This window comes from Metallosphaera javensis (ex Hofmann et al. 2022) (assembly GCF_022064045.1).
Lineage (GTDB): Archaea > Thermoproteota > Thermoprotei_A > Sulfolobales > Sulfolobaceae > Metallosphaera > Metallosphaera javensis.
Genome location: NZ_JAKNCW010000002.1, coordinates 54,367 through 109,386 on the forward strand (window position 1 = coordinate 54,367; position 55,020 = coordinate 109,386).

General features: G+C 45.9%; 66 protein-coding genes (2 of these 66 cut by a window edge). 41 read left to right on the plus strand and 25 right to left on the minus strand.

The window, feature by feature from the left end; all coding sequences use genetic code 11:
- The 6 genes from L3N51_RS02070 to L3N51_RS02095 all read left to right on the plus strand — a co-directional run.
- Positions 1-1,566, plus strand: partial view of a COG1361 S-layer family protein gene (locus tag L3N51_RS02070; RefSeq protein ID WP_238025053.1) — the 3' portion only. 1,014 nt of this gene lie to the left of the window's left edge; 1,566 of the gene's 2,580 nt are visible here — the last part of the coding sequence; the start codon falls outside the window, past its left edge; it ends in the stop codon at positions 1,564-1,566.
- Positions 1,563-2,798, plus strand: a complete 1,236-nt coding sequence (locus tag L3N51_RS02075) for an ABC transporter permease (protein ID WP_238025054.1) — start codon at positions 1,563-1,565, stop codon at positions 2,796-2,798. The genes L3N51_RS02070 and L3N51_RS02075 overlap by 4 nt, the downstream gene beginning before the upstream one ends.
- 260 nt (positions 2,799-3,058) lie before the next feature.
- Positions 3,059-4,288 carry an ABC transporter permease gene (locus tag L3N51_RS02080; protein ID WP_238025055.1) on the plus strand — a complete coding sequence of 410 codons (1,230 nt, stop codon included), beginning with the start codon at positions 3,059-3,061 and terminating at the stop codon, positions 4,286-4,288.
- 40 nt (positions 4,289-4,328) lie between these two features.
- Positions 4,329-4,928 carry a cysteine hydrolase family protein gene (locus tag L3N51_RS02085; RefSeq protein ID WP_238025056.1) on the plus strand — a complete coding sequence of 200 codons (600 nt, stop codon included), beginning with the start codon at positions 4,329-4,331 and terminating at the stop codon, positions 4,926-4,928.
- A 29-nt stretch (positions 4,929-4,957) separates the two neighbouring features.
- Entirely contained in the window at positions 4,958-5,929 is a 972-nt protein-coding gene (locus L3N51_RS02090; RefSeq protein ID WP_238025057.1) for a DHH family phosphoesterase, read from the plus strand.
- Positions 5,930-6,288: 359 nt separating this feature from the next.
- A complete protein-coding gene (locus L3N51_RS02095) occupies positions 6,289-6,936 on the plus strand; it encodes a peroxiredoxin (protein WP_238025058.1) in 648 nt (215 codons plus the stop codon).
- A gap of 5 nt (positions 6,937-6,941) precedes the next feature.
- Here L3N51_RS02095 and L3N51_RS02100 read toward each other — a convergent pair whose 3' ends face one another.
- Positions 6,942-7,598 carry a metallophosphoesterase family protein gene (locus tag L3N51_RS02100; protein ID WP_238025059.1) on the minus strand — a complete coding sequence of 219 codons (657 nt, stop codon included), beginning with the start codon at positions 7,596-7,598 and terminating at the stop codon, positions 6,942-6,944.
- 32 nt (positions 7,599-7,630) lie between these two features.
- Between L3N51_RS02100 and L3N51_RS02105 the strand changes: the two genes are divergently transcribed.
- Genes L3N51_RS02105 through L3N51_RS02115 form a run of 3 tightly spaced genes read left to right on the plus strand, consistent with a single transcriptional unit; the run spans position 7,631 to position 10,556 of the window.
- Complete coding sequence (locus tag L3N51_RS02105) at positions 7,631-8,773, plus strand: DUF763 domain-containing protein (RefSeq protein ID WP_238025060.1); 1,143 nt, start codon at positions 7,631-7,633, stop codon at positions 8,771-8,773.
- The gene (locus L3N51_RS02110) at positions 8,751-9,863 is read left to right on the plus strand and encodes a citrate synthase/methylcitrate synthase (protein WP_238025061.1); all 1,113 of its coding nucleotides are present in this window, start codon (positions 8,751-8,753) and stop codon (positions 9,861-9,863) included. Before L3N51_RS02105 ends, L3N51_RS02110 begins: the two co-directional genes overlap by 23 nt.
- A gap of 33 nt (positions 9,864-9,896) precedes the next feature.
- On the plus strand, positions 9,897-10,556 hold the full coding sequence (locus L3N51_RS02115; RefSeq protein ID WP_238025062.1) for a DUF47 domain-containing protein: 660 nt from the start codon (positions 9,897-9,899) through the stop codon (positions 10,554-10,556).
- A gap of 38 nt (positions 10,557-10,594) precedes the next feature.
- Here the strand turns inward: L3N51_RS02115 and L3N51_RS02120 are convergent, their stop codons facing one another.
- A complete protein-coding gene (locus L3N51_RS02120; protein ID WP_238025063.1) occupies positions 10,595-11,092 on the minus strand; it encodes a ribbon-helix-helix domain-containing protein in 498 nt (165 codons plus the stop codon).
- Positions 11,093-11,891: 799 nt separating this feature from the next.
- On the opposite strand from L3N51_RS02120, the gene L3N51_RS02125 reads away from it, so the two are divergent.
- On the plus strand, positions 11,892-12,107 hold the full coding sequence (locus L3N51_RS02125) for a ribbon-helix-helix domain-containing protein (RefSeq protein ID WP_238025064.1): 216 nt from the start codon (positions 11,892-11,894) through the stop codon (positions 12,105-12,107).
- A 17-nt stretch (positions 12,108-12,124) separates the two neighbouring features.
- On the plus strand, positions 12,125-13,084 hold the full coding sequence (locus L3N51_RS02130; RefSeq protein ID WP_238025065.1) for an inorganic phosphate transporter: 960 nt from the start codon (positions 12,125-12,127) through the stop codon (positions 13,082-13,084).
- On the opposite strand, the gene L3N51_RS02135 is transcribed toward L3N51_RS02130, so the two are convergent.
- The 3 genes from L3N51_RS02135 to L3N51_RS02145 all read right to left on the minus strand — a co-directional run bounded on the left by L3N51_RS02135 (position 13,032) and on the right by L3N51_RS02145 (position 15,568).
- A complete protein-coding gene (locus L3N51_RS02135; protein ID WP_238025066.1) occupies positions 13,032-14,006 on the minus strand; it encodes a hypothetical protein in 975 nt (324 codons plus the stop codon). The two genes, L3N51_RS02130 and L3N51_RS02135, sit on opposite strands and share 53 nt — an antisense overlap.
- Positions 14,007-14,059: 53 nt before the next feature.
- A complete protein-coding gene (locus tag L3N51_RS02140) occupies positions 14,060-14,881 on the minus strand; it encodes a DMT family transporter (protein WP_238025067.1) in 822 nt (273 codons plus the stop codon).
- Between the two features lie 63 nt (positions 14,882-14,944).
- The gene (locus L3N51_RS02145) at positions 14,945-15,568 is read right to left on the minus strand and encodes a hypothetical protein (RefSeq protein WP_238025068.1); all 624 of its coding nucleotides are present in this window, start codon (positions 15,566-15,568) and stop codon (positions 14,945-14,947) included.
- Between the two features lie 154 nt (positions 15,569-15,722).
- Between L3N51_RS02145 and L3N51_RS02150 the strand changes: the two genes are divergently transcribed.
- The 3 genes from L3N51_RS02150 to L3N51_RS02160 all read left to right on the plus strand — a co-directional run bounded on the left by L3N51_RS02150 (position 15,723) and on the right by L3N51_RS02160 (position 18,099).
- Positions 15,723-17,126 carry an MFS transporter gene (locus tag L3N51_RS02150; protein ID WP_238025073.1) on the plus strand — a complete coding sequence of 468 codons (1,404 nt, stop codon included), beginning with the start codon at positions 15,723-15,725 and terminating at the stop codon, positions 17,124-17,126.
- Between the two features lie 63 nt (positions 17,127-17,189).
- A complete protein-coding gene (locus L3N51_RS02155; RefSeq protein WP_238025080.1) occupies positions 17,190-17,855 on the plus strand; it encodes an HAD family hydrolase in 666 nt (221 codons plus the stop codon).
- Between the two features lie 25 nt (positions 17,856-17,880).
- Positions 17,881-18,099: a sulfurtransferase TusA family protein gene (locus L3N51_RS02160; RefSeq protein WP_238025084.1), complete on the plus strand. Its 219-nt coding sequence runs from the start codon at positions 17,881-17,883 to the stop codon at positions 18,097-18,099.
- On the opposite strand, the gene L3N51_RS02165 is transcribed toward L3N51_RS02160, so the two are convergent.
- Complete coding sequence (locus tag L3N51_RS02165) at positions 18,096-19,079, minus strand: NAD(P)/FAD-dependent oxidoreductase (RefSeq protein WP_238025097.1); 984 nt, start codon at positions 19,077-19,079, stop codon at positions 18,096-18,098. The genes L3N51_RS02160 and L3N51_RS02165 overlap by 4 nt on opposite strands.
- Positions 19,080-19,262: 183 nt before the next feature.
- Between L3N51_RS02165 and L3N51_RS02170 the strand changes: the two genes are divergently transcribed.
- From L3N51_RS02170 to L3N51_RS02185, 4 genes are read left to right on the plus strand one after another with little or no spacing between them, the layout of a single operon-like run.
- Positions 19,263-20,063 (plus strand): radical SAM protein, encoded by an 801-nt coding sequence (locus tag L3N51_RS02170; RefSeq protein ID WP_238025104.1) that lies wholly within the window; start codon positions 19,263-19,265, stop codon positions 20,061-20,063.
- Positions 20,060-20,902 (plus strand): radical SAM protein, encoded by an 843-nt coding sequence (locus tag L3N51_RS02175; protein WP_238025116.1) that lies wholly within the window; start codon positions 20,060-20,062, stop codon positions 20,900-20,902. Before L3N51_RS02170 ends, L3N51_RS02175 begins: the two co-directional genes overlap by 4 nt.
- Positions 20,899-21,621 carry a lipoate--protein ligase family protein gene (locus tag L3N51_RS02180; RefSeq protein WP_238025121.1) on the plus strand — a complete coding sequence of 241 codons (723 nt, stop codon included), beginning with the start codon at positions 20,899-20,901 and terminating at the stop codon, positions 21,619-21,621. Before L3N51_RS02175 ends, L3N51_RS02180 begins: the two co-directional genes overlap by 4 nt.
- Position 21,622: 1 nt before the next feature.
- Entirely contained in the window at positions 21,623-21,844 is a 222-nt protein-coding gene (locus L3N51_RS02185; protein ID WP_238025127.1) for a hypothetical protein, read from the plus strand.
- On the opposite strand, the gene L3N51_RS02190 is transcribed toward L3N51_RS02185, so the two are convergent.
- Positions 21,831-22,277 (minus strand): EVE domain-containing protein, encoded by a 447-nt coding sequence (locus L3N51_RS02190; protein ID WP_238025134.1) that lies wholly within the window; start codon positions 22,275-22,277, stop codon positions 21,831-21,833. The genes L3N51_RS02185 and L3N51_RS02190 overlap by 14 nt on opposite strands.
- A 216-nt stretch (positions 22,278-22,493) precedes the next feature.
- Here L3N51_RS02190 and L3N51_RS02195 point away from each other — a divergent pair, with 216 nt between their 5' ends.
- The 3 genes from L3N51_RS02195 to L3N51_RS02205 are packed head-to-tail and all read left to right on the plus strand — an operon-like array spanning position 22,494 to position 25,213.
- The gene (locus tag L3N51_RS02195; protein ID WP_238025136.1) at positions 22,494-23,000 is read left to right on the plus strand and encodes a DUF1286 domain-containing protein; all 507 of its coding nucleotides are present in this window, start codon (positions 22,494-22,496) and stop codon (positions 22,998-23,000) included.
- A gap of 58 nt (positions 23,001-23,058) precedes the next feature.
- Positions 23,059-24,624: an APC family permease gene (locus L3N51_RS02200; protein ID WP_238025138.1), complete on the plus strand. Its 1,566-nt coding sequence runs from the start codon at positions 23,059-23,061 to the stop codon at positions 24,622-24,624.
- 31 nt (positions 24,625-24,655) lie between these two features.
- Entirely contained in the window at positions 24,656-25,213 is a 558-nt protein-coding gene (locus L3N51_RS02205) for a DUF1404 domain-containing protein (protein WP_238025141.1), read from the plus strand.
- A 3-nt stretch (positions 25,214-25,216) separates the two neighbouring features.
- Here the strand turns inward: L3N51_RS02205 and L3N51_RS02210 are convergent, their stop codons facing one another.
- Positions 25,217-26,410, minus strand: a complete 1,194-nt coding sequence (locus L3N51_RS02210) for a cation:proton antiporter (RefSeq protein WP_238025143.1) — start codon at positions 26,408-26,410, stop codon at positions 25,217-25,219.
- Positions 26,411-26,453: 43 nt separating this feature from the next.
- Between L3N51_RS02210 and L3N51_RS02215 the strand changes: the two genes are divergently transcribed.
- Positions 26,454-27,485, plus strand: coding sequence for a hypothetical protein (locus tag L3N51_RS02215; RefSeq protein ID WP_238025150.1), 1,032 nt, complete (start codon positions 26,454-26,456; stop codon positions 27,483-27,485).
- Here L3N51_RS02215 and L3N51_RS02220 read toward each other — a convergent pair.
- The 3 genes from L3N51_RS02220 to L3N51_RS02230 form a co-directional block, all read right to left on the minus strand.
- Positions 27,460-28,266, minus strand: a complete 807-nt coding sequence (locus tag L3N51_RS02220; RefSeq protein ID WP_238025162.1) for a DUF929 domain-containing protein — start codon at positions 28,264-28,266, stop codon at positions 27,460-27,462. The two genes, L3N51_RS02215 and L3N51_RS02220, sit on opposite strands and share 26 nt — an antisense overlap.
- A 104-nt stretch (positions 28,267-28,370) precedes the next feature.
- Positions 28,371-28,598, minus strand: coding sequence for a hypothetical protein (locus L3N51_RS02225; protein WP_238025171.1), 228 nt, complete (start codon positions 28,596-28,598; stop codon positions 28,371-28,373).
- Positions 28,577-28,969 carry a hypothetical protein gene (locus tag L3N51_RS02230; protein ID WP_238025180.1) on the minus strand — a complete coding sequence of 131 codons (393 nt, stop codon included), beginning with the start codon at positions 28,967-28,969 and terminating at the stop codon, positions 28,577-28,579. Before L3N51_RS02230 ends, L3N51_RS02225 begins: the two co-directional genes overlap by 22 nt.
- Positions 28,970-29,092: 123 nt before the next feature.
- Here L3N51_RS02230 and L3N51_RS02235 point away from each other — a divergent pair, with 123 nt between their 5' ends.
- Entirely contained in the window at positions 29,093-29,326 is a 234-nt protein-coding gene (locus L3N51_RS02235; RefSeq protein ID WP_238025185.1) for a MarR family winged helix-turn-helix transcriptional regulator, read from the plus strand.
- A 2-nt stretch (positions 29,327-29,328) separates the two neighbouring features.
- On the opposite strand, the gene L3N51_RS02240 is transcribed toward L3N51_RS02235, so the two are convergent.
- Positions 29,329-30,912: a sodium:solute symporter family protein gene (locus L3N51_RS02240; protein WP_238025186.1), complete on the minus strand. Its 1,584-nt coding sequence runs from the start codon at positions 30,910-30,912 to the stop codon at positions 29,329-29,331.
- 422 nt (positions 30,913-31,334) lie between these two features.
- Positions 31,335-32,381 carry a DEAD/DEAH box helicase gene (locus tag L3N51_RS02250; protein ID WP_238025188.1) on the minus strand — a complete coding sequence of 349 codons (1,047 nt, stop codon included), beginning with the start codon at positions 32,379-32,381 and terminating at the stop codon, positions 31,335-31,337.
- A 298-nt stretch (positions 32,382-32,679) separates the two neighbouring features.
- Here L3N51_RS02250 and L3N51_RS02255 point away from each other — a divergent pair, with 298 nt between their 5' ends.
- Positions 32,680-33,219: a hypothetical protein gene (locus L3N51_RS02255; RefSeq protein ID WP_238025189.1), complete on the plus strand. Its 540-nt coding sequence runs from the start codon at positions 32,680-32,682 to the stop codon at positions 33,217-33,219.
- Here the strand turns inward: L3N51_RS02255 and L3N51_RS02260 are convergent.
- From L3N51_RS02260 to L3N51_RS02270, 3 genes are read right to left on the minus strand one after another with little or no spacing between them, the layout of a single operon-like run.
- Positions 33,203-34,354: a VWA domain-containing protein gene (locus L3N51_RS02260; RefSeq protein ID WP_238025190.1), complete on the minus strand. Its 1,152-nt coding sequence runs from the start codon at positions 34,352-34,354 to the stop codon at positions 33,203-33,205. The genes L3N51_RS02255 and L3N51_RS02260 overlap by 17 nt on opposite strands.
- Positions 34,351-35,187 carry a metallophosphoesterase gene (locus L3N51_RS02265; RefSeq protein WP_238025191.1) on the minus strand — a complete coding sequence of 279 codons (837 nt, stop codon included), beginning with the start codon at positions 35,185-35,187 and terminating at the stop codon, positions 34,351-34,353. Before L3N51_RS02265 ends, L3N51_RS02260 begins: the two co-directional genes overlap by 4 nt.
- The gene (locus tag L3N51_RS02270; RefSeq protein WP_238025192.1) at positions 35,184-35,840 is read right to left on the minus strand and encodes an FHA domain-containing protein; all 657 of its coding nucleotides are present in this window, start codon (positions 35,838-35,840) and stop codon (positions 35,184-35,186) included. Before L3N51_RS02270 ends, L3N51_RS02265 begins: the two co-directional genes overlap by 4 nt.
- Before the next feature lie 146 nt (positions 35,841-35,986).
- Between L3N51_RS02270 and L3N51_RS02275 the strand changes: the two genes are divergently transcribed.
- The gene (locus tag L3N51_RS02275; RefSeq protein ID WP_238025193.1) at positions 35,987-36,601 is read left to right on the plus strand and encodes a zinc ribbon domain-containing protein; all 615 of its coding nucleotides are present in this window, start codon (positions 35,987-35,989) and stop codon (positions 36,599-36,601) included.
- 1 nt (position 36,602) lies between these two features.
- Here the strand turns inward: L3N51_RS02275 and L3N51_RS02280 are convergent, their stop codons facing one another.
- Entirely contained in the window at positions 36,603-37,280 is a 678-nt protein-coding gene (locus tag L3N51_RS02280) for a hypothetical protein (protein WP_238025194.1), read from the minus strand.
- Between the two features lie 42 nt (positions 37,281-37,322).
- On the opposite strand from L3N51_RS02280, the gene L3N51_RS02285 reads away from it, so the two are divergent.
- From L3N51_RS02285 to L3N51_RS02295, 3 genes are read left to right on the plus strand one after another with little or no spacing between them, the layout of a single operon-like run.
- Entirely contained in the window at positions 37,323-38,279 is a 957-nt protein-coding gene (locus L3N51_RS02285; RefSeq protein ID WP_238025195.1) for a tRNA lysidine(34) synthetase, read from the plus strand.
- Positions 38,263-38,718 carry a DNA primase noncatalytic subunit PriX gene (gene priX, locus L3N51_RS02290; protein WP_238025196.1) on the plus strand — a complete coding sequence of 152 codons (456 nt, stop codon included), beginning with the start codon at positions 38,263-38,265 and terminating at the stop codon, positions 38,716-38,718. The genes L3N51_RS02285 and priX overlap by 17 nt, the downstream gene beginning before the upstream one ends.
- Positions 38,719-38,756: 38 nt before the next feature.
- On the plus strand, positions 38,757-38,966 hold the full coding sequence (locus L3N51_RS02295) for a dolichyl-diphosphooligosaccharide--protein glycosyltransferase subunit 2 (protein ID WP_238025197.1): 210 nt from the start codon (positions 38,757-38,759) through the stop codon (positions 38,964-38,966).
- Here L3N51_RS02295 and L3N51_RS02300 read toward each other — a convergent pair.
- Positions 38,963-39,277, minus strand: a complete 315-nt coding sequence (locus L3N51_RS02300) for a hypothetical protein (RefSeq protein ID WP_238025198.1) — start codon at positions 39,275-39,277, stop codon at positions 38,963-38,965. The two genes, L3N51_RS02295 and L3N51_RS02300, sit on opposite strands and share 4 nt — an antisense overlap.
- 32 nt (positions 39,278-39,309) lie before the next feature.
- Between L3N51_RS02300 and L3N51_RS02305 the strand changes: the two genes are divergently transcribed.
- Together L3N51_RS02305 and L3N51_RS02310 are read left to right on the plus strand one after the other, a co-directional pair.
- Positions 39,310-40,566, plus strand: coding sequence for a M20/M25/M40 family metallo-hydrolase (locus L3N51_RS02305; RefSeq protein WP_238025199.1), 1,257 nt, complete (start codon positions 39,310-39,312; stop codon positions 40,564-40,566).
- A 65-nt stretch (positions 40,567-40,631) separates the two neighbouring features.
- Positions 40,632-41,279: a DNA/RNA nuclease SfsA gene (locus tag L3N51_RS02310; protein ID WP_238025200.1), complete on the plus strand. Its 648-nt coding sequence runs from the start codon at positions 40,632-40,634 to the stop codon at positions 41,277-41,279.
- On the opposite strand, the gene L3N51_RS02315 is transcribed toward L3N51_RS02310, so the two are convergent.
- The gene (locus L3N51_RS02315) at positions 41,247-41,621 is read right to left on the minus strand and encodes a GIY-YIG nuclease family protein (RefSeq protein ID WP_238025201.1); all 375 of its coding nucleotides are present in this window, start codon (positions 41,619-41,621) and stop codon (positions 41,247-41,249) included. The two genes, L3N51_RS02310 and L3N51_RS02315, sit on opposite strands and share 33 nt — an antisense overlap.
- Before the next feature lie 67 nt (positions 41,622-41,688).
- Between L3N51_RS02315 and L3N51_RS02320 the strand changes: the two genes are divergently transcribed.
- Positions 41,689-42,135: a glycine cleavage system protein H gene (locus L3N51_RS02320; RefSeq protein ID WP_238025202.1), complete on the plus strand. Its 447-nt coding sequence runs from the start codon at positions 41,689-41,691 to the stop codon at positions 42,133-42,135.
- Between the two features lies 1 nt (position 42,136).
- Positions 42,137-43,231 carry a lipoate--protein ligase family protein gene (locus L3N51_RS02325; RefSeq protein WP_238025203.1) on the plus strand — a complete coding sequence of 365 codons (1,095 nt, stop codon included), beginning with the start codon at positions 42,137-42,139 and terminating at the stop codon, positions 43,229-43,231.
- 28 nt (positions 43,232-43,259) lie between these two features.
- Here L3N51_RS02325 and L3N51_RS02330 read toward each other — a convergent pair whose 3' ends face one another.
- Positions 43,260-43,976, minus strand: a complete 717-nt coding sequence (locus L3N51_RS02330; RefSeq protein WP_238025204.1) for a CBS domain-containing protein — start codon at positions 43,974-43,976, stop codon at positions 43,260-43,262.
- Between the two features lie 204 nt (positions 43,977-44,180).
- Here L3N51_RS02330 and L3N51_RS02335 point away from each other — a divergent pair, with 204 nt between their 5' ends.
- From L3N51_RS02335 to L3N51_RS02365, 7 genes are all read left to right on the plus strand, one after another.
- On the plus strand, positions 44,181-44,627 hold the full coding sequence (locus tag L3N51_RS02335) for a hypothetical protein (RefSeq protein ID WP_238025205.1): 447 nt from the start codon (positions 44,181-44,183) through the stop codon (positions 44,625-44,627).
- Positions 44,628-44,635: 8 nt separating this feature from the next.
- Entirely contained in the window at positions 44,636-45,049 is a 414-nt protein-coding gene (locus L3N51_RS02340) for an OsmC family protein (RefSeq protein ID WP_238025206.1), read from the plus strand.
- Between the two features lie 32 nt (positions 45,050-45,081).
- Entirely contained in the window at positions 45,082-45,414 is a 333-nt protein-coding gene (locus L3N51_RS02345) for a hypothetical protein (protein ID WP_238025207.1), read from the plus strand.
- Between the two features lie 79 nt (positions 45,415-45,493).
- Positions 45,494-46,156 (plus strand): DsbA family oxidoreductase, encoded by a 663-nt coding sequence (locus L3N51_RS02350; RefSeq protein ID WP_238025208.1) that lies wholly within the window; start codon positions 45,494-45,496, stop codon positions 46,154-46,156.
- 69 nt (positions 46,157-46,225) lie between these two features.
- A complete protein-coding gene (locus L3N51_RS02355) occupies positions 46,226-46,612 on the plus strand; it encodes a CBS domain-containing protein (protein WP_238025209.1) in 387 nt (128 codons plus the stop codon).
- A 96-nt stretch (positions 46,613-46,708) separates the two neighbouring features.
- Positions 46,709-47,311 carry a class I SAM-dependent methyltransferase gene (locus L3N51_RS02360; protein ID WP_238025210.1) on the plus strand — a complete coding sequence of 201 codons (603 nt, stop codon included), beginning with the start codon at positions 46,709-46,711 and terminating at the stop codon, positions 47,309-47,311.
- A 59-nt stretch (positions 47,312-47,370) separates the two neighbouring features.
- Positions 47,371-48,126 (plus strand): CoA transferase subunit A, encoded by a 756-nt coding sequence (locus L3N51_RS02365; protein ID WP_238025211.1) that lies wholly within the window; start codon positions 47,371-47,373, stop codon positions 48,124-48,126.
- 5 nt (positions 48,127-48,131) lie between these two features.
- Here the strand turns inward: L3N51_RS02365 and L3N51_RS02370 are convergent, their stop codons facing one another.
- On the minus strand, positions 48,132-48,860 hold the full coding sequence (locus L3N51_RS02370) for a CoA-transferase subunit beta (RefSeq protein ID WP_425597999.1): 729 nt from the start codon (positions 48,858-48,860) through the stop codon (positions 48,132-48,134).
- Between the two features lie 29 nt (positions 48,861-48,889).
- Here L3N51_RS02370 and L3N51_RS02375 point away from each other — a divergent pair, with 29 nt between their 5' ends.
- Positions 48,890-49,207 carry a hypothetical protein gene (locus L3N51_RS02375; protein ID WP_238025213.1) on the plus strand — a complete coding sequence of 106 codons (318 nt, stop codon included), beginning with the start codon at positions 48,890-48,892 and terminating at the stop codon, positions 49,205-49,207.
- Here L3N51_RS02375 and trm10 read toward each other — a convergent pair.
- Positions 49,167-50,075, minus strand: a complete 909-nt coding sequence (trm10, locus tag L3N51_RS02380; protein ID WP_238025214.1) for a tRNA (adenine(9)-N1)-methyltransferase Trm10 — start codon at positions 50,073-50,075, stop codon at positions 49,167-49,169. The two genes, L3N51_RS02375 and trm10, sit on opposite strands and share 41 nt — an antisense overlap.
- Positions 50,076-50,281: 206 nt before the next feature.
- On the opposite strand from trm10, the gene L3N51_RS02385 reads away from it, so the two are divergent.
- Complete coding sequence (locus L3N51_RS02385; RefSeq protein WP_012021412.1) at positions 50,282-50,437, plus strand: AbrB/MazE/SpoVT family DNA-binding domain-containing protein; 156 nt, start codon at positions 50,282-50,284, stop codon at positions 50,435-50,437.
- 134 nt (positions 50,438-50,571) lie between these two features.
- Here the strand turns inward: L3N51_RS02385 and acnA are convergent, their stop codons facing one another.
- From acnA to L3N51_RS02400, 3 genes are all read right to left on the minus strand, one after another.
- Entirely contained in the window at positions 50,572-53,094 is a 2,523-nt protein-coding gene (acnA, locus tag L3N51_RS02390; protein ID WP_238025215.1) for an aconitate hydratase AcnA, read from the minus strand.
- Between the two features lie 68 nt (positions 53,095-53,162).
- Positions 53,163-54,293 (minus strand): LUD domain-containing protein, encoded by a 1,131-nt coding sequence (locus L3N51_RS02395; protein WP_238025377.1) that lies wholly within the window; start codon positions 54,291-54,293, stop codon positions 53,163-53,165.
- On the minus strand, positions 54,287-55,020 hold the 3' portion of the coding sequence (locus L3N51_RS02400) for a (Fe-S)-binding protein (RefSeq protein ID WP_238025216.1). It continues 145 nt past the right edge of the window; only the last 734 of its 879 coding nucleotides appear in the window; its start codon lies beyond the right edge, outside the window; the stop codon is at positions 54,287-54,289. Before L3N51_RS02400 ends, L3N51_RS02395 begins: the two co-directional genes overlap by 7 nt.

A 55,020-nucleotide genomic window follows, 5' to 3' on the forward strand; every position in this document is an offset into this window, starting at 1 on the left:
GTTCCGCAGACCCTGCTACCTGGAGCATATCCTGTCACATTTGCCATCACGTATCAGTTGTTTGGACAACAGCAAGAAACAACTGTTACTACATTCGTACAGGTAAGTTACTATAATGCAGTACCAACCTTGTCAGATCCCACTTGGTCCACGTTGGCTACTCCTGGAACAACAGGTGCCACATTAACTTTTCTGCTTACCAATCCCCTTCCTTACCCCATCTCAGATGTTAATGTGACGATTCTTCCACCAACGGGAGTAAGTGCAACCTACGACACATATGTTGTTCCCACTCTATCAGCATCTGGACAGGGCGTAAACTATGCTCAAGTACCCTTCACTATTACCCTGGCACAGAACATCACACCTGGATATCACGAGATACCCTTCGTCGTGAGTTATTTCAGTAACTATGGATATCATGAGGTGAAGTCGCAGATCCCAGTGTACGTATACCCGCAGAGCCAACTTCTTGTGTCCTTCAGTAACGTTACCATATATCAGGGAACTCAGGCCGAACTACCCATCACCTTGGTGAACAACGACCCAGTGTCAATATCATCCGTCTCCGCCAGTCTCAGGCTAGCAGGTCTCAGTGTTGTGGGATTCTCAAATCAGACCTTAAACTTGGGTCCTAACGCTAACGCCACAATAGTTTTCACGATATCTGCCCAGGGAGTTGGAGCCGGGACCTATCCAGCCACACTAACCCTAGTTTACAATTATGAGGGGGTGACCAAGAGCGTTACTTACACAATCCCAATAAACGTGCTTCCAGCTCAAAATATCGTAGGCGTCTCCATAACCCCAACGGAGGTCTTCTACGGTACAATTAATAATGTAACAGTTAAGCTGATAAACAATGCCCAAACTCCCCTTAACAACGTTGTACTAAAGTTATTTGGGCCTTCATCTGAGTTTTCCATATCTCAAAACACAGTGGATATTGGTACTCTTTCCCCAGAAAAGAGTTATAGCGTAACCCTAAGTCTATTACCCACAGTCTCATCGACCACTCCGTTACCCCTATCCGTGCAGGTTCAGTATCTCTTGCCTGGAAGTGGAGTTATCAGTGAAAGCTACAATTTCTCGTTGATAGCTACAGGTCTAGTGGACCTAGTGCTACAACAGCCTTCAGTGACGTTCTCCAATGGTTCTCTAACAGTCAGTGGAGTTCTAGATAATTTTGGCACAGCATCTGCCAATTTCGTCACGGTTTACGTCAATGGTAACTCTACGTACATAGGGAGCGTGCCACCCAACAGCCCTACTCCCTTCTCAACCACGCTGACCTTACCCTTCACGGGAGGGAATTCCTCCACTGCAAGAACTCACGAGATCAAGATAGTAGTATCCTACGAAGATGCCATATATCAACCTCATAACCTGACTTACACTCTCAGTTTCTCGCCATCTGCGACTCACTTTAACGCTACCACGCTAGCTAACTTCAGACATTTCAGAAGAAGTGGCAACTCCCTCCTACCAGATATAGTGATATTCGTTCTTCTAGTAGTCGTGATAGTTCTAGCCATCCTCCTAGTGCTTAGGAGGGGAAAGAAGTGAGGCTATCGGATACGGTTTTATTTGCCTTTAGAGCCTTATCATCCAAGAGATTGAGGGCCACTCTGACCATTGTTGGTATACTCATAGGTCCTGCCATAATCGTGGGACTGATAGGAATGACTCAAGGTTTTTCTGCCACATTAACCCATGAACTCTTTTCAAGTCTTTCTCCCACTGATATCTTTGTAACCCGCGGAAGAGGCGGTGTGAACATAACATCCTATACGGTGCAGGAAATTGAAAGCCTTCCTGGTGTTAAGGCTGTAGTTCCTTATTATACCTTTTCTGCAACAATACAAACTCCCAGCGGATCTGAACCCACAGAGATCTTGGCCATCGATATGTCCAAGGCATCAGAGGTATATCCTGGTTTAACCCTTGAGGCTGGACAATTTCCGTCCTCCTCGTCCACGTTTGGAGCAGTGGTAGGTTACTACATTGCAAATCCTCAATTTCCAGGTCAACCCACATACCATGTAGGCCAGACGATAACCGTGGTCATGAACACACCTCAAGGTAAAATAACTAAGAGTTTCCTAATCACGGGAAGTTTCAACGAGTTTAGCAGCGCCTTTGCGGACATAGATCAAGCAATAGTTGTCCAAAGCATTGTGGGTCAGCAGTATTACGGTGACAGATATTCTGGTCTTATAGTCGAAGCAAGTAGTGTATCTCAGGTAAATAGCGTTGTCAATGAAATACATAGTAAGCTTGGAAATTCTGTGGGAGTAATTGCAGCAGAACAGTTTGATACCCTAATAAATAGTTCCCTTTCATCGGTAAGTAGTCTGCTCTTAATTGCTGGAGCCTCTGCCTTCATTGTAGCCTTCGTGGGGATCCTGAGTACCATGTTCACCACGGTGGTGGAGAGAACAAGGGAAATAGGAGTATTAAGGGCCATAGGCTTCACTAGAAGGGGTATCATGGTCATATTCATAAGTGAATCGATACTAATGGGCTTCTTAGGAGGATTAGCGGGTATAGCTGCAGGTGTGGGAATGGGATACATGCTAACATCATTAACGGGAGGAAGCATTTTTGGAGGTAGAATTGGTGCTGGAAGAGGCCCAGTAGGACTAGGAGGTACAACTCATATCACTCCAGTATTTGAGCCCACTTTCATGGCTGAGGTATTACTCATAACTATTGTGTTTGGATTACTAGCCGGAATTATACCAGCCTATAGGGCTTCCAGGATCGAACCGGCAGTGGCGCTAAGGTATGAAGTATAAAAGAAACGTATTTTCTTCAGTATTTTTAAAAACTATATTAATTCTAGTGAAGGGCCATAGTGTCGTCAAACTCGCATAAATTCGTTTTATGATTTCGTGACTTCGCATTGAATTCCTTGAAACTTAAAAAATGCTAACATGACGACACTATGTGAAGGGCCAAGGATAGAATCGCCAGTTTCCCATGATACCTTATCCACTGTTACCAAAAAGTTTGATATTATCTTATACGGAATTCCAAAGTATAAGGTGGTTTCGAAATGAAATTTTCAGATGTTGTAAGCTTTTCCTTTAAAGCCTTAACCTCGAAGAAGCTGAGGACCAGTCTCACCATCTTAGGTATTCTAATAGGCCCAGCCATAGTAGTGGGATTGACGGGTTTAACCCTAGGATTTTCCTCAGTCCTAACCCATCAGCTTTTCTCTAGTCTTTCTCCCACGGACATCTTCGTTACGCCAGGTACTAACGTGATTACATCCTATACCGTGCAACAGATATCCCATATGCCGGGTGTTAAGGCTGTAGTTCCCTTTTATCTTATTTCTGGTACAATTGAAACCCCAAGCGGTCCGGAGGCTACAGAGATTCTCTCCATTAGTACTAGCCAAGCTTCCGAGGTGTTCCCCGGATTAACTTTGCAGGAAGGCCAATATCCCTCACCCTACTCATCTTATGGAGCTGTGGTCGGTTATTACATAGCTCATCCACAATACCCCGGACAGCCCACATATCAAGTGGGTCAGACCATAACAGTGGTCATGAATACGCCTAACGGGAAGATCACAAAGACCTTCTTGGTCACGGGAAGTTTCAACGAATTCAGTAGCGCCTTTGCGGACATAGACAGGGCACTAGTTGTGCAAAATATAGTAGGTTCTCAGTACTACGGGGATCAGTACAGCGGTTTAATTGTTGAAGCAAGTAGCGTATCTCAAGTGAACAATGTTGTTACCGAAATACATAATGAACTTGGAAGGTCAGTGAGCGTCACATCTGTGGAGCAATTCATTACCCTCATAAATAACTCGCTATCTGCGGTTAGCAGTCTTCTTTTCGTTGCCGGTGCCTCATCTTTCATTGTAGCCTTCGTGGGGATCCTGAGTACCATGTTCACCACGGTGGTGGAGAGAACAAGGGAAATAGGAGTATTAAGGGCCATAGGCTTCACTAGAAGGGGTATCATGGTCATATTTGTGACAGAGGCTATCCTCATGGGTCTACTTGGCGGACTGGCAGGCATAGGAGCGGGAGTTGGCATGGGATACCTTCTCACTTCAGCTACAGATTCTGGAGGACCCGGGGCCGGAAGAGGAAGCGCTGCTGCGTCCAGAGGGCTTGGAATAAATGCTCATATTACTCCAGTATTTGAGCCCACTTTCATGGCTGAGGTAATACTCATTACCGTCCTGTTTAGCCTATTAGCCGGAATTATACCAGCCTATAGGGCTTCCAGGATCGAACCAGCAGTGGCGCTAAGGTATGAAGTATGAAATCCGGGATCTTTTTTAACGCGCATTCTGTTTTTCATTTGTGAGAAAGGAGATTCTAACTCCTGAAATTCCTATTCTAAAGAGCTTATCCATAGATCCCGCAAAAAGTGCAGTTGTAGTTGTGGATATGCAAAATGACTTTGTAAGGAAGGAGGGGAAACTCTATGTGCCTGACGCCGAGTCCACAATTTCTCCCATAAAGCAGTTGATTACCAAGGCAAGGGATTCAGGTGCTCACGTCATATATACTCAGGACTGGCACCTAAAAGATGATCCCGAGTTTAAGATATGGGGAGAACATGCTGTTGCTGGATCCTGGGGAGCAGAGATTGTGGACGAACTGAAACCCGAGAAAGATGACTACGTTGTTAAAAAATTGAGATATGATGCCTTCTTCGGAACCTCCCTAGATTATTATCTTCAGGTTAAGGGTATAGATACTCTGGTGGTGACCGGAACTGTGGCTAACATATGCGTTCTCCATACAGCAGGGAGCGCTGCATTGAGGTGGTATAACATTGTTGTACCAACCGACGGGGTATCAGCTATAACGGAATTTGACTACTATGCAACTCTGAGGCAGGTGGACTTTCTTTATAAAGGGAAGATAACCTCCATTCAAGGAATTACTTTTAAGTAATGGTTACCAGTGAAACCTGACCTGAGAAAATGGACTATTACGCCATTGTACACAACGACTTTGATGGAACTGCCTCCGCCAGCGTTTACGCTAGGGCAGTTAACTCCTTACCCAAAAATGTCTGGTTCACAGAACCAACGAAACTTCACGAAGTTCTGGCAAAATTGGAGCTAAGGGGAGTTTCAAAGATAATGATAGCGGATCTAGGAATTAACGAATCAACCTTTCCCTCCCTGGTTGAAGCTGTTAAGCGACTTAAGGGCGAAGGTGCTACCATTCAATGGTTTGACCATCATGTCTGGAAGGACGAGTGGAAATCGAAATTGAAGGAAGTGGGCGTTGAGGTTTATCACGATGTAACCACATGCGGGGCTGGAGTGGTTAATAAGGTAATGAATCCCGATGACGAGATATCCAGGAGGCTCGCCTCAGCTGACTGTTCCGTGGATATATGGCTTCACGATGATCCGCTGGGAGAAAAGCTGAGAAGGATAGTTGAGAATGACAGAAGTTTTGAATGGAAAAAGAGGCTACTTGAGATCTTCTATGGTGGAACCCTCTGGAATGAGGAGTTCCAGAGAATTCTGGAAACCAGAATAGATGAGGAGTTGAAAGGATACCAGAAGATCTGGAAATACGTTAAAGTTTTGGATGTGGAGGGAGTGAAGGTGGTGGTCGCAATAAGGTGGAGAGGTCCACCCGATATAAGTTACGCCTCCCAATTTCTCATGACGAGGACAGGTGCAGATATCTTCGTTTCAGCTAACGGGAGGGCAGTTTCCTTCAGGAGCAACACCATAGACGTGAGACGTTTTGCGGTGGGATTAGGTGGTGGGGGTCACCCTCTGGCCGCTGGCGCGTCCCTAAGAATTCCCGTGTTCTATAGGTTTCTGAGATGGTTGGGAATAAGGGGACCAGTCATAGACTGGGTTTCAAGAGTTGTGGTAGATGTGATAAAACGCGAAGGTCTGGTAAAGTATGAGAGAAAAACAGCACATTAACAAGTTTTGAGATTTAAACGAAATATAGCTAGTTTCCATGAATTCGATCTAAAATGAAATAAATTTATCCGCCTCGTCCAAATTGTGGTTAAACCCGTATAAATTGGTCCTATGACGTGATAATATGGCACGAATTCACTTAACCTTAAAAACATGTCAACGCGGGGACTAGCCCAGTTTGTTGTGTATTTCACGTTAAAGACTCCTTAAATACACAACATGGAGTAAACCCCAATGCTACACTGTGCGCCTGGTTGAAGATGTCTGGCGAGTGGTATGTTAAATCTCTACAAAAAGTAACTTCTAGTTAATAGCGACAACAATTTAACCTTCTAGACATAGTTAGTGTAGGTGTCAAAATGGTCAAAGTATATCAAAAATTCCCAGACGTTCAAGTTATGACCACAGCTGGTCCGATAGACTTTTACAAGGACGTATTTGGAAAGGGTAAATGGTTGTTCCTATTCGCTCATCCTGCGGACTTTACGCCAGTCTGCACAACTGAGTTCGCCGAGTTTGCTAAGAACTACTCGGAATTTGAGAAGCTAGGTGTACAGCTGGTGGGCCTGAGCGTGGACAGTATTTACTCCCATATTGCTTGGTTAACTGATATAGAGCAGAGATATGGACTGAAAATTCCCTTCCCCGTCATAGCTGACCCGGAGAAGAAACTGTCGAGATTGCTGGATCTAGTTGAGGAGAATTCTGGACTCACAGTGAGGGGAGTTTTCATAGTGGATCCGCAAGGAACAATAAGGTTCATGGCCCAATATCCCATAGAAGCTGGGAGGAACATGCAAGAGTTAATCAGGATAACCAAGGCTCTAATAGTGTCCTATAAGGCCAAGGTCTCCACTCCCGTGAACTGGGAACCTGGGAAGGAGGTTGTGGTTGGAGCTCCAACTACACTCATGGAAGCAGAAATGAGGATGAAGTTACCCAATGCAAAAGCCTGGTACCTGATGTTCAAGAAGTATGAGGAACTACCCCCAGATCAAAGAGTGTAACCTTTTTAGATTTTTATTGTGGTAAACCCTCTATTTGCCGGTAATGCAACGTTATACACTTCCACTCTATCCACTCTAGCGTGAGTGACCACTGATTTGTGAGCGTGACCATGTATTGCGATGTCCGGTTTGCATTTTATCTCCCTAATCAGGGGATAGCCAAGCTCAGGATAGGCCCAGGTTTTCTCACCCTTCACTGTCTCATAGGCGGAAGAATAGTGGGTGATCAGAACAGTCAGGTCTCCTTCCTTTCTGCAGAGGAGGTCCTCAATCTTCTCTTTCCTCTTCATATAGAATTCCCTGCCTATTCCACTCTCCAGTTGCCACTTGGTGGGCCTCTCAATTACCCCTTCACTTCCCACTAAGTAGAGTGTGGAATCCCCAATCCTCAGTGAAGTGGCTTCTTCCTCAAGCCAGACTATCTTGGGGTAGAGCCTTCTATACTCAGCCCTCAAATCTCTAAAGTCGTCGTTACCAAATACAGCTATCACTCGCTTGGAGGACAATAACCTGTAGATGGGATCGAAATGGAGAACCTTACCCTTGTCTACCAGATCTCCGGCTAGAATGTATAGATCGTATGGTGGCGCCGTCCTGAAGGCTATAAAGAAATCGTTGAGGAATCTTGGTGAGTGTATGTCAGAGATAGCTCCCAATATCATGGTTTTTAATTAGTGTAGCTAATAAATATTTCATGGAGATAACAGGCATCAGTGACTTACCGCTTCACTACGGCAGAGTTCCCCAATGGCTTATCCCTATAATGAAGAGGCTGTCCAGAGCTATTGTAGATGTAATGCTTCTTGAGTGGGGTCCAGATAAGGTAGTCGAAAGGTTATCCAACCCTTTTTGGTTTCAGGGTTTCAATAACGTAATAGGTATGGACTGGGACTCCTCTGGTTCGACCACAGTCACCCTGGGCATACTGAAGGAGGTAATTAGCCCCGCTCAAGATGGGTTGGCTGTGACTGGAGGAAAGGGAAAGAACTCCCTAAATGTTCCTAAGGAATTGGCCACCCTTCCACTCAATTTCAACGTGGACTCTCAGGGACTTATCAGGATCAGTAAACTGGTTGCCAAGACCGATACCACCCTTCTCCAGGACGGCCATGAGCTATATCATCACTCCCTTCTGGTATCGGAATCGGGTAAGTGGGCAATAATTCAGCAGGGAATGAACCCCACCACGAGGTTTGCCAGGAGATATCACTGGAGTTCAGTGCGTAACCCGGTTGACGAGAAACGCGAGGGGTTAGCTGGACAAAGGGAAAAAGCTGTGCTGAACATTCACGACTCCATTAACGCGAAAAAGGTGATCATGGATCTACTGAGGGAAGACCCCATCAAGATAGAGAGGGAGTATCTCAGGTCCATGGCTATGATTAAGGGTACATCTCTGGACTCTTGGGTTAGCCTTGGAACCACTGGGGCCATATCCGCTGAGGCAAGGATAGTTTACATGAAGCCCGTTGATGTGAAGAGGGTTGTGAAGGTTCTCCACGAAGTGAGGGAGTATTCACCCGCAAATCTTGAGGAAGCTCTCCTCTTGGGTGTAGGTCCCTCCACCATGAGGGCTTTGAGTTTGGTGTCCGATCTAATCTATAATGAACCACCTTCGTACAACGACCCGGTTAACGTGCCCTTTGATCCCTTTAAGTACGCCTTCGCAATAGGTGGGAAGGATGGGGTCCCCTTCCCTGTACACAGGGAGATCGCCTTTGAGGTCATTCACACCCTTGAAGAGTTTGTGACGCAAGCTAAGCTAGAGAAAAAAGATAAAGCCCTTGCGTTAAATAAGCTGAGGGAAATGAAACTTGGAGTTAAGGAAAGGACTTGAGGATATTGCCATAAAGGAGACCTCCATCACCTATATTGACGGTGAGCTAGGTAGACTTTACTACAGGGGTTACTCCATATTTGATTTGGCCAGTTTCTCCAATTTCGAGGAGGTTGCATATCTAATTTGGTATGGCAAGTTACCCACCAGGCATGAGTTAGAAGATTTCAAGTCCAGGTTAGCTGAGGAGAGGTCCATTTCCGAAGACATTTCTAACTTCGTGAAGAGGACCGCAAAGTCAGGTAACCCAATGGATATACTCAGGACTGCCGTGAGCATGATGGGGCTGGAAGATAGAAGTGATGGAGACCTCATAGGGAAGGCAATAAGGATGACTGCAAAGATCCCTACAATAATATCTTTGATTCAGAGGACAAAAAGAAACCAGGAGTTCGTGGAACCGGATCCCTCACTTTCCCATTCTGAGAACTTCCTTTATATGATAAGAGGCGAGAGACCATCTCCCACGGACTCAAGGATCATGGATGTTTCGTTAATGCTACACATGGATCATGAGATGAACGCCTCAACAATGGCATGTCTCGTTGTCGCCTCCACACTCTCCGATATCTACTCCTCAGTTGTAGCTGGTATATCTGCACTGAAGGGTCCCCTTCATGGGGGAGCCAACTCAGAGGCTCTGAAGCAGTTCATGGAGATTGGTACTCCTGATAACGTGGAGAAGTATGTGATGAATAAGCTCAGTTCAGGGCAGAGATTGATGGGGTTCGGGCACAGGATCTACAAGAGCATGGATCCTAGGGCGAAGATTCTCAAGGAATACGCAACCCAGCTCTCCAAGACTGAGGAGATCAAAAGACTGTTTGAAATAGCGAACAAGGTTGAGGAAATAGGGATAAAGATACTTGGCAGGAGGGGAATCTACCCCAATGTAGACTTTTACTCTGGGCTTGTGTTCTACTCAATGGGTTTTGACCCGGATCTCTTCCCCACGATCTTCGCCTCAGCCAGGGTTATTGGATGGACGGCTCACGTGGATGAATACCTGAAGGATAACAAACTCATAAGACCCAAGGCCATCTACGTAGGAGATCTAGGAAAAAGGTACGTTCCCATAGAAGAAAGGTAATAGTTTTAATATCAAAGGAAAATAGTATTCGTGATGATTAAGTTCACCATTAACAAGGAGGAGATACTGTTTTCTAAAACTCTTGAAATGACCAAAAATATCAATGATGCCATCCTGAGGTTGAACGAACTTGTGAGAAAGGTAATCAGGGGAGACAGGGAAGGCGTAATGTCAGAGGTCATTAGGATAAAGGCGATCTATGAGAGGGTTGCCATGCTAAGGGAGGAGATAGTATCCATGCTTTATGGGGAGGCTTTCCTCCCAGACTTCAAGGAGTCCATGATGATGCTAAATCAGGCGCTTTATAACACCATAAAGGCCATTAAGGACTCGGGGAGGGCAATCTCCTCCAGGAAACCCAATGAAGGGTTACTGAAGGCCTTAAGTGACGGTCTTCTAACCTATCTCTCCACAGTGATTGAAGGTGGGGAGAAACTCACCGAGATGATTTCCTACATGAAAACCGACATGAAGGAGGCAATAAGGATCGGGAAGGAGATCCAGCTACTGGAAAGGAACGGAGATGACATCAAGGACGTTCTGATACAGAAGTTGTATGATTCTGAGGGCATTGCTGACGTTATCAGCATCCTCCAGTTCAAGGACGTAATCATTTTCATGGATGATATTCTTGATTACATGGAAGAGGCAACACTAAGTATAGAGACCCTTTATGCAACTTTGAAGGCCTGAACAAGAAACAGGTTGCTATAGAAGATCTTCGATGCCTGTTATTGTTGCTGTGTTATCCTTTTAACAAACCGTGCCTTTCTTGTTATCATTAACTTGTTGATGGATGGCGGGACAACAAGTTCATCAACGGAAATGATGGAGTCAACGTATCTCTCCAGGGTATCCTGATCAATATCCGGCAGTATCAGTTTTCCTATGTTCCTGAATGAAACTGGCCTACCTGTTGATATTATTTCAGACTTGAAGACTGTTATTTCCCCAATGTTGGACACAACTAGAACATTTCTCTTAGACTCATTAAATCCGTCTATGAAGGCTTTGCCTGTACTCTTTATGCTATCCTTTACGTTGGAGGTAATCATCTCTGCCTCGGAGATTGCACTTAGAAAGTTTCCAATGGCCTGATTTGTGATTTCTCCCACAGTTTTACCTGTCTCGCGGGCTAAATTCACCAACCTCTCGTAGAGTTTGGAATCGACTCCCCTTATGGTAACCGTCCTGTTTTCCTTGTTATTCGTGTTTGATGCGTCTGACATGTTTTCTTATAATTCATGAAAGCATAAAAACTTTTCCCGGAGATATTCAGTTAGAATGACGACTCGCTTCGCTCTATTCATGAAGACTTATATAGAAATGATTGCGATTTAGATAATAGAAAACAGAACATTAATCTTCTAGAATTTAGCTCTATCTAGTAAGAAAAGCTTAAATGGACGATTAGAGATATTGAATACATGGTGTTACTATGGCAGTGATCCAGATAGCGCCTCACGTTCGAGAAATGTTAAATACACATGGTTTTGAGCGCAAAGTCACGTTGCCTATTAAGATGGTTTCTAACATGGACGCAGTAATTAATACAGCATTACCTAAATCTGTAGTTGGTGTGATAGCTGTCCTAAATCCGGATACAGCACATTGCGAACAAATTAAGAACACTGTTCAAAGGGTTAGGCCAAACTCTTATACGATGTGCCTTTTTGACGAAGGGCATCCAAGCAATATTATTTCGATATATTATAAGTAGCCCTTGATTATGCGATCAAGGTTGACTTTTAGCTTAAATGCGATGAATATCTTAGTTGTCAAGGGAAGCAAACTAAAATAACTTCTTGCACTGCCTACGGTCATAAAAACTGTTAAGAGACCTTTTCTTTTTGTTATTTTATATGGTATTTACCTCTATACTGTATTTACACTATACAGCTTTTTTACTCTTATTATGTACAGTGTTTACTAGCTTCGGGCTTAAAGTATTTAAACAATTCAAAAGACAGTGGCCTCGAAAGGTTTATCTATCAAGGCTTATACAAAGATATGGCTATGGTTATGAATTTGTCTAAGGATGAACAAGGAGAAAGTGAGGGATTCACAATAGAGATAGATATAAGGAAAGAGACAAAAACAGTCACTTTCAAGCTTGACGCCTCTCTACTTCAGAGGATAGATGAAAGTATAAAACAAAGAAATGGCGTATCTAGAAATTCCATATCAAGAAGCGACTTCATAAGGCACGCAATACTCTTTAAACTTCAAAAACTCAAGGCGTAATCAGGAACTGAATTTCAATGAATTTATTAAATTTAGGATTATTTCTTGTAGGTTTGGTTTCATCCTTTGTGGTTGGAGGAAATAATTCTGCAACCTCTCTAGGCATACTTATATCCACCAACTCCATGAAGAGAAAATATTCGTATTTGGTTAGCGCCGTTAGTATGTTCCTTGGAGTCTCCGTGGGTGCCATATCCCTTTCTGGCAGTATAAGGGGAACGGTTATCGGGGTTCAACCCTATCTCAGTATAGCAGTGCTCTCCGTGTTCCTAGCCTCCGTGGTCTCCTTTTATTATCTCAATCGCTCTGGCATCCCATCGTCTTTAAGTCAGATGATCTATCCCTCCTTGGCCATACTGGTGATTCTGTCTAGGGAGCTCTCTTTTGACTGGGGGAAGTTCTGGTTTACCGTCATGTCTTGGGCCTTCTCTCCCCTATTGGCGATAGTTTCCTCACTTCTACTTTATTATATACTAGTGAGGATAACAACTAAAGAGAAAAAAATTATAAGGGAAATGAAAATATATAAGTTCCTGATCATCTCATCCGCAGTATTTACCTCCTTCGTCACAGACGCAAATGCTATTGGAATAATAACCTCAGAGGGATTACTTTCCGAACCTGCTTACGTTGTGTTTCCTCTATACGCTCTTGCAGCCTCATTCGGTATCTACTTTAGCTCAAGGAAGGCATCAATTGTGGTTGGTTTTAGACTAACTAGGATGGGATATCTGAGCGCTACATCGGCTTTGTTGGGGAGTGACATAATATCGGAGATCTTCACGTTGTTTGGGGTGCCAATTTCCATAACCCAGACGGTGATGGGTGGAATTCTAGGTTTAAGTTTCAGGAGTTATGGTCCTGACGTTAAGACGCAACTGAAACAGGTTACGAAGGGATGGTTAACCTCTCCGGTTATTGCAATTATTTCATCCCTTGCTGCCTTTGGTGTTTTGAAGAGCCTTCTTGGCTTATGAACCTTGAAGAGATCCCATTTTTCAAGGAGTATAGGCCCAATGCGTTCCTAACCAGATAGAGATATAAAAGTAGGGCCAATACCCACGGAATCCCGGTAAAGGTTATCAGATCAACCACAAGAAGGAGTGGGATGAGCCATTCCCATCCGTAATTATACCTGGCCAGAGAGTAAGTTGAGCAACTCATGAGAAGAACAGTCATTATGCCCACCGTGAAGGAATGAAGTGGATAGAGTCCTCCTTCGAAAAGGCCAAAGATTCCTGAAAAGACGATAGCGCCCACGTTCAGTAGTGCAGATAGAGTAGTTAGATTTATTCCCACCCTAAAAGTCCTTCCTCTAATGAGAAGAAAGGGATATACAACCGTGATGAGATTTATCAGTGAAGGAAAGAAGTAACTTGCTAGAATTGTTAGGAGTAAAGGAATTTGTTTCTTGCCCAACAATGGTCTAGCGCCAAGAGTGGCAGAGAAAATACCCACGTTAACCCCCAGGACGTAAAGCAGGAGTGGAACCTCAAGGACGTAAAAATCGTGAAAGAAACTGAACACGTACCAGGATACAGTCCCAGCTAGAGAGGAAACCAAAACCAGATAGTTAATGGGAAACTTGGACCCGTAATTCATCACATCCCCTATGGCCCACATCATTATCATGAATGCTACCCCCATTCCAGCTCCGATGAGAACAGGGGTCAGGGAGAGCAAGAGTACCAGCGTGACTAAGTGCCCCACTATATATTTCCTCGCGGGCGCGAAAAGCCTAAACATCATTCCCACGTAAAAGAGATAGGCCCCACTCATCATGAAGAGTGGGTGAAGATTCCCTCCTATAACTATCTGTAATGCTCCCAAGGCCCAGTAAGCTATTGCACCGTAAATGAAAGGGATGTAAACTCCCCAGGGTTCTATGACACTCTTCATTGGGAAATAATACCCGAACATGTTTTAAAAAAGAGGACCTAAGCACTAAGGTATCATCTCGATACGCTAAGCCAAATGGAACTTGCTAGGATAAGAGCTGCGCTCAATATCTGTAACGGCGTGAGAATCTGTCCCAGAAGAGGATAGGCCAGCAGTGTTGTTACCACAGGTTCCAGCGCAGATATCACTGTGGCAATTGCGGAATCCATAATCTTGATTCCCCTATAAAAGAGGTAATAAGGGATTATGGTGCCAAAGACTGCCATGTAGAGTCCACCAGCCACTGATCCCAGGGAGACGGATCTCGAAAAGGGTAAGATTACCACGAGAGAGAGCGGAAGTGACCAGACTGATTGTGCACTGAGAACGTCCCAACCCGAGAAACCTCGTAGCTGAAGAAACTTGGAGAATGAGATTAACGCCGCATAGGACATCCCTGAGAGGATCCCCCACATCAACTCCACGGGTGTGGGGGTGCCTAGATAGTCAAAGTAGAGCGCAACTATGACGATGACGGAGCCCATTACTTTTCTAAGGCTTAATTCTTCCCTAAACAGCACGAAGGAGAACAGTATAACGAAGAGGGGAGCGGTATAGAGAAGAAATGATGATAGCGGTGCACCGTCTAGAATTATCGTGAAAGCATAGATTTCGTAGAAGGCTCCTGTTATAATACCCATTACGGCAGATTCCCATCTGAGCAGGATTTTCCTGTTTCCCCCATAGAGCAATATCAGACACGAAAAGAGCGTTCTGAACAGGACAATCCCAAAAGAATTTGCCCCTACCCTGTAAGCTTCCTGTACCGCTATTCCGATCGTTCCCCAAAGCACCGAAGCACCTACCAGATCGTAGAAAGCCCTGTTTAGCCTCATTTATTCAGTCCTCCATTACATAAATTAAAAATTAGAGGTAGGGATTGTTAGGCCGGGAGCATGTCAGATCTTGATGATCAAGTAGTTCACACCTAGGTACAGGAGAAACAGGGGAAGTACGATGAATTCCGTCACGTCTAGGGTAACCTCAAGTATCCACAGAGAAGCGAGTGAAAAGAGCAATGATGATAAAACAAACTTGAGGTGAGGAAGCCTGATTCTTGCAATCTGATTCTTGAGCAATGCCGTTAGTCCTAGAACCAGCACTGCAGATATCCCCGTTCCCAAGAGAGTTGAGGAGTAGCTCTGCGGTATTAAAGCCAAGGCCACTAGCGCATCCTCCAGAGCCTCAGTGATTGCCACAACCAGAACCACGCCCATTCCTTCCTTTTCTTCCCCGTGATGTTTACGAATACCCTTAAAGGATCTTCTGGCACTCCTTATGAGCCTGTACCCAAAATAGGCCAATATTATTGCGCCCACTACTAGAACATACTGAATTGGAAGCAACTCTATGAACCTTCCCAACGTGAACGTGGGTAATAGAACCACCAACACGCCCAAAGCTCCGTAAATGTAGGGAATCCAGGATTTGTATGCCCCAGCATATATCGCCGACACTGCCCCCGCTTCAGATAGCTCCAGGGTCCCCATGGCCAATGCAGCTAGAAATACTCCTACATCCATGAGATCGAGAAGGCATCATCAAATTAAAATGTAACTCAGTTAAACCTAGACTGTGAAACCTAGACTATGTAGACTATATAGAACTAAATAGATTACATAAAATATATGGGTCATTTATATAAGGTTTCCAAGGTTAGAGTAGCTCAGAAAGCATATGGAACCCTTTAAATCATTGGACAATGTAAAACTGAACTTTAATCACATCAAGATCTGGTATACCTCAGGCATGGGCTTCTTTACCGATGCCTACGATCTTTTCATAATAGGTGCCATCCTTGATATCTTCAATGCGTATCATTTGCCTGGTTTTACCTTAACGCCTTTATATGAGGGTCTCTTGGCCTCATCTGCAATCTTTACTGCCATAATTGGACAATTAATCTTTGGTGTGCTAGGTGATCTTATTGGTAGAAAGACCGTATATGGAGTGGAGGCGTCCCTTCTCACTGCAGGGGCAGCTTTATCCGCCTTCTCACCTAACGTTCTTTGGCTCATCATCTTCAGGTCTATAATGGGAATTGGTATAGGAGGAGATTACCCCATCTCCGCTACCATAATGAGCGAATATGCCAACGTTAAGGATAGGGGAAAACTTGTGGCTTTGGTTTTCGCAAATCAGGGAATTGGAAGTTTAGTTGCTGTGGCAGTGGGAGCAATTTCCGCGTACACTCTTCCTCCAGACATGGCCTGGAGAGTGATGGCCTTTGTGGGAGCAATTCCCGCAGCAACAGTGATATACTTGAGAAGGAAAGTTCCCGAGACACCCAGATATTCCGCTTTGAAAGGCGACGTGAATAACGTGGAAAAATCTGTTGAATTTGTGGCTAAGGAGACTTCCAAGACTGAAGCGAAAAGGATAAGGATACAGAGAAAGAGCGTATCCGAGTTCTTCTCCAAGTACTGGTTGTTATTGCTTGGAACAGCTGGAACATGGTTCATCTTGGACATAGCATTCTACGGTACAGGTATCTATTCAGGTCCCATAGTTTCCTCAGTGTTGGGTAAACCGGCATCAGTGGGTCAGGAGATTGTATATGCAGGAATTCCCTTCATGGTTGGGTTCTTTGGGTACTTCACCGCAGTGGCCCTAATGGACAAGCTTGGAAGAAAGCCAATACAGACCTTGGGCTTCGTGATGATGGCGGTGCTTTACGGGGTAGTTTCTTTGCTTGCAGTGGCCAAGGGAGCTAAACTAGAAGGATTCTTGATTCCTTCTGCACAGGCATTTGCGCTGTACGCCCTATCATACTTCTTCATAGACTTTGGTCCTAACACTACTACCTTCGTTATTCCATCAGAGGTGTACCCAACCAGTTACAGGACAACAGGACACGGAATCTCAGCGGCAGCCGGTAAGACTGGCGCAGCCATTACTACCTTTTACTTCCCTGCTCTGCTCTCCTCTCTAGGAATAAAGGGAATCCTAGAAATGCTAGCAGTGATAAGCGTGGTGGGCGCAATGCTAACCTTGATAGCTATCAAGGAACCTAAGCTCAAGAGTCTTGAAGAGGTTTCCCAGGATTCCGTGGTTCTAGAGCAGTCTCAAGAAACTAAATAAAGATATATAGCCTATATAGTTTAAAGAGGTTATTTTTAAAACTTTCTTCTTTTTATATATTTTATGGAATTCAGATCAGTTTTCCTTGACGTGGGAGAAACCCTAGTTGGATTCAGGCCTATGTCCTTTGAAAAGCTAATTGTTAAACTAAGAAAATCTGGTTACAGTGTGTCAGCCAAGGGAGTGTTCAGGGCCTTATCAAAGGTTATGGGAAAGACCAATTTCCCCAACCAGTTAGGACTGAACCCCGTAGATGTGGGAGAACTTCTATACGAGCTCAACATATATCCATCAAGGGAGATCCTTGAGCAATTGGGTGGAGATTACACCCCAAGCCAGGATTATTTTCTATACGAGGACGCTAAGGAATTCCTTGAGTACCTTAACTCCAAGGAAGTTGATGTAGTTCTGATAACCAACGCTACGAGGAGAATGCACGACGTGATAGACTCACTCGGTATAAGAAAGTACGTCAAGGCAGTTATAGCCTCGTGCGATGTGGGCGTGGTTAAGCCTCACCCAAGAATTTTCCGATATGCACTGGAATATGCCGAACAACCAGCTATACACATAGGGGATATATATGAACTGGATTACGTTGGGGCAAAGAGGGCAGGGATTGAATCCCTTCTTCTGGACAGGTTTGGATTCTATGATGATATGAAAGTGGAAAAGGTGAGAAATCTTATTGAGGCAATGACCTATCTCGATAAACATAAGCTTGTTTAATACCTAGAGTTCCATAATATTACTCATGGAGCTTGATCTGACGGGGCTATGTTGTTCCGTCCCCCAGCTGACCCTTTACTCAGCCCTCAAGAAGTTGGAACCAGGAACTAAGATAAGGATAATCACGGATGATAGAACAGTGCTGGAGAGGGATATAATTCCCCTTCTCGTTAAGAACGGGATGAGCTACACGATAACTCAAGATGAAGATAATTTTCTCGTAGTCGCATCAAGGAGAACCTAAAGGGACTCAACCATCTTTATAGCCCTGTATATACCAACTCTCTTAGCAAGTTCTGCCATGGATCCCCTAACGAATCTACCCATTAAATCACCAAAATATTCTGAACCTATTCGCAGAACTATTCCAGCCTGCTTGTAAGTGAACTTGACGTTGTGGCCAAGAGCATTCTCTATTGCTGTCCTCCCTGACTGAACAGCAACCTGTGCAGACATGGGTACGAAAGACTTGGTAGTCATGCAATCTCCAGCGCCAAAAACATCCTCGTAGTCCACAGACTGTAAATACTCGTTAACAAACATTCTGCCATTCTTATTGCTGAGCCCCAGATCCTCAATCAATTTCGGACCGCGAAGGCCTGCAGCCATAATGGCCATGTCCACCTTCACCATGTCCTTGCTCGTGCTTATCCCCTCAGGACTCACTTCTTCCACCTTTGTTCCAAGGAGAAGGTTAACACCCATTTCCCTGAGCTTTTTCTCAGCATACTGTGACGCTTCTTTGCTCATAAAGGAAAGGAGCCTGTCCTGTAGCTCAATGAGGTAAACTTCCTTACCCATTTCCCGTAAAATCCCCGCCAGCTCCACTCCAAGATTACCTCCTCCAAGAACTGCAACACTCTTGGTATGGGGTAGTTTGGCCCTTATGGTGAGCGCATCCTCTAGGTTCTCCAGCTTCTGAACGTTTCCCTTTACCTTGGAGGTATCCTGTTCATAACCTAAGGAAATTATCAATTTATCGTAGCTGAAATTTCCCTCAGTTGTTCTGACAACTTTACCCTTGAAGTCCACACCTAGCACGTTTGCCTTAACTATACCCTTGGGATAGGGTATTGTGGCAAGGGAAGGATTACCTGTTTCAATCACATCCACCAGTCTGTGAGTCAGCAGAAAGTATTCCTTGGAGTCTATTACTAGGGCATCCCTGTAAAAGTTTAAGGCTGATAAACCGGCAAACCCTCCTCCTAGCACTACAACTTTCATTGTATTATCATGTGATATCTCTTCCACCGCGATTTAAACCATTTCTGCTGTATATTAATAACAGTTTTAAGATCTTAATATTCATCATGATAATATCTTACAGGTCTCGTGATTGTAAATGGGACACGGTACATAAAACCAAGAGGGTGGAAATTTATTATCTCTCGGGGGTCAGAATGAATCGTGGAAGTTCTGCTTTCTGCCGGAACATATTATGCTATTAAGAAGGGTATTCGTTACAGTGAGACAGCCTATGCCTTGATGAAGGGTGGGTGTACAAACCAGTGCAGATTTTGTTCCCAATCCCTGCATAATAACGCGGACAAGAACTACCTGTCCAGGGTAAAGTGGTATAACGTTTCACTGGATGAAGTGAAAGATATGCTTTCCACGTTCAAGAGGTTCTGTTTACAGACAGTAGTTAAGCCTGGTTTTCAGGAAGAGACGCTCAAAATAGTGAGCGAAATCAAGACAAGGAAATCAGTAACTACAGTACCCATTTCCACTGAGCACCTGAAGCTACTGAAGGAGAAAGGGGTTGACTACCTGGGAGTTGGGATGGACACCACTGAGGGAAACTGGGAGAATGCAGGCAAGCCTGGCAAGTTCAGCGATTATCTGGATTTCGTGAGGAGGTCCCTGGAAGTGTTTGGAAAGGGAAGGGTTTTCGTTCATCTAGTTTACGGTCTTGGGGAAAACGAGGAGGAGTTCATCTCCCTTATGAAGGAACTCTACTCCATGGGAGCAGAGGTGGCCCTTTTCGCCTTCACTCCAGTTAAGGGAACGCCCATGGAATCCAGATCCTCACCCAGGTTAGAGGACTACAGAAGGATTCAGAGGATCAGGTTCTCCCTATCCCACGGATTTGATGGCGGGAATCTGTCCTACCTCACCTCCGGGTGTCCATCATGTGACAGGCCATTCTATAACGAGGATCCCAGAGGGAAACTATACAATGTTCCCATTATGGTGAGAAAGGAATGATAGGCGGGTTCATCTCAAAATCTAAGTTCACAACAATTAGCGTCACTGGAGGACAGTGCTCTCTCAACTGTTTTTACTGCGGTAGTAAATATATCTCCTCCATGGAAGGGGCAATGTCCCCTGAAGTCTTTGAGAAAACCGTTAGGAAGCTCTATTCAGGTGGGGTAAGAGGCTTCCTGGTTAGCGGAGGATTTGATAGGGAAGGAAAGCTTCCGGTCACCTCATTCCTTCCTGTTATGAGGAAACTTAAGAGGGAACTGGACGTGGTCTTTAACCTTCATCCCGGATTACAGAGTAGGCAGACCATTGAAGAAATGAGAGGTGTGATAGATATTGTTGATTTTGAGTTTGCCTACTCTCCAGGCGCTTATCAGGCTAAGGGAATTAAGGTGGAAAGAGAGGCCTACGTTAGAACGCTGGAGGAATTCATAGAGCGCGGTCCTGAGTACATTGTTCCACATCTTATGCTGGGAATCCCTAGAGATTCAGAGGAGGATCTAAAGCAGGAGATAGAACTGGTCTCCACTTTGAAACCCTATCTCATGAACTTTTTAGTCATGATACCCACTCCCGGTACTCCATCTCATGCGGTGAAGGTGGATGCGAAGAAGATAATTCCTTTCATAGAGTACGGATCCCGTCTTATGGGGGGCAGGACCAGTATGGGTTGCATGAGACCCTACTCCATAAAGGAGGAACTGGACAGGACCGTGTTGGAGAGGGGGCTTGTTCAGAGGATAGCCAATCCCCATCACAAGGTCGTGAGGGAATTTAACCTTACAATATACGATGCGTGTTGCAGTTTACCCGAGAAGTATCTGGAGGCCTTCAGGGTATGAGACTCGTGATAGAGGCAGGAGCTCCAGGAGAGAGGCAGATGGCCCTGGACGAGGTAACCCTGCATCTCCTGAACCAGGGAATTGTGGACGAGATTGTTAGGTTCTGGAATTTCTCGCCCACCACCCTGACCATAGGAAGGTTTCTCTCAGTTAATGATTGGGTTAACCTGGAACTACTTAAGGAGAAGGGAGTGCCACTGATTCGACGTTTCACTGGAGGGGGTCCAGCTCTCCACGATGAGTTTGGAGAGATCACATGGAGCGTGGCCGTCAGGTCACAGGATATGATGAGTGTGTACAGGAGGATAGGAGAGGCCATGGTCCTAGCTTTAAGGGAGCTGGGCTTAGAGGGAGAGTTTGTGCCCATTAATGACGTTGTGGTCAGGGACAAGAAGGTAGTTGGAATGGCTGGGGCTCAGAAGGGCAACGCTGTTCTCGTCCACGGCACGTTCATGTATGCAACAGATCTTTCCCTGATGTCTCTCATTAGGGTTCCCAAACCAAAGGAGCTAGTTAGGGGCACTCCCTCCTCGAGGGTTTCAAATCTTTCCCTCCTTCTGGGCAGGAAGGTCTCCAGGGAAGAGGCGCTCAAGGCTCTGTTGTCAGGGTTTGTCTCAGTATTTAGGGCCGAAGAGGGGGAACTAACGCCCCTGGAAATTGAACTCTCGAAACAACTCAGTTACAAATATACCAACGAGAAGTGGACCTTTGTGAGGTAGCATGATCTGCGAAAAGATATTCCGGTCCAGGGCTGGAAAGACCATCATCCTCAGGGTTGTGGAGGGTAGGGTAGAAGTTACTGGGGATTTCTTTGGATCCGAGGAGGACCTGGAGAAGCTGGAAAGAGACCTCTCAAGTTTGAGGTCCAGTAGTGCGAGAATTCTGGGAGTGGATAATGACGAACTCCTTGAAAAGGTGAGGGAGTGTTTCAGTCATACATAGTTTGTCTCAAACACTCCTCCATTACCTTGGCATCCGAATCAAGGATGGGCCTTCCCAGATTGGCAGGCGCATTCCTCAGGTACTTGGGCAACTGCACCACGTCTTCCACGAACTTTACCTTCCCTATCAAGCTCTTTACATCACATGCGCCGGTGATCCACACCTCCACCTTCACCCTGTGGGGAAAGACCGCTCTGTTTCTGACCTTCTCCTCAGGATAAAGGGGAGTCTCATCATAGTACCAGTCGGAGACAACTCTCCCAATGCCCACTATCTTTCCCCCGTACCTTGTGGCATAATACTTGCTGACGTAAAAAATAATGTTATCACCTTTCTTTATATATTTACTAAGATTCGTTTTATATCCATATACTCCATCATACTGAATATTATCCCACATATCTTCCTGGATTGGTACTAGCCAAAAGGTCATAATCGTTTTTATATAGGAGTGACCTAAAAAATCTTTCCTTTCAGTTGGTTAGCAGATATAACTATTTCATTCCCTTTCTTATTTCAAAATTTCATGATATATTGTATCAGTATATTAAAGATTCCAGTGATAAAATTGTATATTGATATACATCTCGAATCCAAATCATATTTCCTGAATGTTATACATAAATATCTTCGCGTGATGTTAAGCAGGATGAAGTTAGTTACCCACTACGTGTTCACCACAGGCCTGCTCACCGCGATCTCATCCCCCTTCCTGGGTTTCTACACTGCCCTCTCACTCTCCTTCATCATCTCCTGGATCTCCAACACCCTAATTGACAGACTCGGTCACGAAGTCAGGGGAGGTTACATACGCAGGACCCCGAGGACGCACACCCTCTTCAGGAGCCTTCCTTGGGGTCTGATCCCAGCAGTTCCCCTGGCGCTCTTGGAGGGCTACGTTGTTCTGGTCCTCCTGGGCCTCGTGGCCGGTCCCTCCCACCTCCTGCTGGACGTCTTCACTGAGAGGGGTATTTACGTAAGGCAGGGGAGGAGGTGGACCAGGTTCGCCCTGGCTCACTTTCCCTACGATAGCATCTTCGTGAATGGACTGGCCATCCTGGCAGGGTCAGCGCTTCTTTACATGGCCCTTCTATCGCAACTTCATTCTGCACTTCCCTTCCATTTACTTAGTCATGTAAATTTTGGCCAAGATTAATTCCGTGAGTTATACTTAACTGAGTAAAAAATTTAAACCGAGTGACCAACAGAGAATCGTGAGTAGTAAAAGAAACGTCTTTATAAGGGAAAGTTCAGGTCTCCTCAAGCAGGTTAATCTGCTCGATGCGGTGATGCTGAATATTGGCAACATGTCCGCTGGCGTTACACTCTTTGAGTCCATTTCGCCCTATATCAATAACTATCCTGGAGGAGTGCTCTGGTTAGCGTCCATAATTGGTCTCATTTTCGCATTTCCTCAGCTCCTGGTTTATACGTATATGACAAGGAAGATGGGAAGAACAGGGGGCGACTACGTCTGGATAAGCAGGAACCTGAATGGAGCAGTTGGATCTACAATGGCCATAGCGCTCATGTTAGAGTCCGTAGCTTATTTCGCATTGGTCGCGTTCTTCTCGGCGTCCAGCATCAACGCTGTCCTGTACACTATAGGGAGCGTAGATAACTCTCCGAGCTTAGTTTCCCTTTCAAATAACGTTTTTGTCAACCCCTACAATGGCGGATTAACCCTTGAGCAGAAGGCCCTATTCTACGGGATAGCAGCAGCCTTCTTCATCATTGTCATCCTACTCAATATATTCAGGTCGAGGTGGGGTTACTCCATAGTAACGGGCCTCGGAATACTTTCACTTTCAACTCTTGTCATTGCCATGATAGTAATAGGTGCCTCGGCGGGCAGATTTGGAACAGCGATAGTACCATTTCTCAACTCCATCAATTCGAGTTTAGTTAACGTTTACCAATCATCCCCTCATACCCCTTTCCCCACCAACTTTAGCCTCCTCTCAACGGTATTGCTGTTACCCTTGTTCGCCCTGTATACTTATCCGTGGATGCAGGCAGGACCTGCGGTTTCCGCAGAATTCAAGCAGAGTGAAAGGGTGGCCAAGTTCAACCTTCTGTTTGCCCTTCTCCTGACGGCTATCCTGGTGACGGGCGGTTTCCTTGAAATGGATCTAGTGGCAGGATATTCTTTCAACTTTGCAGCCTATCCTTACTTTATCTATAATTTCTGGACAGTTGCCATAGCGTTAGCTGGAAATTCAGCTCTGCAATGGATAATCGGTATAGGAGCCATAGCTTGGAACTTCTTTGTCCTCGCGTATGGTATAATAGTGTTCTCTAGGTATGTCTTTGCTCTCTCCTTTGACAGGATTCTCCCCGAGAAGTTTGCGGAGGTGAACAGATTTGGTTCACCAGTTTACGCTCACGCACTGGACCTGACCATTACCCTGCTCTTCCTTCTTGTACCTGTGTTCTCATTGAATGCCGCTCTCTCGCTGTACGGTGCAACCATTCTGGGCTCCCTCTACTTCCTGGTAGCAAGCGTGGCGGGTGCAATTTACGGCGTAAAGAGTAGGGCAAAGAGCATTTCAATAGCAGGTGTGATCTCAGCTCTGTACTTTGCCTTCCTCACCTATGAAGCTGCCACTAACCCGTTATTTGGCTTCACCACATCCTCAGGTTCCGTTAACATAACAACACTGGTATTCGTGGTGGGGGTGCTTCTGGTAGGGTTCCTAGTATATCTGGTGTCAAGTTATAGGAACAAAAAGAAGGGCATAGACATTTCCCTAGTTTTCAAGGAAATTCCCCCAGAATAGATTTATAAGTTTTTTCAAAAATAAGTTATTTATGAGATTTTCTTCTTTGAATCTATTGAAGCCTAGGATTATCGCTGGGATTCTGTTACTTGTGTTTGCCCTGAACCCTATTACGGAACTTGAGGAGTTCAGATTCGAGCCACTTTTCATGGCATCCCATTACGCTCTATTCATAGGTGGGTTTCTACTTAGCATGGGAAGAAAGTACTCGCCACTGCTTGTACTTCCTGCAGTATTTTTAGTGGTTCTCTGGCACGTTCCCTTCTTTTATGCACTGGCTGGGGCATTTTCCACCTATAGGATTATCAATGATCTCAGCCTCTTACTTGCGGGTGTGTTGGCAGGGGGCTCGTCTAACTCTCTTTCATTTCCCATGAAACTTCTTCTTTTCGTGGGCTGGATGGGAGCCGATAGTGTTCTTTCAGTTATACTTATAGTGGGATGGCCACCTTACTCCAACCAGGTATATTCCTTCTCCCCCTATTCAGTAGGACAGGAAGTAGTGACCGGGTTGACAATGTTCGGGATAATGACCACAATCTTTGTTGTGGTGCTATTCAGGCTTTTGAGATCGGTCTTCAACATCTGATTTTCAGGCCTCGGTCTTCATTATGCTTCTTGTGCTCCTTTCGAACGCGATCGCACCTATAACCGTGGTGGCAAGGCTCATGAAGATGACTTCAGAGAGGTCCACCTGATCAAATATTCCACTGGAGAACGCAATGGAGGAGATGACCAGTCCCATCTCGCCCCGGGGTATCATGCCAAGCGATGATGCGAGGGCCTTTTTCCCATCCCTGTTGTAAAGATATGCGAAGGGATATATTCCCGCGAACTTTAACGCCACAGCTATTAGCGTGATTATTGTTCCCTGAATCAGAACACTGGGAGATATGAACGTGAATACGTCAGTCTGGGCTCCTATGCTAATGAAAAAGAGTGAACCGAATATTCCTATCATCGTCTTTACCATACCTCTTATTCTCTCGGCCTTTCTACTCTCAGCAATTGCAACTCCCGCTATAAAGGCTGCTATTATGGGTGAGAACCCCAAGGTGATCATGATGGTGACTAGGACGAACAGGACCAGTAGGGAGACGTCAACAACGAGGGAGTCAGATACAACGGATATTATCCTTGGTATGATGAAGACCGAGGCGAAGAAGATGATGATCCAGGAAATAACCACAGTCAGGGTTATTTTTAGGACGTCGAAAAATGTTAGGCCTCCAGAATCTATTATTGCCAATGAGACTGAAAGGATAATAAAAGCTACAACGTCATCTATGGCAGCGGCAGATAACGTAATCTTTACATACCGCTCATTCTCAAGCTTTTCGCCCTCTATGATTGAGGCCACCGCAGCCAAGCTGGTAGCCGCACTGGCAGCACCCATCAAGATAGCTACGTTGAACGAGACGAATCTCGACATGTACAAAAATACTCCTACAAAGGGCAAAACTGCACCAAAGGTTGCAGCTAGGGACGCGAGAGTCCCCGAAGTCCTGAGTGACTTAAATCCATGCTCAAGTCCAGAGGCAAATATGAGAAGGATTACGGAGAACTCCGAGAAGAGGATGAGATATGAATTGATAGTGAATATCTGATAACCAGTAATAGTATTCAGAAAAGATCCTAGAGCGAAGGGGCTGAGTATTAGTCCGGTCAACAGCTCCATGATGAGCGGGGGAACCCGAGCTTTACTTGAGGCGACCTTAAGCCCCTGAGCAACCGTCACCAGAATGAATATCTCCAACAGTGCTAAGTATACTTGGTCGGAATTCATGTCATGCCACTGACTTTTATAACTATGAACATTAATCTAGTTTATGTCAATTTTCAGGAAGAGGGAGGAGAAGAACATCCTTCATATTGACCATCTTAATCCCGTGATGAAGAAAGCCATAAAGACGCTGATTGACTCAGGGATTCCTGAGGTAGCCAGACTCTACGGCTTCAGGTATCTCTTCCCTAGGATCGGGGAACCCATTTTTGTCCCATATGGCAGGCTGGACGATGAGTTCAAGGATACTCATGAGGCTTTTGAGAGAATACTAGAGGAGGTTAACGAAATAAAGGACGAGGGAATGAAGACCTACAAAACTTGGTACCCAACCGCTGAGGAAATTGATCATTTCAGGTTTACCTTTTACTCCATGACCAGGGAAGGTGGGATGAAGGTGGGAATAGCGGCTAATCCTCTGGCGTCTCTGGAGCAGGACGCGTTCAAGATAGGGGAAATAGCAAATGAAATTTCAGGGAGAAAGGTTTTACTTCTTACCCCAGCACTAGCTGGACAATCAGTGAATACTAACTCCGCATTGGCGAAGGCTTCATCGGTTCAGATACTTGATTTCGTATCGTCGAGGGAAAGCGAGATAGTGGATTCATTCATCTGGTTAAACAAGAACTTTCACGAGAAGTACGATAAGGACAAGGAATATGATGCAGATCTTGGAAGAACCTATATGATCAGGCTCTTCTCCGTGATTAAGTCCATGATATCCCCCAAGGTTACTACTTCTCCCAGTGCTGACGTAGTGATACTACCTCTCTTCGTCTACCCCAGGAACAAGCTTGTGGGTAACATATCCATAATGGAGGCATGGAACAGTAATGAGACCTTCTCTCAGTTACTGAGACAGGCACAGTATCATGAGGTTGAAGTGGGACCAATCCTTTACAATGTGGATAGCATAAACAGCCTGGTTGAGAAATATGGCCTAAATTCCGAGAAATTCATAGTATTGACGGATCAGAAGGTTCCATCTCTAGAGAGACTGGACTACTTGAGTTGGATAAAGAAGTTCAGGATGGAGAAAGAGTCAGATTTCGTCAAGATCCTGAGGCCTTCTGTATAATCTGTAGAATCTGCTGTGCCGTGGACTCTATTTGAGATGGAACGTGGCCACTCTCTATTTCACTGAGAAGCTGGGTTGAGTTTGTGCTAATGCTCACCAGCTCCCCAGGCGGTAAGGATTTGGGATACCCCAGCATGATCCACGTACCTCCTGGCCCTGATATTATCAGGGTTGTGACCAGGTGGGGCTCACTGCTTCCCAGAGCTATGGGAACCTGATGCCCGTCGTAAACCACCTGAGTCTGGTTAAGCTGATACTGTTCCACAAGGTTAACAACCCAGCTTGGGGTCATGCTACTCAGCTCGTTCAGTCCCACTTGGACTCTGTCACCGTTGTTGACGGGTTCTCCTGAGGGAGTTGCATTAAGATATTGATTGTAAATATAGATAGCGTGAAACTGAACATTAGAGTCAGGCGTGAACCCCTGAAACAGAAGTCCTGGAATAGGTGCACCATTTCCTATGTCAGGCTCCGCTACTGAGTAGTGCGGCATAACCGTAAGATTTCCGTAATTACTCAGGGCAATGTATAGGGGCCACGACAGGGTAGCTCCGTAGGGACAACCGTACCAGCTAATTAGATACACCTGGGTTGTTCCGTTAGGGGCATAATCCGTGGATGAAACCTTAACGAAGTTGGTGAATGCGCTTGGGGCAGATGTTGATACGCTGGGCCTGAAGCTAAGTCCTATGAATAGGGCTATGACCAGCAACAGTGCTATGAAAGGTATGTAAATGAGTCTGCTCTCCTTCTCGTTATTCTTCTTTTTCCCCTTAGCCATCACATGAGTTAACCCAGTTTCACATTTAAACCTTTTTCAAAATAGCTCCAGTACGTTTTGAAGATATGATACCTGACCGTCTCCCATTGCTCCAATCCATTACACTAACTCGTTCTCTTAAGGCAGATTCTTCCATTCTTAATCTGTGTTATTTCGTCGCAGTCAGCCCTGGTGACATTAATTAACTTCTCCAAAACCTTCCTTATACCCTGGTCCATACTTATCAACTTGAAGGCACTTACTAAGAACCATAAATTTCCCCTAGTCTCAGCTATCATCAGTCTGGGCTCGATCTCCGTCAACTTCTCGATCACGTTATACATGTTTCCCATCCCGTTACCCTGAACTCCTTGAAGATTGTATTGCCCGCCACATCCTCAAAGTCAAGTCCATCCGCGTAGATGGTGACCAGCGAGCCTGTCTTCAGTACAGCTGTGAATTCTCTGGGTTCAATCTCTATTCCGTATTTGGTCATGTAGTTGAGCCATCTTTCCCTTTTCCTCCCTCTCAGTCTCGACCTAATCAACCCTGATATGCTCATGGACGCAATGAGATCCGAAGCTGTGGCGGTTATGAAGTCCTGATCGCGGAATATGGAGGGACCTGAGCATTTGGAGTCTGTGATTCTTCCTGAACAAATAAAGGAAAGTTCTGGAAGTGGTGGAAAAATCACATCCTCAGGAATCTCTACTTTAAGCTCCACTAGATAAAGTAGCAGAACAAGTTTATTTGGTTGTTATTAAAGTCCGGACTCCAGCTCCCTTCAAGGTGGTAGTGGATCTACATTAAATTTTAGCATTTAACTTCCTCACATAAAAGGGGATATATGAGTTTCAGGGATCAGGTCCTGCTCTTTCTATATAGTCATGGGGAGGCGAAGTTAGGGAGGATTGCGAGGGAGCTGAGAATAGATGAGGATGACTTACTTGGTGTTTTGAGACCCATGGAATTAGAGGGTCTCATCTCTAGAAGCGTTAAGGGGTTGATAAAGAAGGAGGTCTATTACTCACTCACAGAAAAAGGAGTTACGGAAGTAAGAAAAATAAATGATTCCCTTTAAGTTTACATTTCCTTGGTTATTTCCTCTTCCTTTATCTTCTGGGTTGGTCTCCATCCCATCCCGTAGGCTATTCCAGACCCTATCAGTGTTACGGCGAGATTTATTAACAGAGCTAGAATGGCTATGTAAAGTGGACCTAGAGGAGTTGCATAAAGGCTGGTCTTGATTGCTCCGAACTTAGCGTTTGCCTCTATAACTAGTGCCAATGCTGATAGAATCCCCGCTGCCCATCCCACTAGGGTGGCCTTTCCATTTAGATTTCTGGTATAGAGCCCTAAGAACACGGATGGTAGGGTTTGGGTTACCAGGATTCCACCGAGTAGCTGAAGCTGGATTGCGTAGGTCGCAGGAACAGCGAATACGAAACCTAAAGCCACGAACTTAAACACTGTTGAAACGACCTTAGCCAGAGTTGCCTCCGTTTTAGGTTCCAGAGATTTGAATTCCTTTATCACATTCCTCACTAGAAGGTTAGCGACACCAATGGCCATGATTGCCGCTGGAACAAGTCCTCCAATGAAAATCGCGAGGTAAGCTAGTCCCACAAACCAGTCAGGCATTGTATATGCTATGAGTGAAGGAACCACGAAGGTACCTGCGCCTAGCTTGATCACCGCATTTAGGGCGTTTGGCACGGCGTACACTAGGATGCCGAAAAGAGCTAGCAAGGCTAATCCAATACCGTAAATCGGCAATAGGGCAGTACCCAGCTTGAGCTTCCCCTTATCCTCGGAGCTAAGCGAACCATTGATGGCGTGTGGGTAGAGGTAAAGTGCAAGTGCTGATCCTAGAGATAGCGAGAAATACGCTGGGATCAGTTTAGGCGACAGGGCTCCGTAGTTTATGGGTCCCTTAGCATGATTCAGTGCCAGGTTCACAGTAGCAGATTGTGTGGCTGCATTATGGAACGCGCTGGCAAACCCGCCGTAACTTAGTGGTACAATAATTATTACTGCAAGCACTGTAATCCAGATTAGAATATCCTTAAAGACTCCAGTAATTGCAGCTCCCCTCAATCCGCTGGTGAACGTAAATGAGGCGAGGATGATGAATGCTATTATCAGGGCAACGTCTGATATGGTCTTAGATACCACCCCAGTTAGACCTGCTAGTAGAGATGCAAGTACAGCCTGCATACCAACTATCTGCAATGCAATATAAGGTAGTTCAGCAACTATCCCGGTCAAAGCTACTGCAATGGCGAGCCATCTGCTATCGAACCTGTCCTTAACGAAATCGGAAGCAGTGACGTACCCCTTGTTTCTGGAAACTGTCCATAATCTCGGCATGGTCAAAAGTGCAACTGCAAACCCCCAGGCCACGTATGGCACAGCAAAGAAGTACAATGATCCTATAGCCAACATGCTGGAAGGCACAGCAATGAAGGTATAGGCAGTGAACAGATCAGCTCCCATCAGGAACCATACCAGTAACCAGCCTAGTCTCCTTCCTCCAAGCCCCCATTCATCAATTTTGGATAGATCCCCTCTCCTCCATCTGGACGCCCAAAAACCGAGGAAGGCAAAAATGGCAAATAGGACAATGAATACCCCAAGGGTAACTCCATCTATATTTCCAAATGCCATTCTCTTCACCTACCTCCGTTCTCTTTCACTGCAAGTACAACTCCCGCAAAAAGTATTGTTGACACAATCAGAAGGATTATCTGGTAAGAGTAGAACGTCGTTAATCCGCCTATCGAGGGAAGAGAATTATTAAAAACCGGAAATAAAGAGTATATTATTATATCAATCAAGAATGCGATTCCCATTGCCAAATAATATTTGTTCATACGATATCTCAGATACTACAGCGTTCTCGCGCTTATAAATTTTATAATCTAAAGGGAAACTATCATTGTCAATCTTATTGTATGACAAATTATATCTCTTACAATAGAAGGCAAGTTTATTCCTCGTGATAGACGGCTTAAACATGGGTTCGAGACAGTTTAATGAAAAAAGATGAAAATAACGCATGTTAATAAATTTTATCCTTTATTTTGAATCTATTGAGAAATGATAGTTGATTTGATAACCCCTCTTATTCTTTGAACCATTTCCTCCTCTCTTCTCGTATAGTATGATATTGCTCGCCCTTTCCTTCCCATTCTTCCTGTCCTTCCAACCCTATGAATATAGGTTTCAACGTCCCTGGGCAGGTCAAAGTTGATCACCTGTTCAACGTCAATCACATCTATCCCCCTAGCAGCTAAGTCTGTGGAAATGAGAACATCGCTTTGACCTCTCTTAAAGTTCATGAGATTTCTCCTTCTTGAACCTTGAGACATGTCACCGTGAAGAAGAGACGTGCTAACTCTGTCGGAGATTCTGTCATAAAGTGCCTCTGCCCTAGCCTTTGTGTTGGTGAAAACGATAGCCTTCCCGTTCACGTCCTTGAGAAGCTTGGTAACCTTCTCGTTCCAGTTATCGCGTACCGGATAAAATTCGTGGTCTATCTCCACCGGTTTATATTCGTCAACCTTAAGGAACCTTGCTTTAGGGGAGAACTCCTCAGCCAGTTCCTTTACCTCTGGGGGTACAGTAGCGGAGAAGAAGCCGAAGTTCTCTGCGCTGGTCTTAGAAAGTATCATCCTAACGTCATCTATGAACCCCATATCGAGCATTCTGTCAACCTCGTCCACAATGGCCAGCTTGAACCTGGAAAGGTCTAACGTTCCTCTACCCCATAGATCAAGGATCCTCCCTGGAGTTCCCACTATGATCTCGCTATTGGACTCCCTTTCTTGCCTGTCATAGCCAACTCCGCCTATGATAACTCCTACGGAGGTCCTCTTGTATTTTCCAAGCCTCTTGGCCTCGTATGCGACCTGTTCCGCTAGCTCCCGTGTGGGAACCAATATGAGCGTATCGTGATATCTCTCTAGCACAGGTATCAGATAAGAGGCCGTCTTCCCTGAACCAGTTTTGGCCTGAACTATTACGCTCTCCCCATTCATGAATACTGGGATGGTTATTTCCTGTACCTTTGTGGGACGCTGGTAATTAATGTCAGCCAGTGCCCTTTTCAGTTGATCGCTTAACTGATCAAACATGAGGCTGAGGTAAATTTCTGAGTTAATAAATTCACTTGAAAAATCTAAACGTTCTAAATCTTTTAGAACATCTCTAAGTTGTCCTTGTGCTAAAAAGTTTTCATGATTTAAGGACAAAAGATAATTATAGTTATCGTAAATGTAAAGTGTCTCCCACATCATTTTATCTTATGTTAATCTTATCCTGAATGAGATTCATGGTAATGTTTAAGCATTTTAATTTCTCACTTGATATTTTGGACAGATTTAAGTGAAATTTAATAACTAACAAATTAACTTCTTTGTATAACTTATACACATGAGACTTTTCGGAGTGAGGATTAATTCTCTGCTAACTCCCCAAACGAAATATCTAACAACCACAAGGCAGTTGGTTCCGGAATACGGCGAAGAAAGGCCAAAGATAGTTGCACTGGACTGGGATGGAAGGACGTTAAGGGAGCTTATTCTGCTCAGGGAATCAGTTCTACCGGGGAAAAGAATTCAGCCTGGTTACAAAATAGAAGTCTCGTCCTCAAGTGACGGTAGACTTGGAAGTTTGAGCGACATGAATACCCTCACCATAGTACCTAGAGTCCTCAAATCTGATAAGTGGATGAGAGGAGAGCTAGTTATTCTGGGCAGGAGAGTCAATCCAGAGCGCATGTTAATTCTTCACGATATACCGGCCTTGGGCAAAAGCAGTAAAGAAGTCATGATTCAGTTACAGAAATTCTTGGATGATTGGGGTATTCATGCCAAGAAATTACCAGCAATTGTGAAGAACGTGAAGGTTTCAGAAAAAGTTAAGGCTAAGATTATTGACATAGACTTCTTGATGGCTAGCTCTCTCCCCTGAGCTTTCTTGTGACCTCACTGGAGACTTCCTTCGATAGTTTTCTGGTCTGCTCCGTGGCGTTACCAGACCTTTTCGTGGTCTCCAGACTATCTGACAGTCTTCGTGTAGTTTCCATTAACTCTATTTTCCTGGTCTGACCGGCTATCTCCTCCATCCTCTTGAGCGTCCTGGTTGCCTCCACCAGGTTTCCTGCCTGAACCTCACTGGATATCTTCTGGAGATTGTTAAAGTACTCGTACTCCAGCAGAACGTCCTTATTTACTCCACTCACGAAGGTAGCTTGACTATCTGCTGGCTTAATGGTAACCACGCTTAACAGAGCCTGCTTTCTTCCGTCAACTGGCTCCTCGTAATTCGCCTTCACCGTCATGAAGTTTCCACTGTAGTTAGGCGGAACTACAGCCTCTCCAAGTATCTTGACAACTCCCTCAACAGCATTAAGCTGAACCGGCGGGCCTGAATAATTGAGCAATTTCACGCTGGACTCGGCAACTATATCCACCGTCACGTTCTTTGCGGCGATCTTGGTTTTGGCAGCCTTGGGAAGCTTCTCCGGGATCTCCATGGCATCATTTACATGATAAAAGACTCCACCTGATCTGTCAGCTAGGGACTTCAGTATGGTTTCGTTATAATCGTCCCCAAGTCCGAAGGATATGGTCTGGACTCCGTTTGGTATAGCCAGTCTCTTATATGTCTCCACGTTAGTGTCGTCTGTGGGATTCCCATCCGTTAGCAATATCACATAACTTGGTATCCCGTGCTTGTTGTGAAGATTGAAAGCAGTGAGAAGAGCTGTGAAGAAGGCAGTTTGACCTCCAGCGGATAAGCCAGTAATCTCAGCCGTGAGATCCTCAGGATCAGCGAACTCCCTCACAATGTTAACCCTGCTGGAAAAGGTGATAAATGATACCTTGTTACCCTGAGGTATTCTCTTTAATAGTTCTATAGCACCCTTCTTGGCGCTCTCTATCTTAAGGCCATCCATGGATCCGCTGGTATCCAAAAGAACAATGTAGTGAAATCCTGTTGCAGTTGAGATCTTTTCTGGAACTAGTAAGATTTTAAAGGCCATTTTCAGATCGCTGTTAAATGAATACCTGTGACTAACTTCCACCTTCATGGATAGGGTCATGATTTATCACCATTCAGAAGGAACTCCTCGTCCAAGTAAACCATGTTGAACTTACCTTGGTCCTGAAGTAAGATCCCTGCACGCATCTTATGGTATCTACTGGAAAACACTGTAATAACCCTTTCATCTATCTCAGACCTGAAGCCGTCAGCCACCTCGTGCCCCCTGATTATCCCCTTAAGTGAGTTTTCCTTAAGGAATTCAAGAGTCACATCCTTACCGTAGAAGAACGTTCCTTCACCCCGGATATTGGGGACGAAACCGTCAAGTTCCTCCCTAGGATCGTTCCATAAAATCTCGAAGGCTATTTCGTCCTCTGGTATTATGTCAGGTTTCTTGAGCTCCTCTATCTGTTGTAAGCTCTTCAAGTTCCTTGCTATCCCTCCATGAACACAAAGGTAATCGTTCACTATAGCAGCGTAGGGCATTTCGGAGAAGAGATCCACGAACTCCTTGTAGTTTTCATCTCCCAGTTTCTCCCTTACCTCCGCCCTAAATCCATAATATTCATTGGTGAGTGGGCTCTCATGGTTACCCCTGAGGACAATTACCTTGTCCTTGTTCTCTAGGAAACGGGAGAGAATTATCTCTAGGTTCTCCAGTCCGTAGGGCTCCCTATCAACGTAATCCCCTAGAAAGACTATGGCGTCGTAGTCTGAGAAATTCTCAAAAACATACTTCGTAACCATGTAGGCCCCGTGCGTATCCCCAACAAAAGCAACTCTTGACCTATCCCCAACCCTCAAGAGAGGTTTCATTGAGGAGAAAGCTTCTCTAGATTTTCTCACAAGTTCGAGGAGACTATCCCTCCTCTCTTGGGGCCAGGAACTCATTCTCTCACAATCTTGATAATGGTATTGTTGCCCAGTTTCACTACGGCGTTTTTAGGAAGTTGGGCCTTACCCTTTACAGCCTGAAATACCTTTCCGTCATAAATGTACGTGCCATTGGTGCTGTTCAGATCCTCTATGTAAAGCGTATCACCCTCCTTGGATAGAATTGCATGTCTTCTAGAAATTTCACTATCGGGAATCATTAGCACATTTTCAGGACTTCTTCCCAGGGAAATATTTTCGAAAACGTCAAAATCCAGCGGAACCTTAGTCTTGTTTAGAGCCGAGACCGGAGTTGCAATGAACTGAATGTAGTATTTACCTTCTTGTGCGGTGGGCGTTTCGGTGACCTCGCTCTGCTGAGATGTTGTGGTAGTTTGAGCCTGATTCTCCTGGGTCGTTACGGTCTGTACTTCAGTCTGTTGGGCTTGTTGCTCCTGTGTTTGAGCCTGTGCTTCAACGGACTGATTTAGTTGTTGAACCGCCTGTTCCTGTTGTTCAGTTGGTTGTGCACCCGATCCAGCATTTTCAACGGTTTCCTGTGGAGCCGATTGGGCCCCTACTGACTCATCTGGTCTCTTTAGTCCGCAAGTGGTGCAGTACATTGCATCATCAGGGTTCTCAGTTCCACATCCTGTACATTTCCATGTCATGGTAATATTGTAGATACAATAAACCTATTAAGTATTTTCGCTAATGGAGACGACCTAACACTCTTGTTTTCTGCATTGAATGTCCCTCCTCTACCCAAGAAATATCATCAAAAAGTTTTTAGTTTGACTAAATTCCTAGATAGGTAATGCAGAAGACAATCCAGGGAGTTTACGTAAACCCTCAACAGATAGCATATCAGCTGGAGAACTGGTTTAGATCAAAAAAGCATTATCAGACGCAAGTCCTAGGGATGGGCTCAAGCTATGTGGTTCAGGCTAAGAAGGTTGGCTTCCTGAGAACGATTTTCGGTGCGGATAGGGCCTTTACCGTCAGACTCATGGGCGGTCAAGGATTTTTAAACGTGGATGTAGGACTAGCTGACTGGCTAAAGGCTGCTGACGTAACGGAGGACGTTATAGCGGCCCTTGTATTCACTCCGCTTGCTGTGGTGGAGGGCATTGAGGAGCTATACGATCTGAAACTCGAGAAGGATATCATTAAGGAAGTGGAGAACTTAGCGTATTCTATGTCTCAGGGAGCTGGGAACCCCATATATCAACCCTATTCTCAGCCAAACCCCTATCAATATCCGCAAAATCAACCTTCGTATCCCCCAACTCCATATCAACCTCAACAACCCAATCAGCCCTACTCACAACCCCAATACTCACAACCTCAACAGAAGTACTGTCCATCCTGCGGGACGCCTAACCCCAGTACAGCTAGATATTGCATGAGTTGCGGGACCCAGCTGTTCTAAGCTAGATTTTCTTTATCATTCTCTGAAGCGAGTCTGGATCCCCAGGAGAAGACAAGAGCACGCTTTTTACTCCTATTCCCGAAAGTTCCTCTATCACGGTATTAACGCTTTCAGCGTCAAATGCTGGTTGGGGTAGAGCCTTTAGGATTTCCCTGTTCTTCTCTGTTCTAATGATGACATAGGGGATAATCTTCTCCAGGGGTAACCCTTCTAAGGAGCTCACTCCGCCAAAATAGAGTCCAAGAAAGAAATCCGCTGGCATATCCAGCCTGGAAAATATCTCTTCCCTGCTCTTCCTCAAGCTTAACATTCCGCCAGACTTAACTCCATAACTTCTAGAGATTTCTATTGCCCTATCAGTTGAAACCTGATCCACTTCCTTCCCAAACTTGGGTTTGTCTCCCTTTGTGAAGGCTATATCAAAATTGAAGAGTCGAGCAGTTATGGAGAGTGACCTGACGAATAATTCATTGACGTCTGCTAGCCTCTGGTTCAGGATAATCCTTTTCCCTTCATTCAGTTGCTCTCTGGCCAGTACGCCCACAGCCAAGGGCATGACTGAAGGTTCTCCAAGAGGTGCGTCTGGTATATCAAAGCCATCAAAAGCTTCCAAGGAGGATATCTCCTTCTTAAGCTTGTCGATTTTACGCTTGGGATGCAGTTCGGCCAGTATCTCCATTCCGCACTCTATTTAATAATCCCTTTAAAAACATTTATACGTGTGTACTGCAAGAAGTGTGGCTCTAAGGCTATAATCAGAGTAACCTCGGCCAATCTCACTCTTTGCTCCACGCATTTTACGGAGTGGTTAGAGGGTAGGGTTAAGAAGATCATAAGGGATTACGGGATGATACATGAAAATGAGAAGGTAGCGGTCGCAGTGTCAGGAGGTAAGGACAGCACAACACTGCTCCACGTGCTCACCAAGTTATCAGGAAAAATGGGATTCGAGGTTGTTGGGGTGAATATAGACCTGGGAATTGACAGGGGTACTAGATACTCGTCTCTAAGTACAGAGTTCGCTGTGAAGAACTTTGAGAAGTTAGGGATCAAATATAGAGTTGTCTCCCTCAGGGAACAGTATAGGTTTACCATTGACGACGCGAAGGCAAGAATCAAGAGGCCAGTATGTAGCACTTGCGGGCTCGTCAAGAGATACGTACTAGAGGAAGTTGCCCAGGAGCTGGGGGCAGATGTTCTGGCTACTGGCCATAACCTGAACGATATGGCGGTGTTCGTTCTTTCAGGTTATCACTCTGGCGATCTGCACAACTTGGCCAGACTGAGGGCTGTCTCTCCTGCAGAGAACGGATATATAAGGAAGATAAAACCGCTTTTCCTGGTCTCTGAGAAGGAAACCACTACTTACGCCCTAGTTAATGGCATTCCCTTCATTATGGATTCCTGTCCCAATAATCCCAGGGTTGGAGGCCCAACCTCAGACAAGCTCAGGAGAGTAATAGAGAATGCTGAGGATGAGATACCAGGTTTCATGGCAAGGCTTGTGGAAAACTTCGAGACCAAGATAAGGCCCTTCTTCGAGGATCTCCCAAAGTTCAACTTGGGGAAGTGTAAGATCTGTGGAAAACCTACTAACAGTGATAGGGAGATCTGTTCCTTCTGTGCCATCAGGATCAAAATGACTGGAGGAGAGAGTCAGATTGTCAAGGGAGGCTAAGTTCACCAGTCTGTTACACTATCCAGACGGAAGCCCCGCTGGAAAGTCGGAGTACGAAGGAGGAATCTCCAGGGTTTATGACGAAACGGGGCAGTTCCTCTTCGAGGTTGATGGGCTCTTCCCTCCCAGACCCAGAAGCACCTCCATGGACTGGATAGACAAGGTACTGGAGAAGGGACTAACGGACTGCAGGAAAAGGTTTATCCTTTACGTAGGCTCAAGGTATCTAGTCAACGTGAAGAAGCTACCCGAAGACGACGCGGTAGAGAAATTGAAAGAGTTCTATTACAAGAGCGGAGGAAAAGTGTACGAGACGTGGATCAGATCCGTGGTTAGGGGAGTGAAGAGTAAGGGATTAATGCCACCTTCCCTGAAGTCCCTTGAGCTGAAGGACCGCGAGCTCTACCAGGCAATTAAGGCTGTTTTAGAAAGAAAATAGTATTAAAACTTTATAACGTACTATCTAAAAATACCATTATGGCATCTGAAAAGAGATGGGATACATTCACCTGGTTTGCAGTTGTTACACCACTGGTCGCATTCTTTATTATGACCCTGATTCTCTCTGCGTATCTCAACGAATTTGGTCCATGGAAGTCTGTGGTTCCCGTGATACTGGGCTTCGGAATCTTTTTCCTGCTTGTGGGTATCTTCCTGAGGACTAAGTTCGGTAGAATGGCCCTCTAACCAAGCCTCTCCTCTGCTTTGTCCAGAAAATTATCAACGTAGCTCTTTTCTCCAAAAATCACTAGGTCATCGATCTCCTTCTGATAGTACTTCTCCACAACCCTGAGTATATGTTCCGTGGTTCCTGGGAAAACGTCAACCACCTCGCCACCCTGCAGTTTATCATCCTCATATATTGCCACTGCCATGTTCTTGTATACGTTCACCCTGAAGGTTGAGATAACCTTCCCGTCCTCAACCTTCTTATAAACGTAAATGAGGAGAAGGGGCTCCGTCATAGAGTGCCTTACGTATTCGGCGTACTTTATCATGGCTTATTTAATGGAACTGTCATTTAAAAAACATGAACTCAATTCAGGACCTAATTGAGTTTGCGAGGATAGACACCACTTCAGCTAAGGGAAAAGGAGAGGAGGGAGCCAAGTTCATAAGGGATTACATGGAAGCTCACGGAATTGAGGCAAGACTGATCAGGCACAAGTCCAGAAACCCTTACGTGTATGGGGAGATAAACGTTGGTGCCAACAGAACACTACTGATCTACAATCACTATGACGTACAGCCAGCTGAACCCCTAGACAAGTGGAACAGCGACCCCTTTGATCCAGTAGTAAGGGACGGGAAATTGATAGGACGCGGGGTAGGAGACGATAAGGGCTCCCTTATGGCCAGACTGCAGGCATTGGTGGAAATGGGTAAACCACCTATCAATGTTAAGTTCATCTACGAGGGGGAGGAGGAGATAGGCAGTCCCAACATAGACTCCTTCCTTAACGATCACCGGGATCTGCTAAGGTCGGATTACGTTCTCTGGGAAGGGGCTGGAAAGGGATCCAGCGGTGCTCCAGAGATAGTACTGGGAGTAAAGGGCCTGCTGTATGTGGAGATTTCAGTCAAAACCCAAAAGGATCTCCACTCCATGTATGCCCCTGTGGCGAAGAATCCAGCGTGGGAACTAATTAAAATCCTCTCCTCCCTGAAGAGCGGTGACAAGGTTAACCTTCCTGGTTTTTACGACAAGGTTAGATGGCTCACGGAAGAGGAGAGGAGGTACCTGAAGGGAAACAAGAAGTCCATGGAAGATGCCTTGGGTCAGGAGCTTCCTGAGGACTTCCAGAGGAAGCTAGTTGAGGAACCCACATGTAACGTCGCCGGCCTTTACTCTGGATATACAGGTGAGGGTTCCAAGACCGTTATTCCATCCTACGCTATGGCAAAGCTGGACTTCAGGCTTGTCCCCGACCAAGACCCAGAGGAAATCCTGAAGATACTTCAGACTCATCTTAAGGGAGTGGATATCAAGGTATGGAGTAAGGTGAGACCTTACAGAACTTCAATTAACAGCAGGATTGCCAGATCCCTGATGGACTCAGCTAAGGAGGTGTACGGGGTTGAACCAGAGGTTATCCCCAACAGCTACGGTACCGGTCCCATGGAGTCCTTTGCAAGGATTCTGGGAAATAACCAGATAGCAGACGGGGTTGGGGTGGAGCATCCGGGATCAAACATCCATTCCTTTAACGAGAACATTTACATAGAGGACTACAACGTGGCCAAGGAGTGGATGAAGCGTTTCGTGAGGTATCTGGCTCAGCCTTAGTTTTCAGGTCATCGCTCCACACTCGGCAAACTCATCATCAATACTAGGATGGTGCACAGGGTAAAATGCTCACCGTAGTCAGCGTTGAAGGAAGAATTTGGGAGGAAAGGGTCGAGGCTAGGTCAAACAGGTTCATGGTCAAGATGCAGTCAAGATTAATCTGCCATCTTCACGATCCAGGGAGACTTAAGGAGCTAGTATATCCTGGTAACAGGGTACTTGTAAGGGAAACCAGAGGGATTAAGACCTCATGTTCAGTCCTAGCAGGTTGGGATGGCGAGTGGGTCATAATTGACAGCCGATTTCATCCTGTCATCGCAAGAAGATTCCTTCCTCCTGACGCGGAAAGCGAGGTAAGGGTTGGCCACAGCAGGCTTGACTTTCACTTTAACGACACGTGGGTGGAGGTAAAGGGCTGTTCACTTGTGAGGAACGGGATTGCCCTGTTTCCAGACGCCCCCACAAGAAGGGGAGAAAGGCACCTTAGGGAATTAATCAAGTTGAGGGAAGAGGGACACGATGCCATGTTAATGATCCTGGTAATGAGACCTGCAACATGTTTCCTTCCCAACAAGGACACAGATCCCTCGTTTTCTGAGGCTTTCTGGGAGGCCCTGGATAGGGGCGTAAAGCTGACAATAAAGTCCTTCAAGTTGGAGGGAAGGGATATTGTTTACGTTTCAGATATTGGATTGTGCAATAAGGCTGAGTAAGCTTGACCCCTCTATCCTGAACAGGTGTCCCTCATGTTTTCTGCAGTCGGATGACCCAAAACCCTTCACAGGGTTGGATAGGAGGTTAGCCAGCTCCTCCTCTTGTAGGGGGAGAACAATTACCGCTAGAGGTTTGCACACGCTTTTCAGGTAATCGACGTGCCACCTTTTCCTCGCAAGGCTGTCACTCAGATGCCTTTCAATTCTTTTTACACAGTTTATCCCGCAAGACCCCACGTAGGCGTAAGTTCCACTGCTTATCATAAACCTCTTCCCTGGAGTCTCCACAACTCCATCTCCACATTCAAAAAGAACCACGTAACCCTTCTTCTCACGTTTCATTTATTTCATCTATTCTATTGGAAAGATTTTTAGTTTAGTATACTCTAATTAGGAAACCAGTGATAAAATGGTCGTGGAATCGAATTGTGAGATTCCGGAAAACCTTCTCTATTACATCGATGGTAAAAACACCGTGTGGGCAAAGCAGGAATCTGCAGATACCATTCTGGTGGGCATAACTGACATAGCCCAGACCATGGCAGGTAAGGTAGTAAAGGTCAGGATAAAGAAGAAGGGGACCAAGGTTGAGAAAGGAAAGCCTGTGGCTACCATGGAGAGCGGAAAGTGGGCAGGCCCAGTCCCAGCCCCAGTCTCTGGTGAGATTGTTGACGTGAATGGAGAGGTGGAGAAGAGCCCCGTTCTTGTAAACAGGGATCCTTACGGAAACGGCTGGCTAGTCAGGATGAAGGTGGCCAATCCAGAGGAGTTGAAACAGCTCTACACGGGAGCTCAGGCAGTTCAAAAATTAAAGGAGCTAGTTACAGCAGAGAAAATATCCTGCAAGAGGCTGTGAAATGTCGTGGAGGTTTATTTCCCTCCCTCCACAGGACGGCTATCACATGGTTACGTCATTCGTTTCTGTAGCTGAATATGTTACAAGGGGAGGGAAAAACACATTTCTGGTTTTTTCAGTTAAGGAACCATTCGTTAACGTTGGGGTTCATCAGGAAGTTTGGCTTGAGGTAGACCTTGATTTCACCCTGAAGAACAAGATACCTGTCGTTAGAAGGGATCTGGGAGGAGGAACGGTTGTTATAACTCAGGGAGAGCACGACTACTTCATTGTGTTGAGGCAGGAGGAGGCACCCTCAGACCCCAAGGCATTATATGAAAAGTACCTCACCCCTGTGGTGGATGTGCTCAGGGATTACGGTTTGAACGCCTCATTGAGAGATCAGGATATAGTGGTTAACGGCAGAAAGATCAGCGGGAACGGTGCAATGACACACGGTAAGGCCGTGGTCATAGCAGGTAACATACTCATGAGAGCCGACACGGACCTTATGAGCAAATGTATCAAGGTCCCCTCCGAAAAGTTCAGGGATAAAATGGCGAAGGATATGTCGGAATGGATAACCTCTCTGGAGCGTGAGCTGGGTTACGTTCCGCCTAGGGAGGAGATTGATAAGAAACTGAAGCAGAGCTTTGAAAATCACCTTGGAATAAAGTTCGAGGATTCTATGCTGACGCCAGAAGAGATAGAGAGGTGGGAACAGCTGGCTAGCGAAAAGAGGAACGAGGAATGGGTTTACTATAAGGACAGGAGGCACCCCGATCTGAGGACAGACAGATGTGTTAAGATCTCCTCAGCTGTTGCCATATGTCACTTGGATTACAAGGCTAGAAAACTAGTAAGGATTACCGCGAAATTTGTGGAGAAGAAGCTACAGGAAGTCTCCATCTCAGGTGACTTCTTCGTTATGTCCCCCAGGGACTTTCTGGAGAAGCTTGAGGACAGACTTAGCGGGATTTACGTCAACGATATACCAAGTGCTATAGACAAAGCGTTTGCTGAACTGAAACCTGTGATATTTGGGTTCAGCGCTGAGGACCTGAAGAAGGCTTTTCAGGAAATATTGAATAAGCCAGAAGTTCAGGAAGTTATATAATTTTTGAAACATTATTAAAAATATAGGGTTAAATTGCAATTACAGCTAGGATCTCCCTCTCCTCTACGCTACCAAGGAGGGTTCTGGAGTCCACCACTGGGAGAAATCCCACGTTTTCCTGGACCATTATTTTTCTGGCAATCTCCAGGGACGAGTCTGGAGTTGTCCTGAAAACTGGCCTCTTCATTATGTCTGAGACGGGTGATCCGGTCCTGCCCTCAAGGATAGCCCTGCCCACATCACGTATTGACACGACGCCAGCGGGAAGGCTCTCTTCCACAACTACTGCGTGCCTCTCCCAGTTTTCCTTCATTGCCTTGATTACCTCCAGCACTTTGGTCTCAGGGGCGGAGATCAGGGGATCTACCTTCATTACGTCGCCCACCTTAACTTCTTCGTTCACAGTCTGAGATCGGAGAAGGTCCCTTTCCGTGACAATACCAACCACATCCTCATTTTCTATCACTAGGAGCGACCCCACACCCTTTCCTGTCACTATTTTACATGCCTGTTTCGTATCAGCCTCTGGGGAAATCATTAGGAGGTCCCCGCTCATCACGTCCTCCACAGCCCTAGCCCCTTCTATCCATCCGTACACAAGATCCCTGATGGTCACTATACCCTGACTTTTCCCCACGACTAACCTTCTTATCCTTCTCTCAAGCATAAGGGCTATTGCATCCCTTAAGGGGGTTCCAGGCTCCACCCTAACCAGGTCCCTAGTCATTACTTCCCTTACTTTCATGGGATCACGGCTTTGTGACTTTGACCGAGGAACATCTGGAAAGGCATTCCGATATATTCGTGAATTTCCATTCTCCCTTTGGCTTGAAGCACTCCTCCACGCATGGATCTGAAACCTGAGCTTGCATATTTTCCACCGATATCATTTTCAGACAAAAGGAAAAAACCTTTACGGGAGAAAGTCTACTCTCTTACAAGTGAAATTTTGATCGAGAAAGTGGGAAACCTTGAGCTAGAGGTTGAGGCAATAATAGAGATAGATGGCAATGAGTACAAGGTGGTTAACGTTCCATCAGTTGATGAGTACAGGGGATTTCCTCCCTCCTGGGAATTTGTTAAGTCCAACATGCTGACGTGGAGGCCATACTTTAAGGGAAGAATGGTGGATTTTAACGGCCAACAAATCCCGGCGGTGGGTCAATATCTGCTTAACATGGACGAGGAAATGTACAAATTTCTCATGGATATCTACCTTATGTTCAAGGTGAACAAACCTTCCATTGAGACAAACATAAGCGTGGTAATAAGCAAGCAGATAGATGACATGGAGAGGCAACTGGGAAGGACCCTCTCAGAGCAGGAGCGAACGAAACTTTACGTGAGATTCGCAACTGAGGCTGCTATATTCAGGGACCTTGGGTTGATCAATTAGGTGAAACCATGATCACTTTCACAGCTGAGGCTAAGCTGGAGGGAGAGACTGCACTGGTGAGCGTTAAGGACGTGGAGCTGAGGATAGGTCTCATTGGATCGGAGGATCCTACTCCGGAGGAGATAATGCTTGGGGCCGCGCTTTCCTGTATGATACTGACCATCTACTACATCTCTAGGGAAATGGGGGTTAAACTTCAGGGAGTCGAAGGTTATATTGAGGGAATGCTGGATCCCAAGGGTTTTCAGGGAGATCCCAACGTGCCCCCTGGGCTACTACAGGTTAAGTACGATCTTACGGTTTACTCTGATGACGAAAGGATAGAGAAGGTCATGGAGCTATCCATGCGGAGATGTCCTCTTAAGGATACCCTCATGAGAAGTATCGACGTGGATGTAACTTGGAAAGTGAGAAAGACTTAAAGCCCCATTTATTTAAGTTTTTTCGATAAATAATGGCGGAAGAACTCGTGAAGCCTGGAGAGAAGCAACTTGAGGAGATCAGGGGCTATCTGTTTGATCTACTGGACAACTTGAACGATATCTCAGTCAAACACGAGAAGATCCTCGTCTCCAAGGGCATCATGCCCAAGCTTGCCGTCCTCCTGGGAATGATAACGATGCAAAGGTATCAGATAGACCTTGTCATGAAGTACTACTGGAAGCAGTTAGAGGAAATAATAAACAGCATGTCCCAGTTGCAGGAACTTCAAGGAGAGCTGAAGGACATCATGGAGGATGTCCAGAAAATCAAGGAATTGGCCTCCCTGGCAGGACTTCAGATCTAAATTGGTTTTTTGTTTTTTTCTCTAGATTAGTACGATCGTTTTAAAAGCGTGGACAAATAGGGGTAAAAGAGGTAACTTGATGCAGATAACATTCTTTCATGACGTGTTGTGCCCCTTTTGCTACGTTACCAACAAGAGGTTAAAGAAGGTGGTTTCGGAGTATAAGGACGTTCACGTTAAGCATAAGGCATTCATGATAATATCATCCCTTGATGACCTAATAGCCGCAGCACCCACTCCTGAGGACGCGAGAGAACTATTCAAGAGCGAGTTCTCCATACTGACTAGGTACTTCCCCGATTACGATCCCAAGAAAGTAATTGAAAAGGGTAAAATAGGTCACATCTGGTCCATGCCACCCCTCATGGCCTGTAAGGCCGCTGAATTCCAACGGGGGGATGAGGGTCATTGGGAATACTTCACACTGGCTCAGGAGAAATTCTTTATGGAAGGAGAAAACGTAAATGATGATCAAGTCCTGATCTCAATAGCCGAGCAGATAGGTCTCGATATAAACAGGTTTAAGCGGGATTTCAAGTCCAAAGAGGCTAAGCTTGCGGTGATACAGGACGAGGAAGAAGCTAAAGCAATGGGAATTAAGGGAGTTCCAGCTCTTCTTGTGAATGAGAAGTGGCTCATAAGGGGAGTGCAGTCTGAGGAATACCTTAAACAGGTAATCGATGACGTGTTACAATACGGTGAGCCCAAGAAGATAGAGTTGAAAGCCTACTGGGAACAATAAGTTAAATCGAAACTGATCGAGTCATCCTCTTCAACAAAGCTTATTTCCATTGTGGACCTATGATTACCTATGAAGAGAGTCAAAGATGTAATGAGTTCTCCCGTATTTCAGGTGGAAGCGAATACCACGCTTCAGGAAACCTGCAAGTTAATGCTGGAGAAGGGCGTAGGATCGGTTATTGTAACCGATAATGGGAAGCCTAAGGGGATATTCACGGATAGGGACGCAGTAAGAGCTATAGCCAATGGCGCCTCAGCTATGGATGAGTTAAGGACAGTAGCAACTATGCGTGACTTGGTAACGGTGAACGAGGAAGTTGATATAATACAGGCTGCAAAGCTTATGGCTGAAAAGAAGATCAGACATTTACCCGTGACCAATAGCGAGGGCGAGATTGTTGGTATGGTTTCCGTAACTGATCTATCTGCAGAATTGAAAGAAATGCAACTTTCTTAACTCTCGTAGGACTGGTTTCCGTCTAGGAACTGAAGAACACGATCATCTAATTAGTTTAGACGAAAATATTTATTGGATGAAACATATCCCTTCTCCGTGAAGCTTGCCATTCTCAAGGACGATAAGGACAGTATAGCACCTTTGTGGAGGGCCATTTACATTGAAACCGTAGATGGAACAGTGGAAAAAGTTAGTGCCAGTATGGGGAGGTCGTCAGTTCTTCCAGATGCTGATCTGATTATGGGTCGTGATATGTTGAGGGGCGAGATTGGCCTCCTGTCCTCTGCTTATCCCGTCATAGTGAACGGAGACAGGATAGTGAGATTTGACCAGATGGCTGGAAAATTCCCAGAGATAGCGGTTAAAGGTAAAACTCTGGGAGTGGGTTGGTGTGCTGAGAATCATGTGGCCTGCCTATCGGGTTCCGGGTTAGGGGACTTGATACATGGAGTCCATCCCTTTCCCTTTCGCGATGAAGTTTTTGACAACGTAATTGCTTACGAGATACTAGATTATGATGTGGTCAGGGAGTCTCATAGGGTTACGAGAAGGGGTGGTAGGTTCTTTCTGGTGTTCAGGGATAAGTTATTTGGGGGTGTAAAGCCCTCAGAGGCCCTGAAATTCCTCGTGAAATTTAACGTTGTTTCGCTTGCCCTGAAGGATGGGTTCTGGATCGTGGAGAGCAAAAAGATCAGGTAGTTTCAACCTCCATCACTCATCTAGAAAAGTTAATTACAATAAATACCGAACATTCCGTTATGTCCAAGCTAGTTTCCCTTGAGAAGGCCATGTCCCTTGTGAGGATAGGGGATACCATTACCATGAGCGGAATTTCCATTCACAGGAATCCCATGGCGTTCGTGAATATCCTTGTGGAGTATGAATACGAGGAACTGGGGTTTATTGACAGGGAGCCAGGGGTGGCCCTTGAGGTACTATTGAAACATAACGTGGTCAATAGGGTCAGGGTGGCCATGGCAACCCTTGAATGGTTCGGAATGTTGCCCACTTTCAGGAAAAAGGTTGAGAACGGGGAGATTGAACTACTCGAAGATACCTGTGGGGCCTTCATAGCCGGAATTAGGGCCGGAGCGAGCGGTCTTCCCTTCATGCCTGTTAAGGGAGTTATAGGTAGCGATCTAGTTAAGATACATGAAGAGGTTGGAACTTGGAAAGTTTCAAAGGATCCGTTCACCGGAGAGGAGATTCTCTTGGTTAAGGCCATTGTCCCCGATGTTGCGATAATTCACGTTAATAGGGCGGATGAGCACGGTAACGCAGAAATCCTGGGACCATTATATGAAGATGAGTACAAGGCCAAGGCAGCGAAGACGGTGATCATTACGGCAGAGGAGATAGTGGACGAAAGTTACTTTTATGGAAGGAGGCCAACAATAAATTCCATTTACGTGGATGCTGTGGTGCATGCCCCGCGCGGAGCAGAGCCCACAAGTATGTATCCTCTGTACGACGCCGATTACGAGGCAATAATGAAATTGTTGGGCGAAGCTTGAGCCAGTTAAAACTCCAGAGCAGTTCTTAGATTGCTCGGATCAAGCATATCAAGGTATTCTATTTCATCATAATACAACGTAACAATTCTAGTGGACTCTATCTCCACGGGAAAGCCGGTATTTTGGATTATGTTCTCTGGCGTGGCCCACGGCATCACTGCTTTAACCATCCACTTCTTTCTTTCCCTGTCAAACCTTAGTACCGCCAGATTGGTCACTAGGAACACCTTGTTATTGGAATACTTGGCAGTTCCCGTGACGAAGTCAACCCTGTTAACTAGGGTGTTCTTGGAGTGCTTCAGGTTCCACAGAATTAACTTGTTTGCCAGCGGCATCAGGTATGCAGTCGCTGCCCCTCCTGGAAGTTTCACCGATGGTCTCCTGTAGTCTCCTATTGCAGACAAGTTCACATTAGTCTCTTGATCTATCTGTGCGGGACCTAGGAACATGACGTCAAGTTCTCCCTTCTGGGCTAGGTCAAAGGAGTCGGCAGTGATCATCACTGGTGCTCCATCAAGGAAGAAGGGGTCTCCCGTGGAAGGCGAGAGGAGGATACTTTTGGGGTTATCAGCCTCTGCCACTCCGATTATTCTTATCTCCTTATCCATCATATCTCTGGCCAGAAAAGCTCCAAGCAGGGCAGGAATGGAGTTTAGACCGACATAGACAGTCTCGTAATCATCTATGAGCTCAGCCATGGCCTTTATGACGTAGTCTATCTTCATGGGAGAAATTTCTTTAACCGTGGTTATAAGATGTTTGTATGTTCTCAGTTTACAGATATCGTGAATATTTCGTTGCAGGGGTTAACCACGTGGTCCCTGACTATTTCCAGGACGTAGTTTTCATCAGGCAACAGGGAAACAGATGGGATGTGATAAGTGCTGAGAGGTTCAGGCCACAGGATCCAGACCTGACCGCCATCAGGGATGCCGTGAAATACGCCACTCACAGGGAGGACCTCAGGAAAGCAGTGATAGAGCTTAAGTCCAAGGGAATAACTCTCGAGGAGGTCAAGAACTTTCCCTTTCCCAGGTCCCTCATCGAAGGGAAGAAGAAGATCCAGGCCGAGTTCGACTGATGATCTTTTTCACTCTCTCCTTGAGTTTCTCCCCAGCCCTTAACCATTGAGCATTTCCCTCCAGGTCCCCGTTCAAGGTGGTATCCCGGAGGAGACGGGCGAACTTGTCGGCATTGGACTGCTCTTCGAGTATACTATCCTCCAGACTTTGCCCCTCCCTCACCCTCAGCACTATGGAGATTATTCTGTTCAGCCTGTCTGGCACTCCAACTCTGGACCCACGAAGTGTAATCTTCACCCTCGTCTGATGATATCCGGCAATTCCTGCCATCTCCCTAGTTGCATATTTCCATCCAGAATCGTCCACAATTCCGCCCAGTATGAAGGTACTCGCGCTCTTCAGAATTTCCTCTGTCGCCTCCTTCTCCGCGTATGGATCCAGGACAATTGCATTTACGGGCTCCGCGTTTCTTCTAACCTTGTTGAAGAAGGCCACATCCCTTAGCATCTCTTCAAATTCCTGCGTGGTGTGGTTGAGGGACAGGTTGTAGTCCCAGAGATACTTTCTCAGGGTTGAAATCACCATCAGGATTTGGTTCACCAGTTTCCTCTTTTCGTCTTGAGAATGCCTGTCCCAGAGTGACAGGTCTATCACGAAAAGCGGAAAAGTGGGGGCCTGGAATGGGAACTTCTCCCCCTGAGGATGGGGAGACTCAGTTGACATCTCCATTCCCTTTCCACTCAGGAACGATATACCATACTCCTCACCTATCTTTTTCCCATAGTAAATCCCTCGCTTCAATCCCCAATCATAAAGGACAAGCTTCAGGGCTACATGTTGCAGGAAAGGTCTTCTCAGTCCCTTGATGTATAGGTCGTCTATTCCCGCCTCCAGCAACTGTTTGCCCAGGGCCCTTCCAAGTATCAAGCGTATCCAAACAAGTGTAAGGTCCCCCATTTAAAATCCTGGTGTTGAATTGGATTTTCAATGACTTTGAACCTCCCAAGATAAAGAAAATCTAATGAAGATTCAAATAGAACTTTTCACCAAATTTTTTTATACTGCCTGTCATCTCCGTCGAAAGTATATAGAAAATATTATAAACGCTGAGTAAGTAATGGATATGGATAAAAATGGCAGTAGAAGATATAGTTAAAGTGAGCAGAAACTATCAAGTTACCATACCTGCTAGAATCAGACAAAAGTTTCAGATAAAGGAAGGGGACCTAGTTAGAGTAGTGTTCGATGAAAATGAGAACTCTGTAAAAATTTTGCCAATGAAGCAGTAAAGCCAACTCTATTTAAGTTATATTCCGTTTTTACTTTTTCCTCTTCTGAGATACTTGGAAAGAGTGGGTTTATGTCAAGACTACAGACGCAGAAACTAGGCGGGCAGTGAGGCATCTGAACAGCTCCTAAGGCCCTAGTCCTGCATGACTCTCTTGAAGACGTAGTTCAGTATGTTACCATGTCTTACATATTCTAGCTCAGTCCTTGTATCAATTCTGGCTATTCCCTTCAATGTTCTCTCGGTTTCCCCTCTGACCCTTATGGTTACAGTGGTTCGCGGTTTCATTTCATCCAGCTCCACGTCTACAATCTCATTTCCCTTCAGGTTCAGAGACTTCCAGTCTGCTTCCACCGGGATGACGCCCATGGCCACCAGGTTACTTCTGTGGATCCTTTCGAAACTCTCCGCTATCACAGCCCTTACTCCCAGTAGCGCAGTTACCTTGGCTGCCCAATCCCTTGAGCTTCCAGTTCCGTACTGCTTCCCTGCAAATATGACCAGGGGTACTCCCTCGCTCTTGTACCTCATAGCAACCTTGTATACCGTGTCCACAGTGCCATCGGGATAATGAACGGTGAACCCGCCCTCACTATTTACGAGAATGTTCTTCACCTTGGGATTCGCGAATCCACCTCTCAGCATAACCTCGTGGTTTCCTCTTCTTGCACCATAGGTGTTGAGCTCCCTAGCTCCCCTCTCCTCAAGATACTTTGCAGCATCCGAGTCCTTGGCTATGGGACCTGCTGGGGAGATATGATCCGTGGTTACCTTGTCACCTAGCATCATTAGAATTCTGGCGTTTCTAATTTCCTTGAATTCTGAGCTCTCCTTGAACCACGGAGGTTCCACTATGTACGTGGACTTTGGATCCCATGCAAAGGTCAAGCCTCCTTCAACAGGCAATTGTTTCCAGTTTTCATCGCCATCGAATATCCTTCCCTTCTGTTCACTGTAGAACTTGGGGTTCAATGCCAGCGTGAGATAAGATGATATTTCCTTCATGCTCGGCCATACGTCCTTTAGGTAAACCGGTTTACCGTTAGGATCTATGCCCAGAGGTTCGTTCTCAAAGTTAATGTTGATCCTTCCAGCCAGCGCATATGCCACCACCAGTATTGGAGACGCCAGGTATGTTCCCTTAAGCAAGGGATTTATCCTACCCTCAAAGTTCCTGTTTCCGCTGATGACAGCATATCCCTCAATCCCCTGCTTCAGATCTTCCTCGACCTCACTGGGTAGGGGACCGGCATTCCCAATACATGTGGTGCATCCAAATCCCACAACGTGGAAACCCAATGCCTCCAGGTAGGGGGTTAACCCAGCCTCATTCAGGTACTTAACCACTATTGGTGACCCAGGTGCCATGCTTGTCTTGACGTAGTTCATGGACCTGAGACCCATAGCGACTGCCTTTCTAGCCAGTATTCCGGCCCCCAGCATTACCGTTGGATTTGAGGTGTTGGTACAGCTGGTGATTGAGGCCAGCACCACACTACCGTCTGCTATCTTCTTTCCTTTCTTGTTACCCGTCTTTAGCTCGGCCATCTTCCTTAGGGGCACTCTCTCATCGGGATTTCTAGGCCCGGCCAGAGACGGTTCCACATCGGATAGGTCAATGTTCACCACATCGGTGTATTTGGGTTCCACTCCGTAGAAGATGCCCTGAGCCTTAGCGTATTCTCCCACCATCTTTGCGTCCCTATCAGTCGCCCTGAGGTAATTCAGAGTTTGGTCATCAATGGGGAAGTAACCCACGGTGGCACCGTATTCAGGGGCCATGTTTCCTATGGTGGCTCTATCTGGCACAGACAGATGGGAGAGGGCGGGGCCAAAGAACTCCACGAACTTTCCAACAACTCCCTTCCGTCTAAGCGTCTCGGTAATGTATAGCACCACGTCGGTTGGAGTCACTCCCTCTCTCACTTCTCCCGTGAGTCTAACACCAACAACCTCGGGCACCGTCATGTAGTATGGTTCTCCAAGCATGACCGCCTCGGCCTCAAGACCTCCCACTCCCCAGGCCAGTACCCCAATACCGTCTGCCATGGTTGTGTGGGAATCTGTTCCGATCACAATCTCGGGAAACGCGGTGAGAACGCCTTTATGTTCCCTGAGGTCCACAACCTTGCTCAGGAACTCTAGGTTAACCTGGTGGATGATACCATTACCTGGGGGAACTATCCTCAGGTTGGTGAAAGCTCCCTGGGCCCACTTCAGGAACTTATACCTCTCCTCATTTCTCTCAAATTCCCTCCTCATGTTAAGGGACAGGGAATACTCGGTTCCAAAATAGTCCACCTGCACAGAATGATCTATTACCAGGTCAGAGGGTAGTCTGGGATTGACGCGGGAGGGATCCTTCCCTCTCCTCTGTAACTCTGATCTCATGGCTGCGAGGTCTACCAGCAGGGGAACTCCAGTGTAGTCCTGCATGATGACCCTGGTAGGAGAAAACGCGAAGTCCTTACCGGTTTTCCATCCGGCAATAACCTCAAGGTCCTCTTCCGTGATCTTCTCGCCATCGAGGTTCCTAAGGACGTTCTCTATGAGGATTTTTATGGAATAGGGATATTTCTCTACATCAAACCCCATTTCCTTGAGCTGGGAAAGGGGGTAATAGTAAGCGTTTCCTATCTTGGATTTCTCGATTTTCATGCAAGTTAATAGCGTTGTGACAATAAGAGATTTTTCTATGGGTAAGAATGGGTGAGAAAGCTTAAAAGTCAGCTCCAGGCCCTGGCCTTTATCTTCTCCAGTACCTTGGGGATGTTTATTTTCATGGGGCAGACCTCCTTACATCCACCTGAATGGGTGCAGAGGAGTGAGGGCTTTGGGTCGCCAAACACGATGTAAGACCACATGGAGCCCATGGGACCTGAGTAGGGAGGAACGCCCCATTTTCCATCCATCGCTCTGTACACTGGGCAGTGAAGATGACATCTCCCACACCTGATGCAGAGCAGGGCTTCCCTCAGGTCAGGGTCCTTTGATGCCCTCACTCTCCCGTTATCAATCAGGACCAAGTGGAACTCCTTGGGTCCGTGGGCAGGGCTCACTCTCTTCATCTCAATATCCCCAGTGGAACTGGGCCCTGAGGTCAGGTTAACGTATGTTGGTGGATATAGACCTGCATAGGCTGCCTGAACCATGGCCTCCATCATTGCGTGGGGGAGAGTGGGTACAATCTTTTCAAAACCCGCCACGGCAATGTGAAGGGGAGGGGATACAGTGGTAAACCTAATGTTTCCCTCATTTTCTACAAGGATGATCGAACCTGTATCTGCCGCTATGGCGTTGGCACCGGTTATTCCAACCTCAGCATTGACGAACTTGTCCCTCAGGAACTCTCTCACTCTGGCCACTATCTGCTCGTGGGTGGAGTTGGGGGGAAGCCCTCCCAGAGCTTCCCTGACAAGTTCCTCGGCCCTCTCCTTTGACATGTGAACTGCAGGCGCTATAATGTGGGAGGGTGGCTCGTTCGCTAGCTGAATTAGGAATTCTCCGAGGTCAGTCTCCCATACCTCTTTTCCCATGTTCTTGAGATGTTCCCTCAATCCTACCTCAAAGGCCACCATTGACTTGCCCATGACAATCTTCTTTCTGTCTCCAATTATCTTGGAGACTACTTCCCTAGCCTCCTCAGAGTTTCCGACCACATGTGGCACTCCACCAATTCTTTTCACAGACTCCACTGTTTGTTCCACGTAGGACTCGAGGTTGTTGAGAACCTCCAACTTGGCCTCCCTCAATTCCCTTGCAAGCTCAAGGATGTAGGTATACTTCTCCAGAACGTTGTAAACCCTGGGGACGTTGTTTCTTATTGTCCTCTCGATCGCAATTTCCCAGGTCATAATATCACCTCAGCTATATCCTTCACTTCTCCCCTGAAGTGAGGCGATAGGGTGATGTAACAGATGGGGCACATCACCAAGAGTTTGTTGGAGAGTCTGTTGAGCTCCTGAGCCCTCTTCTCTGCTATGGATTCGCTCAGATCTCTGTTAATCAGTGCGATGGGGCCTCCACAGCAGGTTGAGGTCTCCCTCCCTGTTACGAGAAAGTCCTCGTTTAGCTTAATTCCCGATTTAGAGATAAGCTCCCTGTATCTATCCCTCAGGTCTAGGAACCTGGAGTAGAGGCATGAATCATGGATGGTGAACTCTCCCTCAATCTTCTTCTCCGTATCCACAAGCTGGAGATAGTTCACAACCTCCACGTCGAAGGGGACAAACTCCGCGTACCTAGTCAATGCGTTGTGGGTGTGAGGATCCACAGTGATCACCCTCTTCACACCCCTATCCCTCAGCAGTGACGCTACTCTCCTGGCATGATTGGCGAAATCCTCCAGGAGGCCTGCCTCCAGGAGAAGGGCGCCACTGTATGGCTCGTCCTCATAAAGGTAACCAGGATTGATTCCTCTCCTTCTCAGGGCATTCACTACGTTGTTCAGGATTTTGTATGCCCTGTCAATCTCCTCCTTGGATGGCTTTACAAGTTTGGCCAAGGAGGATAGACCCTTGAGGGCTCCTGTGAAAATCCCAGTCATCGAGGAAAATTTGCTCAGGGTGGGAACCACGGGTTCAA

Coding starts and splice junctions, on each gene's coding strand:
- L3N51_RS02310 (WP_238025200.1), top strand. CDS start 40,632: ATGCTCACCGTAGTCAGCGTTGAAGGAAGAATTTGGGAGGAAAGGGTC.
- L3N51_RS02325 (WP_238025203.1), top strand. CDS start 42,137: ATGTCGTGGAGGTTTATTTCCCTCCCTCCACAGGACGGCTATCACATG.
- L3N51_RS02095 (WP_238025058.1), top strand. CDS start 6,289: ATGGTCAAAGTATATCAAAAATTCCCAGACGTTCAAGTTATGACCACA.
- L3N51_RS02320 (WP_238025202.1), top strand. CDS start 41,689: ATGGTCGTGGAATCGAATTGTGAGATTCCGGAAAACCTTCTCTATTAC.
- L3N51_RS02300 (WP_238025198.1), bottom strand. CDS start 39,277: ATGATAAAGTACGCCGAATACGTAAGGCACTCTATGACGGAGCCCCTT.
- L3N51_RS02195 (WP_238025136.1), top strand. CDS start 22,494: ATGAAGTTAGTTACCCACTACGTGTTCACCACAGGCCTGCTCACCGCG.
- acnA (WP_238025215.1), bottom strand. CDS start 53,094: ATGAAAATCGAGAAATCCAAGATAGGAAACGCTTACTATTACCCCCTT.
- L3N51_RS02305 (WP_238025199.1), top strand. CDS start 39,310: ATGAACTCAATTCAGGACCTAATTGAGTTTGCGAGGATAGACACCACT.
- L3N51_RS02350 (WP_238025208.1), top strand. CDS start 45,494: ATGCAGATAACATTCTTTCATGACGTGTTGTGCCCCTTTTGCTACGTT.
- L3N51_RS02265 (WP_238025191.1), bottom strand. CDS start 35,187: ATGAGTTCCTGGCCCCAAGAGAGGAGGGATAGTCTCCTCGAACTTGTG.
- L3N51_RS02080 (WP_238025055.1), top strand. CDS start 3,059: ATGAAATTTTCAGATGTTGTAAGCTTTTCCTTTAAAGCCTTAACCTCG.
- L3N51_RS02105 (WP_238025060.1), top strand. CDS start 7,631: ATGGAGATAACAGGCATCAGTGACTTACCGCTTCACTACGGCAGAGTT.
- L3N51_RS02210 (WP_238025143.1), bottom strand. CDS start 26,410: ATGAATTCCGACCAAGTATACTTAGCACTGTTGGAGATATTCATTCTG.
- L3N51_RS02330 (WP_238025204.1), bottom strand. CDS start 43,976: ATGAAAGTAAGGGAAGTAATGACTAGGGACCTGGTTAGGGTGGAGCCT.
- L3N51_RS02375 (WP_238025213.1), top strand. CDS start 48,890: ATGTTCTCAGTTTACAGATATCGTGAATATTTCGTTGCAGGGGTTAAC.
- L3N51_RS02275 (WP_238025193.1), top strand. CDS start 35,987: ATGCAGAAGACAATCCAGGGAGTTTACGTAAACCCTCAACAGATAGCA.
- L3N51_RS02250 (WP_238025188.1), bottom strand. CDS start 32,381: ATGTTTGATCAGTTAAGCGATCAACTGAAAAGGGCACTGGCTGACATT.
- L3N51_RS02160 (WP_238025084.1), top strand. CDS start 17,881: ATGGAGCTTGATCTGACGGGGCTATGTTGTTCCGTCCCCCAGCTGACC.
- L3N51_RS02215 (WP_238025150.1), top strand. CDS start 26,454: ATGTCAATTTTCAGGAAGAGGGAGGAGAAGAACATCCTTCATATTGAC.
- L3N51_RS02255 (WP_238025189.1), top strand. CDS start 32,680: ATGAGACTTTTCGGAGTGAGGATTAATTCTCTGCTAACTCCCCAAACG.
- L3N51_RS02225 (WP_238025171.1), bottom strand. CDS start 28,598: ATGGGAAACATGTATAACGTGATCGAGAAGTTGACGGAGATCGAGCCC.
- L3N51_RS02140 (WP_238025067.1), bottom strand. CDS start 14,881: ATGAGGCTAAACAGGGCTTTCTACGATCTGGTAGGTGCTTCGGTGCTT.
- L3N51_RS02130 (WP_238025065.1), top strand. CDS start 12,125: ATGAATTTATTAAATTTAGGATTATTTCTTGTAGGTTTGGTTTCATCC.
- L3N51_RS02345 (WP_238025207.1), top strand. CDS start 45,082: ATGGCGGAAGAACTCGTGAAGCCTGGAGAGAAGCAACTTGAGGAGATC.
- L3N51_RS02120 (WP_238025063.1), bottom strand. CDS start 11,092: ATGTCAGACGCATCAAACACGAATAACAAGGAAAACAGGACGGTTACC.
- L3N51_RS02165 (WP_238025097.1), bottom strand. CDS start 19,079: ATGAAAGTTGTAGTGCTAGGAGGAGGGTTTGCCGGTTTATCAGCCTTA.
- L3N51_RS02205 (WP_238025141.1), top strand. CDS start 24,656: ATGAGATTTTCTTCTTTGAATCTATTGAAGCCTAGGATTATCGCTGGG.
- L3N51_RS02145 (WP_238025068.1), bottom strand. CDS start 15,568: ATGGATGTAGGAGTATTTCTAGCTGCATTGGCCATGGGGACCCTGGAG.
- L3N51_RS02340 (WP_238025206.1), top strand. CDS start 44,636: ATGATCACTTTCACAGCTGAGGCTAAGCTGGAGGGAGAGACTGCACTG.
- L3N51_RS02115 (WP_238025062.1), top strand. CDS start 9,897: ATGATTAAGTTCACCATTAACAAGGAGGAGATACTGTTTTCTAAAACT.
- L3N51_RS02355 (WP_238025209.1), top strand. CDS start 46,226: ATGAAGAGAGTCAAAGATGTAATGAGTTCTCCCGTATTTCAGGTGGAA.
- L3N51_RS02270 (WP_238025192.1), bottom strand. CDS start 35,840: ATGACATGGAAATGTACAGGATGTGGAACTGAGAACCCTGATGATGCA.
- L3N51_RS02150 (WP_238025073.1), top strand. CDS start 15,723: ATGGAACCCTTTAAATCATTGGACAATGTAAAACTGAACTTTAATCAC.
- L3N51_RS02180 (WP_238025121.1), top strand. CDS start 20,899: ATGAGACTCGTGATAGAGGCAGGAGCTCCAGGAGAGAGGCAGATGGCC.
- L3N51_RS02220 (WP_238025162.1), bottom strand. CDS start 28,266: ATGGCTAAGGGGAAAAAGAAGAATAACGAGAAGGAGAGCAGACTCATT.
- L3N51_RS02260 (WP_238025190.1), bottom strand. CDS start 34,354: ATGACCCTATCCATGAAGGTGGAAGTTAGTCACAGGTATTCATTTAAC.
- L3N51_RS02365 (WP_238025211.1), top strand. CDS start 47,371: ATGTCCAAGCTAGTTTCCCTTGAGAAGGCCATGTCCCTTGTGAGGATA.
- L3N51_RS02280 (WP_238025194.1), bottom strand. CDS start 37,280: ATGGAGATACTGGCCGAACTGCATCCCAAGCGTAAAATCGACAAGCTT.
- L3N51_RS02240 (WP_238025186.1), bottom strand. CDS start 30,912: ATGGCATTTGGAAATATAGATGGAGTTACCCTTGGGGTATTCATTGTC.
- L3N51_RS02100 (WP_238025059.1), bottom strand. CDS start 7,598: ATGATATTGGGAGCTATCTCTGACATACACTCACCAAGATTCCTCAAC.
- L3N51_RS02385 (WP_012021412.1), top strand. CDS start 50,282: ATGGCAGTAGAAGATATAGTTAAAGTGAGCAGAAACTATCAAGTTACC.
- L3N51_RS02190 (WP_238025134.1), bottom strand. CDS start 22,277: ATGACCTTTTGGCTAGTACCAATCCAGGAAGATATGTGGGATAATATT.
- L3N51_RS02185 (WP_238025127.1), top strand. CDS start 21,623: ATGATCTGCGAAAAGATATTCCGGTCCAGGGCTGGAAAGACCATCATC.
- L3N51_RS02175 (WP_238025116.1), top strand. CDS start 20,060: ATGATAGGCGGGTTCATCTCAAAATCTAAGTTCACAACAATTAGCGTC.
- L3N51_RS02295 (WP_238025197.1), top strand. CDS start 38,757: ATGGCATCTGAAAAGAGATGGGATACATTCACCTGGTTTGCAGTTGTT.
- L3N51_RS02315 (WP_238025201.1), bottom strand. CDS start 41,621: ATGAAACGTGAGAAGAAGGGTTACGTGGTTCTTTTTGAATGTGGAGAT.
- L3N51_RS02135 (WP_238025066.1), bottom strand. CDS start 14,006: ATGAAGAGTGTCATAGAACCCTGGGGAGTTTACATCCCTTTCATTTAC.
- L3N51_RS02155 (WP_238025080.1), top strand. CDS start 17,190: ATGGAATTCAGATCAGTTTTCCTTGACGTGGGAGAAACCCTAGTTGGA.
- L3N51_RS02090 (WP_238025057.1), top strand. CDS start 4,958: ATGGACTATTACGCCATTGTACACAACGACTTTGATGGAACTGCCTCC.
- L3N51_RS02235 (WP_238025185.1), top strand. CDS start 29,093: ATGAGTTTCAGGGATCAGGTCCTGCTCTTTCTATATAGTCATGGGGAG.